At 67.6% G+C, this 57,671-nt stretch carries 45 protein-coding genes and 1 pseudogene (1 of these 46 running past the window's edge); 17 read left to right on the top strand and 29 right to left on the bottom strand.

What is annotated here, in order from left to right:
• On the top strand, positions 1-356 hold the final stretch of the coding sequence (locus ACZ3HV_RS41795; protein ID WP_465693206.1) for a serine/threonine-protein kinase. Its footprint begins 490 nt before the window's first position; only the last 356 of its 846 coding nucleotides appear in the window; the start codon falls outside the window, past its left edge; the stop codon is at positions 354-356.
• On the opposite strand, the gene glgX is transcribed toward ACZ3HV_RS41795, so the two are convergent.
• The 3 genes from glgX to ACZ3HV_RS41780 all read right to left on the bottom strand — a co-directional run bounded on the left by glgX (position 344) and on the right by ACZ3HV_RS41780 (position 6,573).
• The gene (gene glgX / locus ACZ3HV_RS41790) at positions 344-2,458 is read right to left on the bottom strand and encodes a glycogen debranching protein GlgX (RefSeq protein ID WP_465693205.1); all 2,115 of its coding nucleotides are present in this window, start codon (positions 2,456-2,458) and stop codon (positions 344-346) included. The genes ACZ3HV_RS41795 and glgX overlap by 13 nt on opposite strands.
• Positions 2,455-5,097 carry an MGH1-like glycoside hydrolase domain-containing protein gene (locus ACZ3HV_RS41785; RefSeq protein ID WP_465693203.1) on the bottom strand — a complete coding sequence of 881 codons (2,643 nt, stop codon included), beginning with the start codon at positions 5,095-5,097 and terminating at the stop codon, positions 2,455-2,457. The genes glgX and ACZ3HV_RS41785 overlap by 4 nt, the downstream gene beginning before the upstream one ends.
• A 72-nt stretch (positions 5,098-5,169) precedes the next feature.
• Positions 5,170-6,573 (bottom strand): MFS transporter, encoded by a 1,404-nt coding sequence (locus tag ACZ3HV_RS41780; RefSeq protein ID WP_465693201.1) that lies wholly within the window; start codon positions 6,571-6,573, stop codon positions 5,170-5,172.
• 46 nt (positions 6,574-6,619) lie between these two features.
• Here ACZ3HV_RS41780 and ACZ3HV_RS41775 point away from each other — a divergent pair, with 46 nt between their 5' ends.
• The gene (locus ACZ3HV_RS41775; RefSeq protein ID WP_360360938.1) at positions 6,620-7,054 is read left to right on the top strand and encodes a MarR family winged helix-turn-helix transcriptional regulator; all 435 of its coding nucleotides are present in this window, start codon (positions 6,620-6,622) and stop codon (positions 7,052-7,054) included.
• A gap of 69 nt (positions 7,055-7,123) precedes the next feature.
• Here ACZ3HV_RS41775 and ACZ3HV_RS41770 read toward each other — a convergent pair whose 3' ends face one another.
• From ACZ3HV_RS41770 to ACZ3HV_RS41755, 4 genes are all read right to left on the bottom strand, one after another.
• Positions 7,124-9,010 (bottom strand): caspase, EACC1-associated type, encoded by a 1,887-nt coding sequence (locus ACZ3HV_RS41770; protein WP_465693199.1) that lies wholly within the window; start codon positions 9,008-9,010, stop codon positions 7,124-7,126.
• Positions 9,007-9,405 (bottom strand): hypothetical protein, encoded by a 399-nt coding sequence (locus ACZ3HV_RS41765; RefSeq protein ID WP_465693198.1) that lies wholly within the window; start codon positions 9,403-9,405, stop codon positions 9,007-9,009. The genes ACZ3HV_RS41770 and ACZ3HV_RS41765 overlap by 4 nt, the downstream gene beginning before the upstream one ends.
• 13 nt (positions 9,406-9,418) lie before the next feature.
• Complete coding sequence (locus ACZ3HV_RS41760; protein ID WP_465693197.1) at positions 9,419-10,765, bottom strand: glycosyltransferase family 2 protein; 1,347 nt, start codon at positions 10,763-10,765, stop codon at positions 9,419-9,421.
• A gap of 316 nt (positions 10,766-11,081) precedes the next feature.
• On the bottom strand, positions 11,082-12,068 hold the full coding sequence (locus ACZ3HV_RS41755; RefSeq protein WP_465693195.1) for an NAD-dependent epimerase/dehydratase family protein: 987 nt from the start codon (positions 12,066-12,068) through the stop codon (positions 11,082-11,084).
• 102 nt (positions 12,069-12,170) lie between these two features.
• Between ACZ3HV_RS41755 and ACZ3HV_RS41750 the strand changes: the two genes are divergently transcribed.
• The 3 genes from ACZ3HV_RS41750 to ACZ3HV_RS41740 are packed head-to-tail and all read left to right on the top strand — an operon-like array spanning position 12,171 to position 14,926.
• Positions 12,171-12,926 carry an SDR family NAD(P)-dependent oxidoreductase gene (locus ACZ3HV_RS41750; RefSeq protein ID WP_465693193.1) on the top strand — a complete coding sequence of 252 codons (756 nt, stop codon included), beginning with the start codon at positions 12,171-12,173 and terminating at the stop codon, positions 12,924-12,926.
• Entirely contained in the window at positions 12,916-14,391 is a 1,476-nt protein-coding gene (locus ACZ3HV_RS41745; RefSeq protein ID WP_465693191.1) for an aldehyde dehydrogenase family protein, read from the top strand. Before ACZ3HV_RS41750 ends, ACZ3HV_RS41745 begins: the two co-directional genes overlap by 11 nt.
• A complete protein-coding gene (locus tag ACZ3HV_RS41740; RefSeq protein WP_465693189.1) occupies positions 14,378-14,926 on the top strand; it encodes an Lrp/AsnC family transcriptional regulator in 549 nt (182 codons plus the stop codon). The genes ACZ3HV_RS41745 and ACZ3HV_RS41740 overlap by 14 nt, the downstream gene beginning before the upstream one ends.
• Here ACZ3HV_RS41740 and ACZ3HV_RS41735 read toward each other — a convergent pair.
• Both ACZ3HV_RS41735 and ACZ3HV_RS41730 read right to left on the bottom strand, forming a co-directional pair.
• Entirely contained in the window at positions 14,923-15,825 is a 903-nt protein-coding gene (locus ACZ3HV_RS41735; protein WP_465693187.1) for a pseudouridine-5'-phosphate glycosidase, read from the bottom strand. The genes ACZ3HV_RS41740 and ACZ3HV_RS41735 overlap by 4 nt on opposite strands.
• On the bottom strand, positions 15,818-16,702 hold the full coding sequence (locus ACZ3HV_RS41730) for a carbohydrate kinase family protein (RefSeq protein WP_465693185.1): 885 nt from the start codon (positions 16,700-16,702) through the stop codon (positions 15,818-15,820). The genes ACZ3HV_RS41735 and ACZ3HV_RS41730 overlap by 8 nt, the downstream gene beginning before the upstream one ends.
• Positions 16,703-16,947: 245 nt before the next feature.
• Here ACZ3HV_RS41730 and ACZ3HV_RS41725 point away from each other — a divergent pair, with 245 nt between their 5' ends.
• From ACZ3HV_RS41725 to ACZ3HV_RS41715, 3 genes are all read left to right on the top strand, one after another.
• The gene (locus ACZ3HV_RS41725; protein ID WP_465693183.1) at positions 16,948-18,231 is read left to right on the top strand and encodes an alkaline phosphatase D family protein; all 1,284 of its coding nucleotides are present in this window, start codon (positions 16,948-16,950) and stop codon (positions 18,229-18,231) included.
• A gap of 15 nt (positions 18,232-18,246) precedes the next feature.
• The gene (locus ACZ3HV_RS41720) at positions 18,247-19,221 is read left to right on the top strand and encodes a hypothetical protein (protein WP_465693182.1); all 975 of its coding nucleotides are present in this window, start codon (positions 18,247-18,249) and stop codon (positions 19,219-19,221) included.
• A 140-nt stretch (positions 19,222-19,361) separates the two neighbouring features.
• Positions 19,362-19,835 carry a GNAT family N-acetyltransferase gene (locus tag ACZ3HV_RS41715; protein WP_465693180.1) on the top strand — a complete coding sequence of 158 codons (474 nt, stop codon included), beginning with the start codon at positions 19,362-19,364 and terminating at the stop codon, positions 19,833-19,835.
• A 47-nt stretch (positions 19,836-19,882) separates the two neighbouring features.
• Here the strand turns inward: ACZ3HV_RS41715 and ACZ3HV_RS41710 are convergent, their stop codons facing one another.
• From ACZ3HV_RS41710 to ACZ3HV_RS41690, 5 genes are all read right to left on the bottom strand, one after another.
• The gene (locus ACZ3HV_RS41710; RefSeq protein ID WP_465693179.1) at positions 19,883-20,104 is read right to left on the bottom strand and encodes a hypothetical protein; all 222 of its coding nucleotides are present in this window, start codon (positions 20,102-20,104) and stop codon (positions 19,883-19,885) included.
• Positions 20,101-20,598: an alkaline phosphatase family protein gene (locus tag ACZ3HV_RS41705; protein WP_465693177.1), complete on the bottom strand. Its 498-nt coding sequence runs from the start codon at positions 20,596-20,598 to the stop codon at positions 20,101-20,103. The genes ACZ3HV_RS41710 and ACZ3HV_RS41705 overlap by 4 nt, the downstream gene beginning before the upstream one ends.
• Positions 20,599-20,730: 132 nt before the next feature.
• On the bottom strand, positions 20,731-22,326 hold the full coding sequence (locus tag ACZ3HV_RS41700) for a DHA2 family efflux MFS transporter permease subunit (RefSeq protein WP_465693175.1): 1,596 nt from the start codon (positions 22,324-22,326) through the stop codon (positions 20,731-20,733).
• Between the two features lie 79 nt (positions 22,327-22,405).
• Positions 22,406-23,893, bottom strand: coding sequence for an aldehyde dehydrogenase (locus tag ACZ3HV_RS41695; RefSeq protein WP_465693173.1), 1,488 nt, complete (start codon positions 23,891-23,893; stop codon positions 22,406-22,408).
• A 60-nt stretch (positions 23,894-23,953) separates the two neighbouring features.
• Positions 23,954-24,823: an EamA family transporter gene (locus tag ACZ3HV_RS41690; RefSeq protein ID WP_465693171.1), complete on the bottom strand. Its 870-nt coding sequence runs from the start codon at positions 24,821-24,823 to the stop codon at positions 23,954-23,956.
• 138 nt (positions 24,824-24,961) lie between these two features.
• On the opposite strand from ACZ3HV_RS41690, the gene lysX reads away from it, so the two are divergent.
• From lysX to ACZ3HV_RS41675, 3 genes are read left to right on the top strand one after another with little or no spacing between them, the layout of a single operon-like run.
• Positions 24,962-28,318 (top strand): bifunctional lysylphosphatidylglycerol synthetase/lysine--tRNA ligase LysX, encoded by a 3,357-nt coding sequence (gene lysX, locus ACZ3HV_RS41685; RefSeq protein WP_465693169.1) that lies wholly within the window; start codon positions 24,962-24,964, stop codon positions 28,316-28,318.
• 13 nt (positions 28,319-28,331) lie between these two features.
• Positions 28,332-29,048, top strand: a complete 717-nt coding sequence (locus ACZ3HV_RS41680; RefSeq protein WP_465693167.1) for an amino acid permease — start codon at positions 28,332-28,334, stop codon at positions 29,046-29,048.
• A gap of 5 nt (positions 29,049-29,053) precedes the next feature.
• Complete coding sequence (locus ACZ3HV_RS41675) at positions 29,054-29,785, top strand: hypothetical protein (protein ID WP_465693165.1); 732 nt, start codon at positions 29,054-29,056, stop codon at positions 29,783-29,785.
• Between the two features lie 87 nt (positions 29,786-29,872).
• On the opposite strand, the gene ACZ3HV_RS41670 is transcribed toward ACZ3HV_RS41675, so the two are convergent.
• The 11 genes from ACZ3HV_RS41670 to ACZ3HV_RS41620 form a co-directional block, all read right to left on the bottom strand.
• Positions 29,873-32,722, bottom strand: a complete 2,850-nt coding sequence (locus ACZ3HV_RS41670; protein ID WP_465693163.1) for a family 20 glycosylhydrolase — start codon at positions 32,720-32,722, stop codon at positions 29,873-29,875.
• Positions 32,723-32,968: 246 nt separating this feature from the next.
• Positions 32,969-33,631, bottom strand: a complete 663-nt coding sequence (locus tag ACZ3HV_RS41665) for a TetR/AcrR family transcriptional regulator (protein WP_465693161.1) — start codon at positions 33,629-33,631, stop codon at positions 32,969-32,971.
• Between the two features lie 87 nt (positions 33,632-33,718).
• The gene (locus ACZ3HV_RS41660) at positions 33,719-35,416 is read right to left on the bottom strand and encodes an ABC transporter substrate-binding protein (protein WP_465693159.1); all 1,698 of its coding nucleotides are present in this window, start codon (positions 35,414-35,416) and stop codon (positions 33,719-33,721) included.
• 61 nt (positions 35,417-35,477) lie between these two features.
• Positions 35,478-36,518 carry an ABC transporter ATP-binding protein gene (locus tag ACZ3HV_RS41655; RefSeq protein WP_465693157.1) on the bottom strand — a complete coding sequence of 347 codons (1,041 nt, stop codon included), beginning with the start codon at positions 36,516-36,518 and terminating at the stop codon, positions 35,478-35,480.
• Between the two features lie 16 nt (positions 36,519-36,534).
• Positions 36,535-37,605 carry an ABC transporter ATP-binding protein gene (locus tag ACZ3HV_RS41650; RefSeq protein ID WP_465693155.1) on the bottom strand — a complete coding sequence of 357 codons (1,071 nt, stop codon included), beginning with the start codon at positions 37,603-37,605 and terminating at the stop codon, positions 36,535-36,537.
• Between the two features lie 17 nt (positions 37,606-37,622).
• Positions 37,623-38,627, bottom strand: a complete 1,005-nt coding sequence (locus ACZ3HV_RS41645; RefSeq protein ID WP_465693153.1) for an ABC transporter permease — start codon at positions 38,625-38,627, stop codon at positions 37,623-37,625.
• 3 nt (positions 38,628-38,630) lie between these two features.
• Entirely contained in the window at positions 38,631-39,677 is a 1,047-nt protein-coding gene (locus ACZ3HV_RS41640; protein WP_465693151.1) for an ABC transporter permease, read from the bottom strand.
• 515 nt (positions 39,678-40,192) lie between these two features.
• Positions 40,193-41,182: a DUF1444 domain-containing protein gene (locus ACZ3HV_RS41635; RefSeq protein WP_465693150.1), complete on the bottom strand. Its 990-nt coding sequence runs from the start codon at positions 41,180-41,182 to the stop codon at positions 40,193-40,195.
• A 144-nt stretch (positions 41,183-41,326) separates the two neighbouring features.
• A complete protein-coding gene (locus ACZ3HV_RS41630) occupies positions 41,327-42,718 on the bottom strand; it encodes an FAD-binding oxidoreductase (protein WP_465693148.1) in 1,392 nt (463 codons plus the stop codon).
• A 95-nt stretch (positions 42,719-42,813) separates the two neighbouring features.
• The gene (locus tag ACZ3HV_RS41625) at positions 42,814-44,184 is read right to left on the bottom strand and encodes an FAD-binding oxidoreductase (RefSeq protein WP_465693146.1); all 1,371 of its coding nucleotides are present in this window, start codon (positions 44,182-44,184) and stop codon (positions 42,814-42,816) included.
• Positions 44,181-47,621, bottom strand: coding sequence for a BTAD domain-containing putative transcriptional regulator (locus ACZ3HV_RS41620; protein WP_465693144.1), 3,441 nt, complete (start codon positions 47,619-47,621; stop codon positions 44,181-44,183). Before ACZ3HV_RS41620 ends, ACZ3HV_RS41625 begins: the two co-directional genes overlap by 4 nt.
• A gap of 87 nt (positions 47,622-47,708) precedes the next feature.
• Between ACZ3HV_RS41620 and ACZ3HV_RS41615 the strand changes: the two genes are divergently transcribed.
• Positions 47,709-48,020: an antibiotic biosynthesis monooxygenase family protein gene (locus tag ACZ3HV_RS41615; protein ID WP_465693142.1), complete on the top strand. Its 312-nt coding sequence runs from the start codon at positions 47,709-47,711 to the stop codon at positions 48,018-48,020.
• A 35-nt stretch (positions 48,021-48,055) separates the two neighbouring features.
• Here ACZ3HV_RS41615 and ACZ3HV_RS41610 read toward each other — a convergent pair whose 3' ends face one another.
• The 3 genes from ACZ3HV_RS41610 to ACZ3HV_RS41600 form a co-directional block, all read right to left on the bottom strand.
• On the bottom strand, positions 48,056-49,234 hold the full coding sequence (locus ACZ3HV_RS41610; protein WP_465693140.1) for a hypothetical protein: 1,179 nt from the start codon (positions 49,232-49,234) through the stop codon (positions 48,056-48,058).
• Between the two features lie 343 nt (positions 49,235-49,577).
• Entirely contained in the window at positions 49,578-49,973 is a 396-nt protein-coding gene (locus tag ACZ3HV_RS41605) for a nuclear transport factor 2 family protein (protein WP_465693138.1), read from the bottom strand.
• A gap of 65 nt (positions 49,974-50,038) precedes the next feature.
• Complete coding sequence (locus ACZ3HV_RS41600) at positions 50,039-50,230, bottom strand: hypothetical protein (RefSeq protein WP_465693136.1); 192 nt, start codon at positions 50,228-50,230, stop codon at positions 50,039-50,041.
• A gap of 185 nt (positions 50,231-50,415) precedes the next feature.
• On the opposite strand from ACZ3HV_RS41600, the gene ACZ3HV_RS41595 reads away from it, so the two are divergent.
• From ACZ3HV_RS41595 to ACZ3HV_RS41585, 3 genes are all read left to right on the top strand, one after another.
• Positions 50,416-51,753 carry a wax ester/triacylglycerol synthase domain-containing protein gene (locus ACZ3HV_RS41595; protein ID WP_465693134.1) on the top strand — a complete coding sequence of 446 codons (1,338 nt, stop codon included), beginning with the start codon at positions 50,416-50,418 and terminating at the stop codon, positions 51,751-51,753.
• Between the two features lie 417 nt (positions 51,754-52,170).
• Positions 52,171-52,500: a cupin domain-containing protein gene (locus tag ACZ3HV_RS41590; protein WP_465693132.1), complete on the top strand. Its 330-nt coding sequence runs from the start codon at positions 52,171-52,173 to the stop codon at positions 52,498-52,500.
• Positions 52,501-52,745: 245 nt separating this feature from the next.
• On the top strand, positions 52,746-53,183 hold the full coding sequence (locus ACZ3HV_RS41585) for a ribonuclease H family protein (protein ID WP_465693131.1): 438 nt from the start codon (positions 52,746-52,748) through the stop codon (positions 53,181-53,183).
• Between the two features lie 212 nt (positions 53,184-53,395).
• Here ACZ3HV_RS41585 and ACZ3HV_RS41580 read toward each other — a convergent pair whose 3' ends face one another.
• Positions 53,396-55,417 carry an SGNH/GDSL hydrolase family protein gene (locus tag ACZ3HV_RS41580; protein ID WP_465693129.1) on the bottom strand — a complete coding sequence of 674 codons (2,022 nt, stop codon included), beginning with the start codon at positions 55,415-55,417 and terminating at the stop codon, positions 53,396-53,398.
• A gap of 367 nt (positions 55,418-55,784) precedes the next feature.
• Here ACZ3HV_RS41580 and ACZ3HV_RS41575 point away from each other — a divergent pair, with 367 nt between their 5' ends.
• Together ACZ3HV_RS41575 and ACZ3HV_RS41570 are read left to right on the top strand one after the other, a co-directional pair.
• Positions 55,785-57,233: a hypothetical protein gene (locus ACZ3HV_RS41575; protein ID WP_465693127.1), complete on the top strand. Its 1,449-nt coding sequence runs from the start codon at positions 55,785-55,787 to the stop codon at positions 57,231-57,233.
• Between the two features lie 127 nt (positions 57,234-57,360).
• A pseudogene (locus ACZ3HV_RS41570) lies at positions 57,361-57,671 on the top strand (IS1380 family transposase); the annotation flags it as partial.

The following is a 57,671-nucleotide window of genomic DNA, read 5'->3' as shown; positions in this document are numbered from 1 at the left end:
ACTTCGGCATCGCCGCTGCCATCGACGACCAGCAGACCCTGTCGAGCGAGGCCATGGCCGGCAGCCCGGCGTACATGTCACCGGAGCGAGCCCGTGGTGACGCGGTCGGCCCGCCGTCCGACCTGTTCTCGCTGGGCGCGACCCTGTTCGCGGCTGTCGAAGGGCGGTCACCCTTCGGCGCCGGCGACCCGTTCAGCACACTGGTCGCGGTGGTCGAGGCCAGGCCGGCCCCGTTCGCGAACGCCGGCCCTCTGCGCCCGATCATCGAAGCCCTACTCGCCAAAGCTCCGGCCAGCCGTCCGACCACCTACCAGACCATCACCGCCCTGCACACGCTGAACCACTACGAGCCCTGAGGGCTGCGGTGACCGCGGAAGAGGATGATCGAGCGAGGATGCACCGTGAGTTTATTGCCTGCGGCAAGCGTCGCATCGGGGACCGGGTCGTCCGGTTGATAGGTGTCGAACTCCGGTTCCCACGTCTCGCCGGGCTCGGTCGGCGGTACGACGAAGTCCAGCGGTTCCCACCATCCGTTGAGCAGGAGCAGGAAGTCGTCGTCGACGAGCGGCGTACCGTCGGCGTCCCGATCGGGGTTGTCCGCGCCGTCCAGGTAGAGCGCGAGGCTGCGGGCACCGGGGAAGTCCCAGTCCGCCGGCTTCATCTCGGTGCCGCTCGGGGTGAACCAGCGGAGCTCCTCGGCCGCGACACCGGTCAGGAACCGTCGGCGGCGGAAGACCGGATGCGCACGGCGCAGCGCGATCAGGTTCTTGGTGAAGGCCATCAGCTCCGCGTCGGTCGCGGACCAGTCGAACCAGCTGATCTCGTTGTCCTGGCAGTAGGCGTTGTTGTTCCCGCGCTGCGTCCGGCCGAGCTCGTCGCCGCCGAGCAGCATCGGTACGCCGAACGACAGCAGCAACGTGGTGAGCATGGCCCGGCTCTGGCGAGCGCGGAGCGCGAGGATGTCCGGGTCGCTCGTCGGTCCTTCCACACCACAGTTCCAGGAGCGGTTGTCGCTGCTGCCGTCGCGGTTCTCCTCGCCGTTGGCCTCGTTGTGCTTGCCGTCGTACGAGACGAGGTCGGCCAGCGTGAAGCCGTCGTGGACGGTGATCAGGTTGATCGAGGCGCTCGGCCGCCGCCGGTCCCAGCGGTACAGGTCGGGTGACCCGCACAGCCGGGTCGCGAACTCGCCGAGCGGCGCGTCGGCGCCACGCCAGAAGTCGCGCATCACGTCACGGTACCGGCCGTTCCACTCGCTCCACTGCGGCGGGAACTGGCCGAGGTCGTAGCTGTCGCCCTGCCCGACGTCCCAGGGTTCGGCGATCAGCTTGGCCGTGGAGACGACCGGATCCTGCGCGACGAGGTCGAAGAACGCCGCCATCCGGTCGAAGCCGCCGTCCTCGCGGGCCAGGGTCGGTGCCAGGTCGAAGCGGAACCCGTCGACGCGCATCTCGGTCAGCCAGTACCGCAGCGAGTCCATGATCAGGCGGAGGCTGAACGGATTGTCGGCGTTGAGCGAGTTGCCGGTGCCGGTCGTGTCCACGTAGTAGCGCTGGTCGCCGTCGACGAGGCGGTAGTACGCCGGGTTGTGCAGCCCGCGATGGGACAGCGTCGGGCCGAGATGGTTTCCCTCGGCGGTGTGGTTGAAGACCACGTCGAGGATGACCTCGAGACCGGCGCCGTGCAGCGTGTCGACCATGGCCTGGAACTCCGCGACCTGTCCGCCCGGTTGCCCGGCCCGGACCGCGGCGGAGTATCCGGCGTACGGCGCGAGGAATCCGATGGAGTTGTAGCCCCAGTAGTTCGTCAGCCCGCGATCGACCAGGGTTCCCTCGGGTACGAAGTGATGGACCGGGAGCAGTTCGACCGCCGTCACGCCGAGGTCGACGAGATGGCCGACCGCCGCGTCATGGGCCAGACCGGCGTACGTTCCGCGCAGCTCCGGCGGTACGGCGGGATGCGTGGCGGTGAAGCCTTTGACATGGACCTCGTACACGATCGAGTCGGCCAGCGCATGGCTCGGCCGTGGCCGGTCGCTCCAGCCGAACGCGGTGTCGGTCACCAGGCTGCGTGGCATGTGCCCGGCCGAGTCGAGCTCGCTGGGGACCTCCGGGTCGTCGGCGGCGTACCCGAACACCTCCGGTCCGGGCCGTACGTCGCCGTGGACGGCCCGGGCGTACGGGTCGAGCAGCAACTTGGCCGGATTGCAGCGCAGGCCGCGCCGCGGATCGTACGGACCGGTCGCCCGGTAACCGTACGCCTGGCCCGGCCCAACGCCGGGCACGAACCCGTGCCACACCTCACCGTCGCGCTCCTCCAGCGGGATCCGAGTCTCATTGCCGTCGGCATCGAACAGGCACAGCAGTACGCCGTCGGCCGCGGAGGCGACCGCGAAGTTCGTGCCATCGGGCCCGGGGGTCGCGCCGAGCGGAGACGGGCTGCCCGGCAGCGCCGTACTCATGGCTCTCGCTCGCCGAGCGATCGGAGCACCTCGCCGAGGGGCCGAACCGCGCCGTGCCGGCGCCGGATGATGTCTGCCACGATCCCAGTCCAGCCTGTCTGGTGGGCCGCGCCCAGCCCGGCGGCGTTGTCGCCGTGGAAATACTCGTGGAACATCAGGTTGCGCCTCCAGTTCGGGTCGCGTTGCAGGGTGTCGACCCCGCCGAAGCACGGTCGGCGGCCGTCGAGACCGGTGAGGAAGATCGACACCAGCCGCGCCCGCAAGTCGTCGGCGACGGTGTCGAGGGTCTGGCGGACGCCGGAGCCGGTGGGGTACTCGACCGTCAGGTCGTCGCCGAAGAAGCGGTGGTAGCGGTCCAGCGCCTCGGTCACCAGGAAGTTCAGCGGGAACCAGATCGGCCCGCGCCAGTTCGAGTTCCCGCCGAACATGTCCGTGGTCGACTCGGCCGGTTCGTAGTCCACGCCGGCCCGGACGCCCTCGATCTCGATCGTGTACGGGTGGTCGCGGTGGTACGCCGACAAGGAGCGCAGGCCGTACGGGGACAGGAACTCGCCGGGGTCGAACAGCCTGCTGAACAACCGCAACGCCTGCTCGACACCGACGGTGCCGAGCAGCAGCCGGCGGCGTCCGGGGTCACCGCGCAGGACACCAGCCTTCGCGAGCCCTTCGGCGTCACGCAACCCCTGACGATCCAGGAAAGCCGCGAACTGCTTGCCTGGGGCAACGGACCGTTCGAACTGCTGCTCGTCGATCACCCCGGCGGCGAGCAGCGGGATGATGCCGACCATGGAGTGCACCCTGACCGGCACGACACCCCCGCCCGGTACGGCGATCCGGTCGTAGAACAGGCCGTCGGTCTCGTCCCACATTCCCTGCGCGGACATCGCGGTGCGGATCTCGGCGAAGTGCTCGAGGAACTTGTGCACCAGATCACGGGCCGGCCGGTACCCGGTCCGGTCCAGGACCGCCGCGATCGTCGTCATCGCCAGCGCGTACCCCGCCATCCATCCGGTGGCGTCGGACTGCTCCAGGACGCCGCCGACCGGCAGATGCGAGCGATCGAGCGGGCCGATGTTGTCGAGGCCGAGGAAGCCACCCTCGAACAGATTCGACCCGTCGGCGTCCTCACGGTTCACCCACCAGGTGAAGTTGACCAGCAGTTTGTCGAAGATCCGGCTGAGGAAGGCGAGATCGCGACCGCCGTCGATGGCGAAGACCTCGAGCGCCGCGAAGGCCTGGACCGGCGGGTTGACGTCGCCGAAGTCCCATTCGTACGCCGGAAGCGCGCCGTTCGGATGCTGGAACCACTCGCGGCAGACCAGCAGCAACTGGTTCTTCGCGAACTCCGGATCCACGTGGGCCAGCGCGATGCAGTGAAAGGCGAGATCCCAGGAGGCGAACCACGGGTACTCCCACTTGTCCGGCATCGACATCACGTCGAAGGAGTTGAAGGTTCGCCAGCGGGAGTTCCGGCCGGTCTGCCGCGAGGCCGGCGGCGTCGGCTGGCCGGGATCGCCGTCGAGCCAGCGCGCCACGTCGTAGTAGTACAACTGCTTGCTCCACAGCATCCCGGCGAACGCCTGCCGCATCACCATCGCCTCGTCTGCCGAGGCGGCCGGGGGAGTGAGGCCGGCGTAGAACTCGTCGGCCTCTGCCCGGCGCGTGGCGACGACGTCGTCGAAATCCTGGCCCAGTGCGGTCGCTGGATCCGGGCCGGTGCCGGTGGGGCGCAGCCGTAACCGCAGCTCGATCGTCGCCTTCGGTGCGACGTCCACGGTGTACCAGGCCGCGGCCTTCGTTCCCCGGCGAGCGGGGTTGACGGTCGGGGCGCCGGTCACGACGTGGTCGTTGATTCCGTCCTTGGGGTACGGCGTAGTGCCGGGGACGCCGTACAGGAGTTGGGTGTTGGTCTCGTTCTCACAGAACAAGAACGTCGGCGTGCCTCCGGCCAGCAGTTCGAGTTCACCGAGGGACGGGTGCGCTATGCGGACCGACGTACTCCCGGATGCCGTGAGCTCGGGTCGCGGAGCGCCGATGTCCCATGACCAGGTGTCGCGGAACCAGGCGGTCGGCAGGACGTGGAGGGTCGCCGTGTCCGGGCCGGCGTTCGTGACCTGCACGGACATCAGGAGATCGGTCGGACTCGCCTTCGCGTAGTGCACCTCGACGATCCAGTACCGGTCCTCGTCGAACACGCCGGTGTCGAGGAGTTCGTACTCGGGGTCGTGCTTGCCGCGTCTGCGGTTCTCGGCGCGCAGGTCGTCGTACGGGAAGGCCGCCTGGGGGTAGTGGTAGCGCCAGCGGTTCCAGGCGTGGTTGGGGGTGGCGTCGAGGTACCACCAGTAGTCCTTGACGTCCTCGCCGTGGTTGGCCTCCGCACCGGTCAGGCCGAACGGCCGCTCCTTGAGCATGGGGTCGCGCCCGTTCCACAACGCGAGGCCGAGGCACAGATGCTGCTCGCGGTCGCTGAACCCGGCCAGCCCGTCCTCGCCCCAGCGGTAAGCCTTCGAGCGGGCCTGGTCGTGCGGGAGGAAGCCCCAGGCTTCACCGTCGGCGCTGTAGTCCTCGCGAACCGTGCCCCATTGGCGCTCGCTCAGATACGGACCCCACAGATACCAGTCGTCCGATGGCTCGGGCATGCGTCTTCCCCCTCAGCACCCATCACGATGCTCCGCCCGTCGGCAGCCAGTCAAGGCGCCCTGTGAGGTCGGCTACCAGGTTCCGCGGTGGTCGGGGACCAGCAGGGTGAGCGGGATCATCAGCACCAGGATGGCTGCGAAGACCACGAAGCTGTAGGCCTGGGCGGTACCGCTACTGGTGGAGTGGGTCAGGATCGTCGTGGTGATCGAGACGGCGACGATCCCGCCGGACTGACGGAACATCCCGCGCAGGCCGGCGATCGCGGAGATCTGGTCCGGGGCGAGTTGCAGGCTGGCGTTGTTCGAGGCGGGGATGGACAGGCCCATCCCGATGCCGGTGATCCCCGCCGCCATCGCCAGCCAGGCGTACGGCGTGAGTCCGTGCGGGGGCAGCGACATCACGGTCATCCCGACCGCGACCAGTACGAAGCCACCGATCATCGGGGCCCGATAGCCGGTACGGCGGAGCGCGAACACCGCCAGACCGGCGACGCAGATCATCCCGACAGCCCGCGCGGTGAGCAGTGTCCCGGCCTGGAGTGGCTGGATCCCGTACCGCGATTCGGCGTACAGCGGGACGAGTGCGCCGAAGCCCAGCATGGCTGCGCCGAAGAGGAAGTTGATGGTGTTCATCGCCCCGAAGCCGTGGCCGCGCAGCAGGCTGAGCGGGATGAAGGGCGCCACGTGCCGGTTCGCGTGCCGGACGAACAGGAAGCCGAGCGTCAGGGCGATCACCATGGCCGCGATGAACAGCGGATCGGTCGGTTCTGCGCCGCTGCCGCCGAGCGAACTGATCCCGTACATGCCGAACAGCATGGTCAGCGCCAGCAGGAGGGCGCCGACTCCGTCCACCCGAGAGGCGGCCTTCGGCGCGCTGCTCGGGATGAAGCGCAGGCCCAGCGCGATCAGCAGCAGACCGATCGGCACGTTCACGACGAAGATCTCACGCCACGACCAGTAGGTGACGATGATGCCGCCGATGATCGGGCCGATGATGCCGCCGATCGGGAAGATCGAGGTGAACATGCCGATCGCCCGGTCCCGGTCGCGGCCGAACTGTTCGGCGACGATGCCGGTGGCGGTCGGCATGAACGCGCCGCCGCCGATGGCCTGCAAGGCGCGGAACACCACCAAGAGGTAGATGTTGTCGGCCAGGCCGCAGCACAGCGAGGCGATGGTGAACAGGGCGGCCGCGCCGAGGAAGACCTTCTTGCGCCCGAACTGGTCGCCGAGCCGGCCGGCCAAAGGCATCACGATGATCTGGCCGAGCGCGTAGATGGTGATCGTCCAGCCGCTCCAGGTCAGTTCGGCGTTCAGGTCGCCGCGGATGGCGTTGAGCGCGGTCGCGACTATGGTCTGATCGATCGAAGCCATCAGCAGAGCGATCGCGACGATACCGAAGACGAGCCGGCGATGGGCCAGTGGTTCGTCACCGGCCGGCTCGGTGATCACTGGGGTGGCACTCGACGGTTCCATCGATGAACAGACTACATTGCTTGCTGGCAGGCAATAAAGGGGTGACATGACTGACACCGAGACGTTGAGCAAGCTCCGTGGGGTGATCTCCAAGCTGGCCCGGGAGCTCAACGCCACGGCGACCGACGAGGGCCTGACCCCGACCCAGGCCTCCGTCCTCGGCCTGATCGCCTTCCGCGGTCCGCTCGGCCTGACCGAGCTGGCTCAGCTCGAGGGGCTCAACCCCACCATGCTCTCCCGGGTGGTCGGCAGACTCACCGAGCTCGGCCTGATCCAGCGCGACCCCAACCCGGACGACCTCCGCGCGGTCCAGGTCGAAGCGACCGACGCGGGCCGGCAGCTCCACGAACGCGTCAAACTCCTCCGCACCGAAGCTCTCGGCTCCTGCCTCGACCAGCTCCCCGAAAAGTCCGCCCGAACCATCATCGAAGCCCTCCCAGCCCTCGACGAACTAGCCCAATCCCTCCGCACCAGCCGCTGAGCCGCGTCACACTCCCGTACGTCGCGATGGTCCGGCAGCAGGCGCGTAGGCCTCGCTGGCGCGTAGTGATCATGGGCCTGCGCCGTCGGAGGCCCGGATAGCGTAGACGCGGTGGTCGAGGCTGCCCACGATGACGAATCCTGATGTCAGGACAGGGGAAGAGTCGTCAATCGGGCCACGGGCGGCGAACGTCCAGCGCTCGTCACCGGTGACTGTGTCGATGGCGTGAAGGTGGCGGTCCCGGCTGCCGACGTAAACTGTGTCGCCGTCGACTGCGGGGGTTGAACGGATGACGTTTCCTGTGGGATGCCGCCAGCTCAGTCGGCCCGTTGACGCGGAGATGGCGTAAAGATTCGAATCGTCGCTGCCCACGTAGAGCACGTCATTGTCCAGCACCGGGCTGGAGACGATGCCGCCTTCAGCACGGAATTGCCAGATCCATGCGCCAGTGCGCGTGTCGAGTGCGTAGAGGCTCTGATCATCCGAGCCGATCCACACTGTCGTACCGGACACCGCAGCCGAGCAGTCGACGGTAAGCGACGTTGTGTAATACCACTTTCGACGCCCAGTCGCCGCATCGAGAGCGTAGACCCTGTGATCCCGGCATCCGACATAGACAGTCCCGCGGTCCACTACGGGGGACGAATTGAACCAGTCTCCTCCACTGAACCGCCAGCGTTGTGTACCGGTGGCCGCACCGATGGCATAGACGTTATGGTCCCGGCTGCCGACATACACCGTGCCGCCCCACACTGCAGGAGACGAGTGGATGACGGCCTTGGTCGCAAATGTCCACCGCTCCTGTCCACTGGCAGCGTCGAGGGCGTGCACCCTGCCGTCATTGCAGCCGACATATACAACGCCGTCGGCCACCGTGGGGGATGAGGTGATAGCGCCGTCTGCTGTGAAATGCCAGCGGGGAGCGCCTGTCATGACATCGAGTGCATAGAGGTTCCGGTCATTGCTACCGATGAACACGGTGCCGTCGGCGATCGCGGGCGACGAGTAGATCTCCCCATCGGTTTCGAAGAACCACGGCCGGAGCCGATCGTCGGACATCAGTTGTCGCACCCTCAACGCTCCCGCTCCAGCCGCAACTACTGCCGTACTTCCGGCGGCGCGCAAGAGAGTGCGGCGCGACAGGCGACGACGAAGGACGGGCGCTGGGGAAGGGATGAGGGCGACGGGCGGCAAAGGGGCCTCATCGTGTGAGCGAGGGTTGCGTGCGACGACGATGCGCCCTTGGACATCCCACTGCCATTTGCCGGCCTGCTGTTGAGGGGCTACGTCGCGCATCCGCTCGTCGACGTAGTCATAGAGTTCGTCGATGTCGACGAAGCCGTCATCGTTGCGGTCCGCTGCTCCAGTGCGCAGTCCCGCCACGACGAGTTCGGTGAACACAGACAGCGGCCTGTCACCGAACGCTCTGTCACCTTCGAACGAAAACTGCATCGCGTCCGATGCCGTGAGCACAGCGCGACCTCGCGCGGCGAAGCGCTCTGGGGTGTGTATGGCCGTATCTGCCTTGGCGGTGCGGCTGGTCGCGAACGCGCCGCTGTAGCAACAGTCGAGTACGAGCACATTGCAGCGCGAACGGGAGCGCTCCATGGCCTCATGGAGGAACGTCGCGGCCAGTGACGTCGCGCGGAGGTAGCGGCGTTCCGTGTCGGCCGTCGCAAAGTAGAGCTTGCCGTGTTCGTCCTTGAGACCGTGCCCGGTGAAGTAGAACAACAGCATGTCGTCGAGCTTGCGCTCGGAGAAGAAGGCCTCCACGCTCCGAGCCACCGAGTGGGCGGACTGGTTCACGCATTGTTCGACCGCGAAGCAGCCGATGGCCGGATCCGCCAGCACTTGCCTTAGCGCCTCGACGTCCTCGGCCGGGGACGCGAGCTCCGCGAGGCCCGGATCGGTGAACCGGTAATTCGCCACGAGGAGGGCGAAACGACCGCCGGTCATCCGCTGTCCGAATGGCCGGCAACGAAGGTCTCCAGCAGCCGCAGGCGCTCCTCCGGCGTCGCGCCCTCGATGCGGAATTGCTCGTCGTCGATCTTGATGTCGACCACAACGTGCTGCGGCTGCCGCAGCAGCCAATCGTGAACCAGGTTGATGATGGTTGTGAAGACCCCGCCAGACGCGCTGAAGGTGAGCAGTATCGTAGATAGCGTCAAGGCGTCGGCCTTCGAGCCGGCCGGTGGTGGCCCGCCATCGGCGAAGTCGGCTCTGTCGACGTCGAGCTGCCCTAGCTCCATGTACAGCCGCTGTGCCAGTTCGGCGCGCTCGGCTTCGTCAGTCTCGTCAGGCAGGGCAACGTCGAGCGAAAGTCTGCGCAGCCCGATCGGTTCTGTGGTCATGGTGTTTCCTTTCTCAGAGTGGTTTCGCGATGACGGTGAACCGTGCGTCTCGTCGTAGACAGAGCAGGACTCCCCGGACCATCCCAATGCCCTCCCACAGAACGAAGAGCGGCATGAAGGCGAGGAGCTGGATCGCTTCGCTGACGCGGGTCCGGGTGTCTACCGAGGAGTGCACATTGATCCGGTACCCCTCCCAGTAGAGCCACCAGGTGAACGCCCCGTTCACGGCCCAGACAGGTATGACTGCCGCCGCCACTGGGCAGGTGGCGCCGCTACTGAGCGCCAGACCAAGCGCTAGCACGACTGCCGGGTGTTGAATGGGGCAGCAAAGCCACACCAGCACGTTGTGCAGGAGCGGCAGTCGCTGGCGCACCGGGATCCCGCTGTTGCATGCCAGCCTGAGGAGTCCGGCCACCCATCGTTCGCGCTGGCGCAGGAAGTCGCGCGTAGTGGCGGGGGACGCGCCGTAGGAGCGGCCCGTGAACCATCCGCTGCGCCCGGGATACCGTTCACTGAAGCGCAACGCGAACTCGGCATCCTCAACCGTCGAAGACGGGCCGAAGTCCCACCCGATAGCGGCCTCGACCGACGCCCGAACCAGCAGCAATTCGCCGTGTAGCCCGCATCGGGGGGTGCCGAGCCCTGTACCGGCAGCAAAGAGGCTGACATCGCAGGCAGGACGGATCGCATCGGCCAGCCAGACCCAGTGGTTGCTCGCATGCTCCCGCGGGAAGGCCAATACACCTTGGGCCAGGTGTAGTCCGGCTGTACCCGCCGCGTGCTGGTCACTCACAAAGCGGGCGAGAGCGGCGACAGTGTCCTCGCCGACACCGGTGTCATCGTCCATGTGCAGGACCCAAACGTCGTCGCGCGTCTCGCCCGAGTCGATCCGCGCCAGGTTTGCGAAGTGGTTGGCGCGGGCCTTGAACCGCGTCCCGCGTGCTGTGCGGAAGGTGGCCGGAATCTCGACGATGCGCACGTTGTCGTATCGCCCGGCGAGCAGCGAGATCGCGCTCCGCGCGGCGCAGCCCTCCTCGATGATGACGTCGATGCGGATCTGTGCGAAGGCATTCGGAAGATGCCGGCAGCATGACGTGACGACACGATCAAGAGCGGGAAGGACGTCGGCCCTCCCGATCGTCGGGATCGCCACGATCAGTGGATTCCTGACGAGTTCCGGCGGCGGGGCTGCCGCAGGGTGGCGTCGCGTCAGCACGCCGCCGAGAAGTCCTCTGATCGTGACTGCGGTTGGCAGTGACCAAACGATGGTCGTGTACCAGGCGAGGAAGCCAGATTCATGGTCGCCCTCGGATTTGATCAGGACTACCAGGATAATGAAGAAAGGCAGCAGAAAGGACATGATGCCTGGTCTCACGGCCCGGACGTGTCGGCGCCGTGTGGTGACCGGCGCAGCGGACGACATCGGAGTACCCCAATCACGAGCGAAGTTATCTATACGGACAGCCTTCGATCGTGCGTTGATACGCCGTGCGTGGAATCAGGGACTGACGGCAGAAAAAGTGAGAAAACGCGCCGTGTCACCGGGAGGAGTTGAAGAATTGTTTCAGTGTTCGAGGAGCGACACGCACCTTAACCACGAACTGGAGCTCACCACGTGAGCGGTAGTAGCGGTTGGCGCCTGGGCTCGGCACGGCAGTACGCCGACGGGTGGCGGATCAGCCTGTGTAGCGGGTGATGAGGGTGTTCATGGCTTCGTTGATGGCGGGGTCTATGCGGTGGCGGGTGGGGTCTTCGTCGTGCCAGGCGATGATTTCGCGGGCGCCGGTTTCGAAGGGGATGGTGGCGACGTAGTCGGGGACGACCTGGCGGAGTCTGCTGTTGTCGAAGACGGCCGAGTGGGTCTTGTCGCCGAGGAGGCCGTCGCCCCAGCCCTGATGTACGGCGGCGATGGCGTCTGACGGGACGTGGACGATCTGTGCTGTCGTGCCGGCCGCGGTGGCGAGCGCGTTCGCGATCTGGTCCCAGGTGAGCACGTCGTCGGAGGTGATCTGGAAGGTGTCGCCGAGCGTACGTGGGTGGCCGAGCAGGGGGACCAGTCCGCGGGCGAAGTCGCGGTGGTGCGTCAGCGTCCACAACGAGGTGCCGTCGCCATGGACCACGATGGGTTGGCCGCGGCGCATCCGTTCGACGATCGTCCAGCCACCGTCGAACGGCACCAGCGTGCGGTCGTAAGTGTGCGAAGGCCGCACGACTGTGACCGGGTAGCCCTCCTCGCGGTACAGGGTGGTGAGGAGGTCTTCGCAGGCGATCTTGTTGCGTGAGTACTGCCAGAACGGGTTGCGCAACGGCGTCGACTCGGTGATCGGCAGCCGGGCCGGTGGGGTCTGGTACGCCGACGCGGAGCTGATGAACACGTATTGGCCGACATGTCCGCGCAGCGCGTCGGTGCGAGCGCGCACCTGATCGGGCGTGAACGCGACCCAGTCGACCACGACATCGAAGTCCTGACCGGCGAGAGCGGCCAAGGACGCCTTGTCCTCGATATCGGCGGTGATCTGCTTCGCCTCCGGCGGGAGCGGGCGGATCGAGGTCTTGCCCCGGTTGGCGACCGTGAGGTCGAGTCCCAGCTCGACGGCTCGCCAGGAGCAGGCCGAGCTGATGATCCCGGTCCCACCGAGAAAGAGAACGCGCAAGCCACTCATTCGAACAACTCCTCGGGGAGTTAGCTGTAAGGTCGGTGACATTCAGAACTTGGAGAATGATAACAGCTGAGCCATCATGAGCTTACAGATGGAAGGATCTTGATGAGCAGCCTCGAGGGTCGTGTTGTTCTGATCACCGGCGCCGGTGGTGGTATCGGCTCGGCGACCGCTCGCACCGTGGTGGCCCAGGGCGCGCATGCGCTGGTTCACGACATCTCGGAGCCCGCGCTCGGCGCTCTCGCGAAGGAGCTCGGTGACAGCGCCACGGTCCTGGTCACCGACCTCACCGACCTGGCGGCGGTCAAGAAGCTGTGGGACGACGCTTGGGCCGTCAAGGGGCAGGTGGACGTTCTGGTCAACAACGCCGGCGCCTATCCGCCGGCTCCGCTGGACGCACCCCTCGACGAGTGGCTCAAGGTCTGGGACTTCTCGCTCGACCTGCATCTCAAGGCGCCCGCGGTCCTGTGCCGTGAGGCGGTGGCGGCGTACGCCGCACTGGACCGGGGCGGGATCATCATCAATCTGGCGTCGCGCGCTGCGTTCCGCGGTGAGGATCCGGAGTACTGGCATTACGCGGCGGCCAAGGCCGGGGTGGTTGCGATGACGCGCACGATCGCACGCCAGTACGGTCGTCACGGCGTGACCGCCTTCGCCGTCGCCCCCGGGTATGTCGACACCGACTTGAACGCGGACTTCCGTGACACGGTCGGCGTCGAGGTCGCCGCGGAGCAGACCGGCCTGGGGGAGGTCGCACAACCGCAGGACGTTGCCAACATCATCGCGTTCCTGGCGTCTGGTCTGGCCAAGCACGCGACGGGCACCACCATCGACGTGAACGGAGCGTCGTATGTCCGTTGACACCGGACTGGCACGAATGGACGCGGATCTGTTCGTCAACGGATCGTGGACCGCGGGCACGGCCGGGAAGCTCGACAACGTTGACCCAGGCAACGGTCTGACCGTCGGTGCCGTGTCGCTCGCCGGCGCCGACCAGGTCGCCGAGGCGATCACTGCTGCCGAGCTCTCGTTCCCAGCTTGGTCGGCCACGCCGGCCGTTGATCGAGGCAACATCCTCCGGAGTGCGGCCGGCCTGCTCGCGGATCGTGCCGAGGAGGCCGTGGCGACGATCCTCCTGGAGACCGGTAAGACAGAGGCCGACGCGCGCAGCGAGATCGGCCGTGCGGTGGAGACGCTGCGCTGGAACGGTGAACAGGCCGCCCGGGTGCGGGCCACGATGTTCCCGGGCATCGTGGCCGGTTCACGCCGTACGTCGGTCCCGACCGCGCTCGGCCCGGTCGCGGTGATCACGGCCTGGAACTTCCCGGCAGTCCTGGCCACGCGCAAGCTCGGTGCTGCGCTCGCGGCCGGCTGCACGGTGGTGTTCAAGGCATCGGAGTTCGCTCCGGCCACAGCGCGACTGGTCGTTGAGGTGCTGGTTGACGCGGGCCTTCCAGCGGGAGTGGTGAATCTGGTCTTCGGTGATCCGCGAGCGGTATCGGAACAGCTGACCTCGTCCTCGTCGATCAAGGCTTTGTCGTTCACCGGGTCGACCGCGGTCGGGAAGGCGTTGGCCGCGCAGGCAGCACCGAACTTGATCCGCACCGTACTGGAGTTGGGCGGGCATGCTCCGGTGCTGGTGATGGATGACGCCGACGTGGACCACGTGATCGCTACGACGGCGGCCGCCAAGTTCGGTTCCGCCGGTCAGTCGTGTGTCGCGCCCTCGAGGTACTTCGTTCACGAGTCCCTCTACCAGGAGTTCGTCGACAAGCTCACCGCCAAGGCGGGGTCCTACATCCTTGGGCATGGCACCGAGGAGGGAGTCACGCTCGGCGCGGTCGCACATCAGGGACGTGTCGATGCGTTGGTCCGCCTCGCCCGCGATGCTGTCGATCATGGGGCCGCCATCACCACCGGCGGCAACCAAGCAGACCGTGACGGGTTCTACTTCGAGCCGACAGTCGTCGCCGGGCTCCCGCTGGACTCGACGGCCCTGATCCTCTCGGACGAGCCGTTCGGTCCCATCGCGACCGTCTCATCGTTCAGCACGGTGGACGAGGCGATCGATGCAGCCAATGCGTCTCCCTATTCGTTCGCTGCGTACCTGTTCACCAACAGCATGAACGTGCGCGACGAGGTCGTCCGGCAGCTGAACGCCTCGAACATCGGCGTCAATCAGTTGGCTCCGTCGCTGCCCGACGTACCGCTGGGTGGTCTGGGCAACTCCGGCTACGGCTACGAAGGCGGAATCGAAGGCATCCTCGCCTTCACCCAGCTCCGCCTCATCTCCGAGACCGCGGGAGAATCTCATGCTCGCCGATAATCACTCCTCTTTGGCGCACGTCCGCGACGTGGTCGCGACGACGCGCGAACCGTACGTGCTCGACGCGATCGACCTTGCCCTGTTGAAGATCCTGGTCGCAGACTGCCGTACGTCGCAGCGCCAGATCGCCACCATGCTCGGAGTGTCCGCGCCGACCGTCGGTGAGCGGATGGCGCGGCTGGAGCGCAAGGGCGTCATCACCGGCTACAGCGCCCAGGTCGACTGGTCGGTCGTCGGCTACGGCCAGGTCGTGTTCCTCTCCATCGAAGCAGGCCCGGGGTACGACGTCGCCGCGATCATGGCCGCGCTGTGGGAACTGGCGGAGGTCGAAGACGTCACGCTGGTCACCGGGGAGCTCGATCTGCTGATCCGGATGCGGGTCCGGGACTACGGCGAGCTGCGGACGATTCTGATGGAGCAGGTCTGGCGGATTCCGGGCATTCAGCGGACGGCGACCCTGCTGTCCGTGGCCGACATGCCGGCGAAGGACTTCGGGGCCGCTCTCCTTGACAAGATCGAGCAGGCAGCCGACTAGCCTGCGGCGAGTGTGACGGCGATCCGGGCCGCGAGGTCCGCGTTGTTCCGGGCCAGCGCGAGGTTGGCCGGGATGCTCTCGCCGTCCGTCTCCTTCTCGATCCTCGCGAGGACGTACGGCGTGACGGCGGGACCCACGATTCCGGCACGGGCGCTGGCCTCCAACGCGGCCGCGAGTACGGCGTCGATGCGCGACGCCGGAATCTCGTCGGCGACGGGAATCGGAACAGTCAGCAGGACGCCGGTAGCCGGCCGCGCGCGGAAGCGGAGAACGTCACAGACCACTCGCTCGTCGTCGACCCGGTGCGGAATCGGCAGACCACTCGACCGCGTGTAGAAAGCCGGGAACCAGTCGTGCTGCCAGCCCAGGACCGGTACGCCGGCGGTCTCGAGATACTCGAGTGTTCGCGGCAGGTCGAGGAAGGCCTTGGCGCCGGCGCTGACGGTGATGACCGGGTGGTTGGCGATCGCGTCGAGGTCGGCCGAGATGTCGCCGCTGATTTCTGATCCGCGGTGGACACCGCCGATGCCGCCGGTGGCGAACACCGAGATACCGGCGGCGTGGGCCAAGGCGACCGTTGCCGAGACGGTGGTGACGCCGACGTCCCATCCTTGTGCCTGCGCCACAGCCAGGTCGCGCTCGGCGACCTTGCGAGTGCCCTGCAGCACGCGATTCTCCTCGTCCGACGAAAGCCCTACATGTGGCCGGCCGTCGAGGATCGCGGTCACGGCCGGGGTGGCGCCGTGGTCGAGGACTGCTTGCTTGCAGAGTGCGAGTGCGTCGGCGTTCGCCGGGGCGGGCAGTCCGAGATTGGAGAAGATCGTCGACTCGAGCGCGACGACCGCGCGACCTTCGGCCAGCGCTTGCGCCACGTCGTCGGACAAGCTGGGCTCAATCACACTCGGCTCCGTTCTCATCGAGGGTGGCGCCAGGTTCGCTGAGAACCCGCCGGGCAAGCCTATGGCCGGCTTCGACCGCCTCGACGGCATCGGCCTCCGCGAGTACGGCGGTCAGGAAGCCCGCTGCGAACGCATCCCCGGCACCAGTCGTGTCACGCACTTCGTCCACCGGGGGTACCTGGACGGTTGCCGACCTCTTGCCGTCGGCATGAATCTCGGTGGGCTCCACGCCGTTCTTGACCACAACCGTCGTACCAGCGAGGTCTCGCAAAGAGCCGACGTCGGCTTCGATCCCGTTCGCGAAGACGTACGTCGGCCGCAGGGTTCTGATCAACTCACGGAACCGCGCAGGTCCGACAGAATCGATCAGCGCAATCGAGGACGCATCGATGGTCAGGATCGCCCCTTCGGCCCGAGCGATCTCCGACGCCCGACGAAGGACGGACAGCGACGGCCCGGTCAGCGAGTACGCCGAGAGGTGGACAGCATCCGCGCCGGACAGCCAGACGTCAGGTACGTCGGCCAGTTGAGCCGCGGCCCCTCGGTCGGGATACATCGTGCGCTCTCCGTCGGCACCCACGAGAATCACGATCGTCCCGGTCCTCCCGTGCCTCTGCACCCTCGCATCAACACCGGCCCCGACCAGGTCCCGCACCAATGCCTCGCCCGCGGAGTCGTCTCCAACCCGCCCGACGAATCGAACAGGTGTCCCGAGACTGCTCGCAAACGCAGCAACATTGGACGCCGCACCCCCACGCGCCCGGCAAATTCGCGCCGGGTTGTCCGTCCCAGCCCGCGTCGCGCCGGTCGACCAGACGACGACGTCTTCAACGAGGTCACCGACGCACAGAAGAGTTCGACGATGCTGAGATGTCACAGCCCGAAGGGTAGCTGGACATCGAGCTATTCCGGGGGCCCGTCCGCGGTGCCATGCTGAGCCGGGGATGACAGACGCGAGGGGGGCTCGTGTACGGCACTGTGGAGCTGCATGCACTCGCGCCGGCGACTCGTGGGTGCCATCGACTGTGGGTTGGTGTTTTCGATGCCGAGGCGCCGGCCAGTCTCGAATGGAGGCTGAACGGAACCCCGGTTCCAGCCGGTGACATCGGCCAGGTCAGGGCTTTGACCAAGGTTCCGCTGGCGGACGTGGTTACGCAGACCGGAGTGTTCGAGCTGCCCGCCTCGGTCGGCGATCACCCGCTCCCAGACACCCTTCAGGTCACGGTCGTCTGGCCCGGTCGTCGCGAGGAGAGCCCGCCGCTGACGACGCGCGTACTTCCTGATGAACTGCCGAACGGATTCGGCGAGACGTTCAACGTCCTGGCCGTGTCGTGCTTCTACGAGCCTGGCGACTCCGCCGGCAAGGCCGGCGCCCTGGTGGAGTCCCTCAGCAGGGACGACGCCACGCGACCGGACCTGGTGATTGCCATGGGGGATCAGGTGTACCTGGACAACCCGTATCTCAAGGCGCAGACCTTGTACACCGAGGCGGCACTCGCCAAGGCCTTCGAGGTCAAGTACCGGAAGAACTGGCAGGGCACGGGATTCGCACAGATCCTGAACGCGGCTCCGGTCGCGTCGATCCCCGACGATCACGAGTACTGGAACAACTATCCGCAGCCGAGCACCGGCTGGCCGGCGACGATGTTCGATGCCAGCCGCAACAATTGGGAGCGGGCCGCCCACGAGATGTTCGACGCGTACCAGCTGGCGGAGACCGGCAGGTACACGTATCGCATCGACGTGCCGCCGCTGTCGTTCTTCCTGCTCGACAATCGGACGTTCCGGACGGTCAGCAAGCGCGGCGCCCCGGGAAGCAGCACCCTCGCCGACGATCTCTTGCGGTTCGATGCCTGGATCGACGAGGTGATCGCGAGCCGGGACCTGCTACCGGTTCTGATCACCGGGCCATCGCTGTTCCAGCCGGCGAAGGGCCTGTTCGAGAAGTACATGGATCTGAACCTCGCGAACCTGACGGACTATCCCCACATCATGCGGGGTCTGATGAAACTGTCCAGCCAGGGTCGCCAACCGCTGGCGCTGACCGGCGACGTCCACTACGGCCGTGTCATTTCCGCAACGCATTGGACCGGCAACCAGGATCGGCCGTGGAGCAAGCTGTACGAGGTGATCTCGTCTCCGACCTCCCTGGTCGCCATGAGTTCACGGTCCGAGGCCAAGAGGCCGGACCGGTACTTCCACGTGGAAGGCACGGCGGACCTGCTGGACACCGCCATGCAGTGGCCGGTCAGGGACCCCGGCAAGATGGGGGATCACGTCGCACTGCTGAAGTTCGGCCGGACCCAGACCGGGGTGGACGTGGACACCCAGTACTGGATGATCAACGAACCAGGCCGATCCATGAACCCGATCAACGCGCCGCGCTTCAAGCTGCGCCGCATCTAGTGCCAGGGAGACCTCATGCTTACTGTTCGCGGCTCCTCAGCCCTCGACCCGGTCGAGCAGTTCGAGTGGGCGGCCCGCGCCGCGGACGAGGACAATCTCGACTGGGTGCGCCATCAGCTGGATGCCCTGGGCCACGATCCGAAGAAGGGGCCAAAGGCAACCTGGCTGCTGCTGGTGGGTGGCACCAGCATCTACGACTTCCGGCTGAGAGTCGCGCAATCGCACCTGCGGCACGACATGACCCCGAGTCACTGGTCACACGCCGCGCTGATCTCCACGGTTCAGACCAGGATCGGCGACAGCCGGCTGCTGGAGACGTCCCTGGATCCACAAGAAGGGTTCCAGATGCCGTCGATGTACAACGGCGTACAGGGCGCGACGCTCGACCGGTACGGCGATCCCGAGCGGTTCCCGAACATCGCCCTGATCAGAGTGCCCGTTGAGCCCGACAAGTGGCTGGGCGATGTGGAGAACCAGAAGTCGATCCTCGGCCAGTTCGCCGAACAGCGCGTCGTGGTCGACGTACCCAGCCTGATCCTGGAGTGGCTCGGGTTCGTCTGGGGTGCCGGGGCGGCCGGCAACCCGATCCTGAACGGTCACGGGATCCCGTCCGCGGCGGTGATCGAGTCACTCATCGGCGCCGCCGGGTACGACTTGTGTCCGGGGCTGGACAGCGCTGCCAGTTCGCCGGAGGCCTTCTGGCAAACGGCCAAATGGTGGCAGGCCACCGTCGAGGCGCTGAACCTCGAGCCGCTGCAGACCCGCTACGTCACCTACGGCCGCGACTTCGCTGACTCGGACGCCAAGCCACCGACCCGCAAGCGCGCCCCTGCCAAGAAGGGATCCGCGGCCAAGAAGACGACGGCACGCAAGACAGCGGCTTCCCCGCAGAGCGAGGCTCCGGACATCGCTGAGGTGATCCGCACCCCGGCACCGCCCCTCTTCGTCCAAACGTCCAGCTTCACGCGCGACCTGTTCCGACGCCAATAGGCTGTTGCTGCTGGGGTATCTGCGCGTGATGGAGGTCTTTCAAGGTGACGCTTGTTGTGCGGCCATTGGATGGGGAGACGTGGCCTGCGTTCGCTCGGTTGGTGGAGGCCAACAACGGGGTTTGGGGTGGGTGCTGGTGTATGGGGTTTCACGTCAAGTTGGGGAAGGACCGGACCGCGGCGCAGAACCGGGCTGAGAAGGAGCAGCGGGTTCGTGAGGGCAGTTCGCATGCAGCCTTGGTGTTCGACGGGGATCAGTGCTTGGGGTGGTGTCAGTTCGGGTCGGCCGAAGAGTTGCCGGAGATCAAGAGTCGGCGGTTGTATGAGAAGGGCTTGACTGCTTTGCCGGACTGGCGCGTGACCTGCTTCTTCACCGGTAAGGGCGGCCGGCGCCGGGGTGTCGCGAATGCGGCGCTTGGTGGGGCACTGGCTGAGATCGCGCGCCTGGGCGGCGGCACGGTCGAGGGCTATCCGGAGGAAACCGACGACCGCAAAGTCTCAGGGTCGTTCTTGCACACCGGGCCGATGGCTGCGTTCGAGAACCACGGCTTCACCCGTACCCGGCCGATCTCACCCCATCGCTGGGTCGTCACCCGCGCCGTCGCCCCAGCCTGACGCGTGAGGCTCGAGCGACGGCGTCCGTACCGATGACTGCAGCTAGGTCAGCCGGCGTGCGGGCGGTGGCCCGGCTCCTGGCGGGGGACCGTCTGCTGGCTGCCGGGGATGGTCGGCAGTGGCAGCTGGGAGGCCTGGTACTGCGCGAGGCTGTACTGGCCCGTGGTGTCGGGAAGCGTGGGCGCGTGCTTCGTGTCGCCGAAGCGGAATGCTCCGGTCAGGTCGCCGACGGTCTCACGTCGCCAGTCACTGATGTTGGTCTCCTTCACACCGGTGATCCGTTCCAGCAGGCGCAGCTGTGAGGTGTGGTCGGAGGTCTCGGAGAAGACGTAGCCGCGGGTCGCCCGGCTTGGCGATGCCGAACTGCTTCCACTTGGTGATCGACGCCGCTCCGGTCTGGCCACCGGGCTGGCGGGGTGATCTTGGTGTTCAGCCGGTAGGGCAGCAGGTAGCCGTCGGGGTTGGACGGGTCCGGCTGGTAGAAGACGTTCCGGCCGTTGGGCAGCCGCCGTACGTGCGGGTCGCTGAAGCCGCGCACACCGGACAGCGTCCCGTAGTAGTGGTCGAAGCTGCGGTTCTCCTGCATGAGCATGACGACGTGCTTGATGTCCTTCAGTCCACCGTGCTTCGGCGGCGGGGCCGCGAGCGCCGTACGCACGTTCGGCGGCAACGCGAGCGAGGTCGCGGCCAGGCCGGCGGCCGCGCCGGTGCCGAGCAGCCGACGCCGGCTGATGCCGGTGGGCACGTCGGAGGAGTCGTTCATGGATCCTCATTTCCGCATGACGGGGGCGCCGATCATTCAGCGCTTCGCCACAGTCCGCCTGCTACGTAGCAAACGGCCGATACGCGGATGACATCCAGACGAACGTCCGACGACCAGCGGCCCGCGCCGAGGTCAGTCGACTACCGCGGGTGGCACGTCGTCGAGGAGGCGTGACTCCTCGCGTTTGCGGGGAAGCATGAGGGCCGGGATCAGAGTGAGTGCCACCAGCACCCAGGCGACCCAGAAGGTGTGGGCGAACGCCTCGGCGGCGTCGACGAGCCCGCGCACGATCGCGGCGGGGTCGATATGGAACGGGGCGAGACTGATCGGATGGGTGTTGGCCAAGATGGCGGCCTGGGTCTCGCGAAGGCCCTCGTCCAGCCCGGCGACGTTCTCCGTCCCGGGGATGATCGGCGAGTTGTTGAGCTGGTTGGTGAGGATGACCGACATCGTCGCGACACCGCAGGACGAGGCGATCTGCTGGGTGATGTTGAGCAGGGTGGACCCCCGCGCGACCTGCGGGCCGGCGAGCGTCTTCAGCGCCGAGGTGAACAACGGCATCATCGTGGCGCCCATCCCGAAGCCCATCACGACCAGCATGCAGATGATCAGGGGGTACGGCGTCGTCGCCGTGAGCTGGGTCAGGCCGAACATGCCGATGACGATCAGCACCAGCCCGACGGGCACGATCCGGCCCACCGGCACCTTGTCCACGAGTCTCCCGGCGATCGGCATGGTCACCATGGCGCCGAGGCCCTGCGGCGCGACCAGGAGACCTGCCTGCAGGGTGGACTCGCCGCGGATCTCCTGGAAGTAGGTGGGCACCAGCAGGAGCCCGCCGAAGAACGCCGCGGCGAAAAGGAACATTGTGATGATCGAGACGGTGAGGTTGCGGTTGCGGAACAGCCTCAGGTCGAGCAAGGGGTGCTCCGGCCGGAAGGAGTGCCAGACGAACGCCCCCATCAACAGCACTCCGACCAGCATCGAGACCCACACCCGCGGGGCGGTGAAGTCACCGCCCTCGGCGGGCAGGGAGGACACGCCGAAGAGGAACAGGGCGAGCCCGGGGGACATCAGTGCCACTCCGAGGAGGTCCAGCGACTCCGACCGGTGCGGGGTGTCCTTGGCCAGCGCGAACCAGGCGTAGACCAGCGCGATCGCGCCGAGCGGCACGTTGATCAGGAAGATCCAGTGCCAGCTCGCCACCTGGATCAGCCAGCCGCCCAGGATCGGGCCGAGGATCGGGCCGAGCAGCATGGGCACCCCGAGGATGGCCATCAGCCGGCCCATCCGGTGTGGCCCCGCGGCCCTGGTCATGATCGTCATGCCCAGTGGCATCAGCATGCCGCCACCCAGTCCCTGCAGGACCCGGAAGCCGATGAGCATGTTGATGCTCGTCGCGGTGGCACACAGGGCGGATCCGGCGGTGAAGAGGAAGATCGCCATCATGTAGAGCCGCTTGGTGCCGAACCGGTCGGCCGCCCAGCCGGTCAGCGGGATCACGGTCGCGAGCGCGAGCGTGTACGCCGTGACCGTCCAGGCGACATGCGCGTAGGTGACCGGGTTCTCCGGCGTGCCGAACTCGATCTGGAAGGTCGGCAACGCGACGTTGACCACCGTGATGTCGAGGATCGACATGACAGCGCCCAACACGACGACGCCGGCGATCTTCAGTACGGCGGCATCGATGTGGTCGGGGTAGTCGGACTGGGTCGATGGCTGGCTCATCTTCTGCTCCCCCTGAGCACGAATCAGGTCCCTGCCGAGACTACGCGCGAACCCGGCGCGGGCACGAGCAGATTCTTGATCAGCCGAGTTTGAACGGGTCGCGGGTGGCTCCGGTGAGTTCTACCCAGACGGACTTCACCTCGGTGTACTCGTGGACCGCGTCGATCCCGTTCTCACGGCCCATTCCGCTCGCACCGAAGCCGCCGAACGGGACGTTGGGCGCGACGACTCGATAGGCGTTGATCCACACGTTCCCGGCCCGTAGCCGCGCAGCGACCCGATGTGCTCGGTGCACGTCCTTCGTCCACACGGCACCGGCGAGCCCGTACGGCGTGTCGTTCGCCAGGCCGAGCGCCTCATCCTCGTCGCGGAACGTGTACACGGACAGCACCGGCCCGAAGATCTCTTCGCGTACGACGGTGTGCTCCTTCGTCACACCCGTGAGTACGGTCGGCCGGACGAAGAGCCCGCCGTGGTCCTCGTCGGGACCGCCACCACAGGCGACCACGGCCCCTTCCTTCCGCGCTGTCTCCAAGTAGCCGAGCACCTTCTCGTACTGCGGTGTGTTCGCGGCCGGCCCCATCTCGGTGTCCTCGTCGTTGGGGTCCCCGAGCCGGATCCGGTCGGCACGCTCGACGATGAGGCTGACCAGTTCGTCGTGCACACTCTCGTGCACGATGAGACGTGATCCGGCCATGCAGGTCTGGCCGGTCGCGGCGAAGACACCGGCGATGACGCCGTTGGCCACCGCGGGGAGGTCCGCGTCGGGGAACACCACCTGAGCCGACTTCCCGCCGAGCTCGAGCGTCACGCGGTTGAGATTCGCCCCGGCGGCCTGGGCCACGGCGGCTCCGGTCGCGGTCGACCCGGTGAAGGCGACCTTGTTGACGCCGGGGTGCCCGGCCAGCGCGGCGCCGACCGACCGGTCCAGCCCGCAGACGACGTTGAACACGCCGGGCGGGAATCCGGCGTCGTGAACGAGTTCGGCGAAGGCCAGGGTCGAGGCGGGGGAGTGTTCGGACGGCTTCACGACGAAGGTGCACCCGGCCGCGAGTGCGGTGGCGAGCTTGAAGGTCATCAGCAGCAACGGCGAGTTCCACGGCGTGATGGCTGCTACGACGCCGGCCGGCTCTCGTCGGGTGTACACGAAGTAGTTGTCCCGGTCCGAGGGGATGGTGCGTCCCTCGATCTTGTCGGCGAGCCCGGAGAAGTAGTAGTACCACTCGGGCAGGTACCGCATCTGCCCGATCATCTCGCGATAGAGCTTGCCGGAGTCGGCCACCTCGAGCCGGGCCAGTCGCTCGGCGTTGGCCGCGATGACGTCCCCGAGCCGCTGAAGCAGCCGCGCCCTCTTGAAGCCGGTCATCTCACCCCACGGACCCTCGAGCGCGTCCCTCGCGGCTTGAACGGCCCGGTTCACATCCTCGACCGTCCCATCCGGAACGATCGCCCAGTCCTTGCCGGTGTAGGGATTGTTCGAGGCGAAGGTCGCTCCCGACAGGGCGTCCACGAACTCTCCACCGATATACATCTGGAACCGCTGCAGATCGATCGTCGTACTGGTCATCGCTGCTCCCGGTCGTCGTACGCCATCCCTCCGGACGTTAGATCACCACCGGCACAACGGCTACGTCGTGCGTTGGAGGTCGGGCTGGGTGAGGTCGCCGTGCCGGGACAGGCGCAGGGCGCCGGCCACCGCGAGGACGAAACCCAGGGCCGCGACGTATCCCCAGCCGGGCCTGGGCCGGTCGCCCAGCATGAGTACGCCGACCAGCGCGGGTGCGACCGTCTCGCCGATCACCAGCGGTGCCGTCGCCTGCGTCACGCTGCCGCGTTGCAGGGCGGTCGAGTAGGCGAGGAGCGCGACTCCGCCGGCGAGGATCAGCGCATAGATCGACGGATCGGTCAACAACGTGCCGAGATCGCTGAAGAGTGTGTCGAGACGGACTGAGCCGGGCAGCACCCGGGCTGCCACCGCGACCGCGCCGTAGGCAAGGCCGGCAAGTGCGCCGAGGGCGGCGGCGCCACGGGCGCCGTCGATCCGGCCAAGCGGCACTGCCAACACTCCGAGCGCGACGGCTGCCACCAGCACGCCCCAGCGTTCCGCCTCGCTGACCGTGACCGAACGATCCTCCGCCGCGGACAGACCGACCAGGACCAGTCCGGCGATGACGAGCAGCAGGGCGATCCAGTCGGACCGGCGCAGCGGCATGTGCAGAAAGATCGCCCCGAGAACCGCGGTGACCGCCAGGAAGCTCGCCACGATCGACTGCACAACGAACAGCGGCAGTGACCTCAGCGCGGCAATGGACAGTAGGAATGCAAAGCCGTCGAACCCGATTCCCAGGAGGTATCGCCACGAGCCAAACAATCGAATGAGCAACCGTGGGTCGAGACCCTCCGCGGATTGCGTACGGCGGGCGGCGACAGCCTGCAGTATCGAGCCCACGCCGTAGCAGACGGCGGCCCCGAAAGCTCCCAGCAGACCGGCGATCATAGGCCGAGGCTACGCCGTACGGGCGGTCACCGAACGTGTCCGTACGTACGGTAGGCAGTCGTTCCGGGCGTGTACGTCACCAACGGTCTCCTGTACTGTCGTGAGCTGGGGAGAGTTGGTTTTACAGGGTGGGTCCGGATGAACACAACGGTGGATGCTGCTGCGTTTCCGGTGGAATCAGGTGCCCGGATTCGCTCGGTCGGCGTTCTGAAACCGCTCGACGATCGCTGGCCGGATCATTTCGCGGCGGCCATGTTCGCATTCGCCGCGCTGGTGACGGTTGTCGCGGTGGTGCCGCCGTGGCGGGATTATTTCGCGCGCGAGCAGGATATCGTTTCCATGCTCACGATTCCGCTCGTGCCGAGCCTTGTTTACGCCGCACTTCTGGTGGCCATGGGGGTGGCGCTACGACGCCGGTTGCGCGCCGCGTGGTGGCTCCTGGTGCTGTGGTGGTTGATCCTGCCGGAGCTGGCCAGGATCGCCTCGCTGCTCGATGGCGGGTCGTGGGTGCAGCTCATCGGACTCGTGCTGATCGCCGGAGTCCTCGTCATCGCGTGGCGTGCCCGGCCCCAGTTCGCGGCCAGACGGGTGCCGGGCAGCCTGTGGCAAGCGATCGTCTCGTTCCTCGTCGGCGGCGCGGCGGTCCTGCTGGGCGGTGCCTGGCTGGTGCGCCGGTTCGGGGACGCCGGTGACTTCGCGACCGCCGCGCAGTACGTCTTGGACGAGATGCTCACCGACCTCGGCGAGCTGGGCCCCGACCAGGCGGTGACGGCACCGCTGTGGGTGCGCGGGCTGATCGGGCTCGCGGGGGCGTCCGTCGTACTGGTGTCGGCGCAGCTGTTGTTCCGGGCGCCGAAGCAGACCCGCACCCTGGACATCGCCGACGAGGCCAGGATCCGGACGCTGCTGCGGGACTTCGGCGACACCGACTCCCTCGGCTACTTCGCGACCCGCCGGGACAAGTCGATCGTCTGGGATTCCGCCGATCCGGCCGATGCCCGGTCGGGGGTGTCCTACCGCGCGATCGGATCGGTCAGCCTTGCCAGCGGAAACCCGGTCGGCGATCCGGTCCACTGGCCGCCGGCCATCGAGCGATGGCGCGAGCATGCCCGGTCGAACGGGCTGTCGCTGGCGGTGATGGGTGCGGGAGAGGAGGGTGCGGCCGCATTCGCGGAGGCCGGGCTGACGGCGTACGAGATCGGCGACGAGGCCATCGTCGACCTGCGGACGTTCTCGCTGAACGGACCCGGCATGAAGGCCGTCCGGCAGTCGGTGTCCCGCCTGCAGCGTCGCGGCTACACCACGAACGTCGTTCGCCACGCGAGTCTGACTGCCGACGAGTTCGCGGCCCTCGGCGTGGCGGCCGGGTCGTGGCGGGGTGACGGCGGGGACGAACGGGGGTTCTCGATGGCGCTCGGCCGGCTGGAGGATCCGCTCGACGGTGACTGCGTCCTGGTGCGTGCGTACGACGCGGAGGGCTCCCTGCGCGGATTCCTCAGCTTCGTTCCGTGGGGCCGAACCGGGCTCTCGCTCGACCTGATGCGTCGCGACCCGACCGCCGACAACGGCCTGGTGGAGCTGATGGTCTCAGCGCTCGCCGAAGAGGCGGCCGTCTTCGGCGTCGGCCGGGTCTCGCTCAACTTCGCGATGTTCCGCGAGGCGTTCGAGCGGGGCGCGGAGATCGGAGCCGGACCGGTCGCGCGGTTGTGGCGTCAGGCGCTCCTGGTCGCGAGCCGCAACTGGCAGCTGGAGTCGCTGTACCGCTCGAACGCGAAGTACCTCCCGGTCTGGCAGCCCCGGTTCATGTGCTTCGAGTACACCTCGGATCTTCCCCGGGTAGGGACGGCCGCGGGCAGTGCGGAGGGGTTCCTGACTCGTCCCAGCCTCACGATGCTCCGGCGCAAGAACCCTGAGACCGCTCTCGACACCGCCGGTACCGCCCACGCTGCCGCGGTTACTGCTCTGATTCCCGAGCCGCCGGATCCGCTGGCAGCGGCGCTGTCGATCGAGGGCCTGCCCGAACAGGTCCGGGTACGCCGGGAGAAGCTGGACCGGATCCGGGCCCAGGGCATCGATCCCTACCCGGTGACGTACCCGCGCACGCACACGATGGCTCAGGTCAGGGCCGACGCCGGCACCCTTCCGCCGGGAACGTCAACGGGTCGCCAAGTAGCGGTGGCCGGGCGGGTCATCCTCAAACGCGACCTCGGACGCCTGGGCTTCGCGAAGCTGCGCGACGGTAGCGGTGACCTGCAACTCATGGTCGACCAGGCCGCCGTCGGCCAGGAGCAGTACGACTTCTGGCGTCATGACATCGACCTCGGCGACCAGGTGGGCGTCACCGGCGAGGTGATCACCACCCGGCGGGGAGAGCTTTCGGTCCGCGCCGAGTCGCTGCAGCTGACGAGCAAGGCGCTCCGCCCGCTGCCGGACAAGGTCAAGGGACTGGTCGATCCGGAGGCGCGGATCCGGGCGCGGTACGTCGACCTGATCGTGCGGCCGGCCGCCCGGGACGTGGCGTACAAGCGGGCGACCGTCGTACGGAGTGTGCGCGACTCCCTGCAGGCGAGGGGATTCGTCGAGGTCGAGACGCCGGTGCTGCAACTGGTCCACGGCGGCGCGAACGCGCGTCCGTTCGAGACCCATATCAACGCCTACGACCTCGATCTGTACCTGCGGATCGCGACCGAGCTGCACCTGAAGCGGCTGCTCGTCGGCGGCATGGAGAAGGTGTTCGAGGTCGGCAGACAGTTCCGGAACGAGGGCGTGGACTTCAAGCACAATCCGGAGTTCACGTCGCTGGAGGTCTACGAGACGTACGGCGACTACAACACGATGCGGCTGCTGACCCAGGACATCATCCAGGAGGCCGCGACCGCGGTGTACGGCTCGCCACTCGCCCGCCGTACCGATGCCGACGGGAAGACGGTCGAGTACGACCTGTCCGGGACCTGGCCGGTCAAGAGCATCTGCGAGGCGGTCTCGGAGGCACTCGGCGAGGAAGTCACCGCGGACACACCGGTCGAGACGCTGCTCGGACATGCGGCGAAAGTCGGGCTGGAGCCCGACGCCGACGCCTCCTGGGGCGTGCTGCTCGAGGAGATCTACGAAGTACTGTGCGAGCGCACCACGACGACGCCGGTCTTCTACACCGACTTCCCGAAGGACAACGCGCCACTGACCCGGCCGCACCGGAAGGACCCACGGCTCGCGGAGAAGTGGGACCTGGTGATCTTCGCGGCGGAGCAGGGTACGGCGTACTCCGAGCTGATCGATCCCGTGGACCAACGCGCGCGGCTGGTCGCCCAGTCGCAACTGGCGGCCGCGGGTGATCCGGAGGCCATGCAGGTCGACGAGGACTTCCTCGAGGCCCTGGAGTACGGCATGCCGCCGACCGGCGGGATGGGGATGGGCATCGACCGGCTGGTGATGAACCTGACCGGCCTCTCGATCCGCGACACCATCCTGTTCCCGTTGGTCCGGCCCAGCTCCTGAGGAGTGAGGCGTTGTGATCGCGCGCCGGTCAAGCACCGTCCAGAAGGTCTCGGTCCTCACCCTGACCGGCATGGTCGTCGGTTCGATGGTCGGTGGGGGAGTCTTCACACTGCTCAAGGAGTTCGGCGAGGCCGACGGCCGGACCTGGACAGCGGTGTGTACGTCTACGCCAACGCCGGGTTCGGCAACTACGTTCGCGGACAACTTCTGGGGCGGCGACGAGCGCTCGGTCGGCTCGGTGTTCGACCAGGTCACCGAGACGATGCTGGTCACCACCTTCGTGTTCCTCGGGATCGAAGGCGCGAGCGTGTACTCCCGCTTCGCCCGGCGGCGTCAGGACGTCGGGCGGGCGACGATCCTCGGATTCGTGAGCGTGCTGGCGGTGTTCGCATCGGTGACCTTGGTCTCGTACGGCGTACTGCCGCAAGCCGACCTGGCGAAGTCCGAGCAGCCGTCGATGGGCAGCGTGCTGGAGTCCGTCGTCGGATCGTGGGGGGCGACGTTCGTCAGCATCGGCGTGATCATCTCGGTCCAGGGCGCCTATCTGGCGAGGACGCTGATCAACGCGGAGATTCTCTACATGCCGGCGCGCGGTGACGTGATGCCGCGCTTCCTGACCCGTGACAACGCGCACGCGACCCCGATCGCCGCACTGCTCAGCACCACCGCGGCTGTCCAGTCGGTCCTGATCGCGGGATCTCAACCGATTCGCTCGATGTCTGACGGGTGATCTGCATGGGTTGGTATCGGGATCTCGTCGACACCGGTCGGGCGCAGGCAGCCTGGATGCTCCTGGCCTTCTTCGTCACTTTCACCGTCACGCGGGCGGTCACCCGACGCATCCGTGCCAAGCAGGCTTCCGCCCAGGATCAGGGCGGCCTGTCCGACACGTACATCGGCGGCATCCACGTCCACCATCAGGTCTGGGGGATCCTGATGGTGATGCTTGCCGGGCTCCTGTATTTCCGCTACACCCCGGGTACGCCGTGGGCCGAGGTGCTCGCGGTGATCTTCGGGGCCGGGGCGGCCCTGACGCTGGACGAGTTCGCGCTGTGGCTGCATCTGGACGACGTCTACTGGGGGCCGGAGGGACGCAAGTCCATCGACGCGATCGTGCTGGGCGGAGCGCTCGGTGTCGTGCTCCTGATGCAGACCAGCCCGATCGGAGCCGAGCCCGAACGCGCCGGCAGTGCCCTCTCGAGGTGGACCTACTTCGCCACGATCGCGTTCCACCTCCTGATGGCGGTCGTCTGCTTCCTCAAAGGCAAGCTCCCCACCGGCCTGATCGGCATCGTTGTGCCGGTCGTCGCCTTCGTCGGAGCCTTCAGACTGGCCAAGCCCACCTCCGTCTGGGCCCTCCGCCGCTACACCGGCCCAAAACTCGAACGAGCCCAGAGACGCTTCGGCCCGATCTACAACAAGCGCTGGAACCAAATCCGCGACAAACTCGGCGGCGGCGTGTCCTGAACCGCGCCCTTGTTCTACAGGGGCAAGCCGATGGCGGCCCTGCGCAGGTCGCGAGTGCGCAGGGCCGCCGTGCTCACCGGCCGGCTGTCAGAGGCCGGTGCACTGGCCCGACTTCGGGCCGGACGCGGAGTTGGGTTCGCCGGCGTCGGTCGGCGCGGGGGAGTTGCCTGTGCAGGACAGCGGCCCGCTGATGTGGTTGCCGGAGACAATCGTCGAGCCGGTGTTGTTCTGCAGGACGAGCGGGCCTGCCACGGTCGCACCGTCGACCGTCACCTGACCCACCGAACCGCTGACCTTCACCGGACCTGTGACAGTCGTTGGCGCGCACTCGCCGTTCCGGTTGCCGAGCCAGACCCGGGTTCCACCGGTCACGGTCACCGGCCCGGACACGGTCGTACCGCACAGCAGAACGTTCCCTGCCCCGGACGCCGTCACCGGGCCGCGGATTTCAGACCCGGATGCATAGAGTCCGGCACCCGCGGCCACGGTCACCGGTCCCGAGACAGTCGCGCCGTCGAAGCACGCGACGCCCGAGGACACAGTCAACGGGCCTTGGTGCGTCCCGGTGAGCATCGTCGTACAGGACGGGACGCCGGTCGCGACGAACGGCACGACCCAGGTCTTGCCCTGACGGCTGTAGGTGACGGTCCCGTGATACGCCCCGTCCGCCGGGTAGGTGTGGCTCCCGCTGACGGTCATCAGGCTTCTGCCCTGACGTTGACTCGCTGTGTAATCGCGGGCTGCGATACCGGCGGCCTCGGCCGGGGATCCGTCGCCCCAATCGATCGTGGCGGTGAACTCACCCGGCGGAAGCGAGCCGGCAGCCAGATGTCCCAGAGGTGCGTTGTTCACGGTCCTGTCCACACCGAAGCGGGTGACCGTGCCCATCGACTCCGGGCTCCAGGTGACCTGGGCGATGGAGCCGAAGTTCACGTTGGCGAAGGCCCACCGAGGTCCGGCGACGCTGAGCCGTTGGCGATACGCGTCGTAGTCCTGGGTGAGCACCTTGGGAGACCAGGCCTTCTCCAGGATTCCGGCCAACCGTGGGAAGACCATGTACTCGTTCGTGGCCAGCCCACGCATCTGCTCGCCCCAGATCGGCGCCTCGATGCCGATGATGTCCTCGGCCTTCGGACCGCCGTACGCCGGTTGCGCCCAGACGGACCGGTACTTCTCGTAGACCCACTCCGGGTCCCACGAATAGGCCTTGTCGAGTTCGGTCCGCGGTGTGCGGCCGGGAGAGCCGTCGTACCCGAAGTCGAGATAGGCGTTCCACTCCGGGGTGGTGATGACGTCGCGGCCCTGGTTGAACCACTCCGGCTTGATGAGCGGGGGACCGCCGCCGGTGTAGTCGGACCAGTAGTGGTTGATGGAGGTCGAGCCCGGCGCGTAGCCCTCGAGTGCGGGGTTCCAGCCCATCATTCGCTTGCCGGTGCCGTCGACGATGGTCTCCATCTGCCCGATCCACCACTTGTAGTCCTCGTGGGGCATCCCGATGGCCTCGTCGCCGCCGATGTGGATGATCGGTCCGGGCGAGATCGCGGCGAGCTGTGCGATCGCGTCTCTCCAGAAGGCGAGCGCCCGCTCACTGGCCGGGTCGTTTGGGTTGGTGCAGAACCGGTCGGTCTGGGTCTGGCCCTGGCAACCCATGACCGCGACGCCGCCCAGGGATCTGACCGCCGCCGTGGCGTGGGCCGGGCCTTCCAATTCGGGGACGATCTCGATGAACCGGTCGGCCGCGTACTTGACCAGGCCCTTGAAGTCCTCTTGCGTGTAGAAGCCCGCGATACAGCCCGAACCGTTGCACCCGGTGCCGTCCAGAGCCGGGTAGCCCTTGATCTCCAGGCGCCAGGACTGGGAGTCGCTGAGGTGCAGGTGCAGGCGGTCGCTCTTCAACGCTGCCAACTGGTCGATCATGGACCGGATCTCGGCCACGGTCATGAAGTTGCGGGCGGGGTCGAGCTGAAGGCCTCGATGCGCGTAGCGCGGGTAGTCCAGGACTGTGATGGGTTGTGCTGTCCACGGTCCCACACCGGTGGTGGGGGAATTGATTGCCGCTGGCAACAGCTGCCTCAGGCTCACGAAGCCGTTGAACAGGCCATGGGCTTGCGGGGCGACGATCTTCGCGCCCGCGCTCGAGATCGTGAGGGAGTAGCCCTCGTCGGCCTTGTCCGCTGGGATGCCGATCACCGGTGCGATGCTTAGCGCGATGTCAGAGGCCGTAGCGGAACCTGTCACCACGGGAAGGACGAACCCGGTGGCCGGCCGAAGGTAACCGGCGAGCACCTCAGCCGTGGCTGCGAGGGCGCTGCTGGAGACGACGATCCGGGAGGTGTCCGTGAGCTCCCACGGCTGACCGCTGCCGGGCGTCTGCTTCACCGGTACGGGAGTGATCTGCCCGACAACCGGTGGCGGCTTGGGGCCGGACCAGATCTCGAACTCGTTGATCGTGTACCCGGTCGTGGACGTGGTCGACAGGGCCTGCATCCGGACGCACGAGACCGGGTTCTGTTGATCGATCACCTGGGAGTCCTTGTCGGCCGGATTCACCACATGGGTGACCGTCGACCAGGTCTGGCAGTCGGCGTCCGTGGACACCTGGACGTCGTACTCAGTCGGCTTCGACGGTGACGTCCACCGCGTGAACACCTCGTACACCGGGGCAGGCGTGGCCAGCTTGACCTGGAACCAGTCCTGGGTCGGGTCGTAGCCGTTGCCGACCGACGCGTAGTTCGAGGTCCATCCGTTGTGCACGAACACGTCGGTCGCGTTCGCGGGCGCGTACGTCGCCGCGGGCGCGGTCATGCGTTGGGACTTGGCGGAGGCGACCGCACCTGGCAGGAGAGCGAGGTTGACGCTCTCGGAGTCTTCGGTGGCGGCCGTTGGTGTGCCGGCGGCAGCCTGTCCCACTGTCAGTGGGACGAGAGCTGCGGCCACAAGCGCACCGATTGTCAGAGCGGGGACAGCACGGGGTCGAGACAAGAACGAGAATCTCACGTCACTCCTTGCCGGTGCTGGGCGGTGTCACGCGGTCCAGAAAGTCGACCGTACCGGCGATCCTCCGCCCCACTCACCAGACCTGCAAGAAACCACGGCGTGTCAGGAGCCGCGTCAGGGCAAGCCGCGTGTCAGCCGGCTATGAGGCCTTGGGGTGTGGCAGGAGCAAGAAGCCTAGGGCCATGCCTATTCCGCTCTGTTCCGTGGACTGGTCGTCGCGGATATTTCCAGCATCGTCGCGAGCCAGTTCTGATATTGCTGGGCGGGCCATCCGCGGTCCCTGGTGAGACGAGCGAACAGATCCGGACCGGTCAACGCCCACCACGCATCGGCCACTGTCGTCGGGTTGGCATCCGCGGCGAGCAGTCCCTCGGTGGCGAAGTGACCCACGAAGGAACGCAGCCCGGTCAGACGTTCCGCATCGGTCTCGGCGACAACCTGCGCCGCGTCCGATCCGCCTGCCAGCAGGACCGCCGCCAAGGGTGCGAGCCGCTCGTTCACCGCGCACACGAATCTTGCGTAGGCAGCCAGTTTCGCCTCAGCTCCCGGGGTGGCGAAGATGTCGCGCAGCACGGGGCGGTCGGCGATCGCCAGCGGCTCGTCGTCTCCCGCCAGCGTGACGTCCCACACTGCTTTCGCGAGTGCGGCCTTGGGGCCGATCGACTTGTACAGCATTTCCGCTGACACGCCCGCTCGCTCTGCCACCGCATGCATCGTGGTTGCCGCGAAGCCGCGTTCCAGGAACAACGTCAGACACGCATCAAGTGCCGCGGCGCGCCTGATCCTGGCCTGGTCCCTGCGGCCGGACGAGTCGTAGCCGCGACGACCGGGTGCTGTACCAGCCGGCACCGGCGCCTCCCTTCACTTCCGTTGCCCGACCTGCCGCTGACCGGGAGAGCGACGGCACCGGCCGCCGCCCTCCCGGTTGTGCGGTCGTCAGCCGGCCTTCTTCACTCCGATCTGGGTCAGGTCGGGGAAGCCACCGGTGTTCGGGTCGGTCACGACGTTGTCGAGGTTGGAGCCCACGACGTACACGTTGAGGTCCTGGACAGTCGGCACCAGCGGAGCCGTCTTCATGATCTCGGTGTACAGGTCGGACAAGCCGGTCTCCAGTTTCTGCTTGTCGGTCTCCTTCGTCAGCTCGGCCATCTTGTCCCAGCCGGCCTGGCTACGTCCGTAGTTGTTCTGCGCCGACTTGTTCGGGGCGGTGGTGTCCGGGCCGAACACGGACGGCACGATCGTCGTCAGGCTCGCCCAGTCGTAGCACCATCCGGCGGTGATCAGGTCGGCCGCGGCGGAGTCCTGCTGCTGCGTCGAGTAGTAGTTGTCACCCGGGATCTTCTGGATCTCGACGTTGACCCCGATCGCCTTCCAGGACGCCTGGGCGGCCTCGGCCGCCTTGACCGCCAGACCGGAGTCTGCCGTGGACAGGACGAGCTTCTCGCCCTTGTAGCCGGCCTCGGTGAGCAACTGCTTGGCCTTCGCCTGGTCGCCTTCGGCCGGAGCCTTGAAGTTCTCCTCCGGCTTGTAGCCCTCCATGTCCTGCGGAATGATCGAGTCGACCACGGCGGCGAGCCGCTCGCCACCACGGCCGTCGCGGTAGCTCGTCCGGTCCAGGCCGTAGTACAGCGCCTCGCGCAGCTTCTGGTTCTTCAGCAACGGCTTCTGCTGGTTGAACGCGATGTAGCGGCGGCAGATGTCGGTGCCCTGGACCACGCGGTCCTTGACATTCGCCTGGTTGGTCTTGGCGATGTTCTCCGGCTGCACACCCGCGAAGCTGAGCGAGCTCTGGTCCGCGGTGCCGTTCGCGATCAGCCGCTGGTCGACTGTCGCCTCGGCGTCACCGAACTTGAAGATGAACTTGTCCGGCCGGGCATCGCGCACCGGGTCCGTCGCCTGGACCCACTGGTCGTTGCGGACCAGCACCAGCTGCTTCTTCCGCGTGTAGGACTCGATCTTGTACGGACCAGAGGCCACCGGGTGGTTGTCGTACTTGGTCCTGGTGTCCTTGGCCTTCGGGACCGGCGAGAAGACCTTCATGCTCGCGGTACCGTCGAACGAGGCGACCGGCCGGTTGAGCTTGAAGACGATCGTCTTCTCGTCCGGCACCTCGATCGCGGTGCAGCCCTTGCCGGCGTTGTTGTTCGACACGTACGGGCCTTTGTAGCCCGCGCAGTCGAGGTATTCGTGCGCGTACGGCGCACCCTCGGCCATGTCGGCGGCGAACGAACGCTCCGCGTTGTACTTGATGTCGGCGGCGACGATCGGCGTGCCGTCCTCGTACTTGATGCCGTCCTTCAGCTTGAAGGTCCAGGTCTTGAAGTCCGGGCTGGACTCGTAGCTGTCGGCGAGGTCCTTCTCCAGCACGAGCTTCTTCGCCTTGGCGTCGTACCGGTAGTCGGTCAGGGTCCGGGTGATCAGTTTGCCGATCATGCCGGAGTCGGTGACGAAGTTGCGGGCCGGGTCGAGATGCTCCACATCGCTGACGTGGTAGACGGTGACGGTGCCCCCCTTGGCACCGGCCGTGTTCTGCGCGCTCGGCGTACCCTTGTCGTCGCCCCCGCAGGCAACCGCCGACACGGCCAGACCGAACCCTGCGGCGATCGCCATCCCGGTTCGCTTGACGTGATCCATGGCCAGTGTTCCTTTCTGTATTGACATGCGCCGCCGGGTCGCGGCGGCTGTCCGTTAGTTGTCAGATCACATCCCGTTCCTCCGGGAAGTGACATGCCGCAAGGTGGTCAGGGGCGCCGATCTGCAGCAGCGGCGGCTCCTGATCGGCGCAGATGTCCTGCGCCTTCCAGCACCGGGTACGGAACCGGCAGCCAGATGGTGGGTTCAGCGGACTCGGCACATCCCCGGTCAGCCGGATCCGGTCCCGCTGCACGGTTGCGTCCGGGTCCGCCTCCGGGACCGCCGACAGCAACGCATGGGTGTACGGGTGCCGGGCGTGGTTGTAGAGCTCGTCCCGGCCGGCCGTCTCGACCACCTTGCCGAGGTACATCACCGCGACCCGGTCGGAGATGTGCCGGATCACCGACAGGTCGTGCGCGATGAACAGGTAAGCCAGGCCGAACTCCTCCTGCAGATCCTCGAGCAGATTGACGATCTGGGCCTGGATAGAGACGTCCAGCGCCGAGACCGGCTCGTCGCAGACGATCAGCCGCGGCCGCAGCGCAAGGGCTCGCGCCACGCCGATGCGCTGCCGCTGACCGCCGGAGAACTCGTGCGGGTAGCGGTTGTAGTGCTCGGGGTTCAGCCCGACCCGCTCCATCAGCGTCTGTACGGCGTTCTTCGTGCCGCCGTCGGCTTTCACCCTCTGGATGTCGAACGGCGCCGCGATGATCGCCCCGACGGTCTGCCGCGGGTTCAGCGACGAGAACGGGTCCTGGAAGATCATCTGGATGTCCCGCCGGTGCGGGCGCATCCGGGCCCGGCTCAGGTGCGTGATGTCCTCGCCCAGGAACGTGAGTGTGCCGCCTGTCGGTTCGTCCAGCCTGGTCACGAGCCGCCCCGTGGTCGTCTTCCCGCAACCGGACTCGCCGACCACTCCGAGCGTTTCCCCTGCGTGGATGGCCAGATCGATCCCGTCGACCGCCTTCACCGCCCCGGTCTGCTGCTGGAAGATCATGCCGCGGGTGACCGGGAAATAGCGTTGCAGCCCACTCGCCTCGAGTAGCAGTTCTCCTCGCGAGGAATTGGTGAGGCTCGTCTGCTCTGCGGATGTCGTACTCACCGGCGCTCCTCGGCCATCACAAGTTCGGCTTGACCTGGTCGGCGAACAGCCGCTTGCGCTGCCCGGACTCGATGTGGCAACGGACCAGGTGCCCCGCCTCACCGATCTGCAGCAGCTCCGGCAACTCGGCCGTACAAGACAGCCCCTCGACGTGCTTCTGGTGGTCGCAGCGTGGCTGGAACGGGCATCCCTTGGGCAGGTTGATCAGCGACGGCGGGGTACCGCGGATCGACTTGAGCCGCGCTGCGCCGGTGCGGTTCACGCGCGGGATCGAGCCGAGCAGGCCCCAGGTGTAGGGCATCTCGGGCCGGTAGAAGATGTCCCGGACGTTGCCTGCCTCAACGACCCGTCCGCCGTACATCACCACCACGTTCTCGGTCATCTGGGCGACCACGCCCAGGTCGTGAGTGATCAGGATGATCGCGGAGTTGAACTCCTTCTGCAGATCCTTCATCAGGTCGAGGATCTGGGCCTGGACGGTGACGTCGAGGGCTGTGGTCGGCTCGTCGGCGATCAGCAGCGATGGATCACACATCAACGCCATCGCGATCATCGCGCGCTGCCGCATTCCGCCGGAGAACTGGTGCGGGTAGTCGTAGAACCGTTTGTCCGGCGACGGAATGCCGACGCGGTCGAGCAGTTCCACGGCACGCTTGTGGGCCACCGACTTCGGGGCGTCGTTGTGCACCAGGTAGGCCTCGGTCAGCTGGTCGCCGATCCGGTAGAACGGGTGCATCGCCGACAGCGGGTCCTGGAAGATCATCGCGACCTTCCGGCCGCGCAGCCGCCGGATCTCGGCCACGGACATCGCGACCAGCTCGGCGCCGTCCAGCCAGATCTCGCCGGTCACCTGCGCCCGGCTGCCCTTGTGCAGGCCCATGATGGCCAGGCTGGACACGCTCTTGCCGGAACCGGACTCGCCGACGATGCCGAGAGTCTGGCCTCGCTCGAGGCCGAAGCTCAGGCCGTTGACCGCCTTGACCAGGCCGTCGTCGGTCGGGAAGTGCACCTGCAGGTCCTTGACCTCCAGGAACGGCCGGCCAATGCCTGGAGTCCCTTGCACGGCCACTGTCTCGGATTCGGTCACCACGTCACCTCACCTGATCAGGACAACCGCACGCGCGGGTCGATGACGGCGTACAGGACGTCGACGATGATGTTCGCGACGACCACGAAGATGGCGGCGAACAGCACGACGCCCATGATCGCGGGCAGGTCGTTGCTGAGCACCGAGTCGATCGAGAACTTGCCCAGGCCGGTGATGCTGAAGATCTGCTCGGTGATCACCGCGCCGCCCAGCAGGCCGCCGACGTCCAGGCCGAAGATGGTGACGATCGGCGTCAGCGCGGACCGGAGCCCGTGCTTGAACACCACGGTCCGCTCGTCGAGTCCCTTGGCCCGAGCGGTGCGGATGTAGTCCTCGTTCATCGTGTCGATCATGCTCGCCCTGGTGAGCCGGGTGTACAGCGCCGCGAAGACCAGCGCCAGGGTGATCCAGGGCAGGATGTAGAACTGCAGCCATTTCACCGGACCGACGGTGAACAAGGCGGAGTTCGCCGTGTCGGGGAACGGGATCCATTGCAGTTTGACGATGAAGAGGTACAACAGCACGTAACCGAACACGATCGTCGGGAAGGAGACGCCGAACAACGCGAGCCCGACGCTGAACTTGTCGATGAATTTGCCCTTGCGGAGCGCCGCGACCAGGCCGAGCAGTACGCCGGCGACCAGCCAGAAGATCGCGGCCCCGGTAGCCAGCCACAAGGTCGCCGGGAACGAGTCGGTGATCGAGTCCCAGACCGGGATGCCGTTCTGGTACGACTCCCCGAAGCACGGCCACGGGCAGTTGCGCTCGTTGCCCTCCGAACCGATCGTCCGGCCGGCCGGGCTGATCAGGCCCTGCATGTAGTGGCCGTACTGCACGATCAGGGGATCGTCGAATCCGTACGTCGCGTTGACCTGCTGGACGGTCTCGGTGTTGCAGTTCTTTCCGCAGATCAGCAACGCGGGGTTCGCCGGGGTGGCCCAGAACAGGAAGAACGTGATCGCGCTGATCACCACGAGGACGAGCACCGACTGGAGTAGCCGGCGGATCAGGAAGCGGCCCATCGGTCAGCTCCTTCCGGCGCGCGGGTCGAGAGCGTCGCGGACCGAGTCGCCGAGCAGATTGAAGGCCAGCACAGTGATGAACAGCGCCATCCCCGGGAAGAACAGGTACAGCGGATTGCTCTCGATCCAGTTCGACGCGTCGGCGATCATCCGGCCCCACGACGAGGTGGGCTCCTTGATTCCGACGCCCAGGAACGACAGTGCGGCCTCCGCGGTGATGTAGCTCGGGATCAGCAGCGTCGTGTAGACGAGCAGAGTCGGCAGCAGGTTGGGCAGGAGCTGCCGGAAGATCACGTAGAGCGGCCCCGCGCCGAGCGATCGAGCCGCCTCGATGAACTCCCGCTCGCGCAGCGACAGAGTCTGGCCCCGGACGATCCGGGCCAGATAGGCCCAACCGAAGAAGCCGAGCACGAACATCAGCACGCCCATCCGCAGCTTGTTGTCGTCCGGTATGCCGAACAGGTCCTGGCCGCGCGAGGCGATCACCGGGGTCAGAGCCATCACGAACAGCAGGGAGGGAAAGCTCAGCATGATGTCCATCAGCCGGCTGAGTAGCGTGTCGACCCAGCCGCCGACGTACCCGGACACCATCCCGATCACGGTGCCGAGCACGACGGCGATGATCGTGCCGCCGAGCGCGACCAGCAGCGAGACGCGGGTACCGTAGACCAGCCGGGAGAAGACGTCCCGGCCGTTCTGCGGCTCCACGCCGAGCCAGTGCTCGGAGCTGGTGCCGCTGCCCCACAACCCGCCGATCGGGATGCCGCCGTCCCGCGTGTTCAGCAGCGGGTTCCCGTTCGCATCGAGCTTGTTGAACTGGTCCGGCGGGAATCCGTTCAGCTTGACGATCAGGGGCGCGAGGAACGCCACCGCGATGATCAGCAGGATCACGATCGCGCTCACGATCGCGACCTTGTCCTTGCGCAGCCGTGCCCAGGCGATCTGGCCGAGCGACCGGCCCTCGATCTGCTTGGCCTCGGTTGTCTCGGCCAGATAGTCAGCCGGCAGGCCATCTTCCGGAGACTGCGCCTCGGATACCCCCAGCGTCATTGCCCGTCACCCGTCCTTGTGGTGATAGCAGCCCCAGCAGTCCACCCGGCCGTCCGGGTTCCCGGAACCTTATGTATCTCGCACTGTGGACGCCATGGGATGATGCCTCTGTCACCGAATCGTGACAGTTCGGATATAGAGCGTCGCTGTGCGATCCGTCCCCACGAGCACCTCAAGGAGGCTGACCGCGGCACCTGCTCCGTACTCGGCTTCTCGGGGAAGCTGTTGCCATCAGCAACATACCGCCGACGCCTCGACCCGGAAGTCAGGCCGAGCGGAGACAGAAGGGGTGTCCGGCCGGGCTGGCGTACACCCGGGAGCCCGGCTGATGCGGTGCGGATCGCCACGCTCCTGTACGACGGGCCGCGCTACGGCACAACGCACCACGGCTGGATCAATTGCAACCGTCGGAGGCTGGTAGCAACGCCAACGCCGCAAGGGTTTTGCCGAGTTGCCGGCTGGGCTGGACCTGTCGTTCGATGGCCACGAGTGGCTTGGTCTGGAGGTCGGGCCGATCATGTGGGACGCCGGCGAGCGTTCGCGTCGGTGTCGAGGCGCTGCAGGGCTTCCGAGAGGCGGCCGGCGGTCTGGAGGCGGACGGCGCCGGTCGAATAGTCGGTCACCTGCTGCCACTCGTTGCCCGTCACGTAGTAGACGTGTGGGCTGACGGGGCCTGGCGAGTCGGCGAAGAAGCAGGTCGTGAGTCTGACGAGCACGTCGACGGCATTGACCACGGTCTGATCTCGCAACACATGCACGAGCAGCATGTCTCGTGCCGGCATGGCTACGAGGCAGCCGAATGGGGGATTCTCAACCCGGAGCGATTCGCGCAGCACGGTGTCGAGGACGAGTGCCCGGGAGGCGGTGAACATCCCGCCGGTGATCATGGCGATCTCGGCACCCTGAAGTCGCACGTGCTCGACCTCGTCCTTGAGCCGGCGTAGGTTCGCCAGGCCGATTCGGGCGGCTTCCTCCCAGGGCACCCCGAGGCTGTCGATGTCGAAATGCATCGCGACAGCGCGCCCGGCGTAGCTCGCGGGTGCGGTCAGCACACCTGGCACGAACTCAGGGACACGCTCGACCCAGCTGGGCTCGATGGTGGACGCACGCACCAGACGAAGGTAGAGCTCGCCCTCCAGGTCGTCCGGAATCGTCGGCGGTCCGCCCTCGGGGACCATCTGATCGAAGTGCGCCGCCACCGCGGAGCGCCACTGCTGTCGTGGCAACCCGGCGACGGTGCGGGCGAGATTCACCAGACCCGCGAACATCTGGTCCTTCGCAGGATCACCGTCGGCTTCGATCGGCACCAGCGCCGCTGCTCCGTCGTACCGCATCGGTAACCCGCGTTCCGCGACCGCATTCTCCGCCAGACGCACCAGCCGGTTCGCCTGGGTCACCGTCAGCGGCACCAGGGCCGCGTGCGGCCGATTCCCGTCGTTCTCCATACGCCGTCGTCCGCGGTCACGATCATTCCGGCGACGGTCTCGGTCCTTGCCAGCACTCATCGAGCACCTCCTTGCCCAAAGAACATATGGGCTTTCACACGCCGGAGACGGGCGACTTCGTAGCCTGTGGAAAACCTGCAGGACCGGGCATGCGCGCGCGGCGGAGGGTGGGCTCCGCCGCGCGGGCTTCGTGCTTTGCGGATGTCAGCCGGCGACTGCGCGGGCGTATTCGCCGATCTGGAGGACGCCGTCCGGGTCGTACTTTTGGCTCACCTCGACGATGCGGCGAAGCGTCTGCTCGTCGTACGCGCGGTGTGCCGTCAGGGCGTCGTGGGGAGGTCCGAAGTTCGGCCACACTCCGCCGGTGTCCCACTCGGACAGCTCCGCGGAGAGCCGGTCCCAGTGCGGTAGGACGCGGGGGTCCTCCGCGATGCCGACGGCGAGAACGCTGAAGCCGGCGGCGCGGTGGGAGAAGGCGTCCGGGTGCTCGGGCGACCGGGCGTAGGCGGCGCCCAGTTGGCGGATCTCGACCATCAGTTGCGGTGACCCCGACCCGCAGCCGGCCACGTCGAGCAGCCGCTTCGCGGTCACGTCGGTGAACTCGGTGAGCAGCATGGCCGGGTCGACGACGGGCATCGGGTCGACCGGGTCCGCGTGCACCGAGTCGACGGCCAGGTAGGGCTTCTCGTCAGCGTCGTCGAGGATCACCGGAGCGACGGCGCGGATCCGGTCCAGCAGCTCGCGGCCCTCGTCCGCGGCCCCAGTCCAGACGAACCGGACGCCAAGAGTCATCCGGCCCGCCAGGGCGGGCGGAATGCCGGGGGCGTCGGGGAGCTGGAAGAGCACGAACGACGTCGTCGCCTGCTCGGGAAGCGACATCGACCACTGACGCCACCGGTCGATGACGCGCTCCGCGTCGGCACCGTCGAAGTACACCGCACCGCCGTAGAAGGTCGGTAGGTGAACCAGGTCGAACTCCACCGCCGTCACGATCCCGGTCGCGCCCTTACCGCCCCGCAGCGCGAAGAACAGATCCGGGTGCTCGGTCGGGGTGACCCGACGGAACTCGCCGTCACCCGTGACGACCTCGAACGCGCGCACCTTGTCCGCGGCGAGACCGTAAGTGCGGGCCATCGGGCCGACGCCACCACCGGTGGTGTACCCGACCACGCCGACGTCGCTGGTGGACCCGTTCAGCGGGGCCAGCCCGTACCGCGCGGCCGCTCGGATCACCGGGAGCCACTTGACGCCGGCTCCGACACGAGCCCAACCCTCGGGGTGAACCGTGACCTCGTCCAGGCCCTTGGTCACCACGAGCAGATGTCCGGCGTACGAGCTGTTGGCACCGTGGCCGGTGGCCTGGACGCCAACGGTGTAGCCGTTCGCTCGGGCGAAGCGGACGGTGGCAACCACGTCCTCGGCCGTGCTTACGGCGACAACCGCGGTCGGCTGCATGGGTACGGCGAGGAGCCACGGCGTGGACAGCCCGGCGTACTGCTCGTCGTCGGGCGTGTGGACCTCGCCGGTCAGGCGACTGCGAAGCTCCTCGAGGGAGGCGTGCTGCCGCGTGGTGGCGCGGTCAAGAGCGATCGTCATCGAACTCTCCTGTTCGGTCTGTCGTTGTTGTGATGACAGATCGACGGTGTCCCGGAGCGCTTGACGATTGCTTGTGACCGACTTGAGAGACCGGCTCAAGTCTGATGCGGTGCCATGAAGCGCCCGCCCGGATCCACCCTGCGACGGATCGCGGTCAGCCGGGTGTGGACGTCCGGCGGGAACGCTTTGCGCGTATCGCTGCTGTCGTCGAGCATCGGGAGATAGCTGCCTCCGGTCGACCATGGCCCGACCGCGGCCAGGAACCGCGCCGCGTCGTCGCGCTGCCGCGGCCAGTCCCCGGGTTCGAGCCCCAGCCCGACACCTAGTGCGAGGAAGGCGCCATCGAGGTGCGACAGGATGCCGCCGTCCGGGTCCGGCCGGGACAGCGCGCCGCCGAGCTGGCGCAACTCGACGATCGTGAGGCTCGTGCCGGAGCGCGGCCCGGCAGCCTCGATGACGGCGGCGATCGCCGCGTCGGGAAGCTCGGCCACCGGCGCGCTGCTCGCGTACGCGGGGGTCGGCTCTTCCGGCTCGAGGTGCAGCCTGACCAGGTCGGCGGCCGGGACCCGGCCGGTGGTGTCCATCTCCGGAGCGAGTGCGCGCAACGGCGCCAGTACGGCGTCAGCGAAAGCGTCGTCGCCCAGTACGGCGCCGTCGATGATGGCCATCCGGCGGCCACGGACCTCGGCCGGCATCGACCCACGATCGGGTACGTCGACCAAGCGGAACGACGACGTCACGTCCTCGGGTGCGTCCGCGCACCACTCGACCCACCCGGGCAGCACCTGGTCGACGGCCGTCCCGTCCCACGCGAGGAACCCGGCGACGGCAGTCTGGATCGGCTGGAGTTCGAACTCGAGCGCACAGACGACCCCGAGCGGCGTACCGCCACCACGGAGGGCCCAGAACAGCTCGGAGTCACTGTCGGCAGTCGCCCGTACGAAGGTGCCGTCGGCAAGGACGACCTCGACTGCGGTGACCGAGTTGCATTGCAGACCGAGTCGCCGGGCGTACCAACCGATCCCGCCACCGAGCGAATAGCCGACCACGCCGACGTCGGGGGAGGACGGATGGAGCGTTGCCAGCCCGTACCTCCCGGCCGCCTCCGCCACATCACCCCACAGGACGCCGGCGCCGACGCGCGCGATCCGGGTCGCGGGGTCGATGCTCAACTCAGTCATCGCGGAGGTGCGCAGCAGTACTGCATCGGCCAGCCTGCCGCCCAGCGCCGGAGCGCCGTGGCCGGTGCCCTGTGGCGCGACCTGGAGGCCGGCGGCTTCGGCGGCGCGGACGACCTCGGCGACCTCCTCGGGGATCGCGGGATAGGCGACGGCCGCGGGATAGTCGGAGACCACCAGATTCCAGGGTGCGCGCGCCATGTCGTACGCCGGGTCGCCGGGAAGCTGCACGGCGCCGCCGCAGAGCCCTCGAAGGCTCGCGGCCTGGAGACCCTGCTGCACCGTCACTGGAGCCTCCCGTTCTGGTCGTACGTCATCGTCCCTGCCCCGACTTGAGAAATTCCTGAGCCACTGAAGCCTGGGTCGATCCGGCGGCCGCGCCGTGCGAGCTCAGCCAGCGCGCGCTCGCGAACTTGACCGGCGCTTCGCTCCTCCGCCAACCGGCTTGCCGCTTCCAGCAGCGTGATCGCGTCATCGTCCGCCACGTCCGGGTGGCTGCCGAGCGCGCACTGCGCGCGGGCGAGGTCGACCGCCGCCGGCGTCGACGAAAGCAGGTTCACCGCCTCCACGAGGTCGTCGAGGCCGGCGCGGCCCCGGAACTCGCCCAGCATGCACAGTGTCCTGCCGAGGAAGCTCGGCGCGCCCCAGACCCGGAGCAGAGCCAACTCCTCCTCGGCTGTCTCGATGGCCTCCGCCGTACGGCCGAGCCCGTACAACGCTGCGGCCTTGATGGACCGCCACGGGTTCCAGGCCGGATTGACGATGGCGATCCCGTTTTCGGTCGGCTGCGGACTGCCGAGCACGACAAGCGCCTCGTCGCAGCGACCCTCGGCGACGAGCAGACGCGCCACGGCCTGCTGGTAGACGCGACCTCCCTCGCCGAACGCCGCACCATCGGCGAAGGCGTCGGCCGCCCGGCGGGCCGCAGCGAGGTCGCCCCGATCGAGCTCACAGCCGATCTGGAAGGCGCGGGCGAAAGGCTCGCCCACCCGCGTACCTCCCCAGAGGCGATCCTGGTCGAGGGCGGCCGCCAGGGACGCCAGGGCCGCTTCGAGCTCACCGCGCCGCCACTGCCAGAACCCCTCCCAGAGGCTGGTGGACAGGGTCGCGAACAGCGATCCCCGCGCGTGGCTGGCGGCGCGTGCCCGGCTCCAGAAGTCGCCGATGTCGTCGTCGGACAGGATCCGGACCGCGGCGGCATTGACCCAGAACAGCCCGTCGTCGACGGCGATCAGTTGGTCGCCGTCGAGCGCGAAACGGGCCATCGCGATGGCCCGTTCCCGGTCACTGCCGGCCAGAACCGCTTCCAACGCGACCGTGGCGGCCAGCATCCGCGATCCTGGCCCCTGCCCTTCGGGCTCCTCGGCGGGTGCCTGCCAGCCGTCGCCGATGCTGTGCATGAACCCACTGATGCGCTGGATGGCGATGAGCGCCTGGCGCTGGTCGGCCAGTCCGTCAGGGAGCGCCGCGGCGGCTTCCCGGGCGAAGGCCGTCGCGACTCCTGGCGGACTCGCGAACACCTGGGTCGAGGCGGCCGCGATGGCGATCTCGCTGCGGACGCGCGGGTCGTCGTGCAGCCGGTAGGCCTGCACCAGATGCTCGACGGCGGCCGCTCCGTCCACCGGCGCTTCTCGCATCCCGAGCTCGAGCACGACGTCGCTTCGCCACGAGCCAGTCGGCGACTCGGTGAGTGCCCGGCGGAGGTAGGTCACCGCGCTCTCCGACGCTCCGCGCTCGGCCGCCCCGCGTGCCGCCGTACGGAGCAGGCTCACGACGTTCTCGTCACCTCGGGGCGGCGCCAGCAGTACGTGTGCCGCGATCAGTTCGTCACTCGTCCGCGCCTCCTTGAGGACCGATGCGGCCCGCTCGTGGCAGAGGCCCCGCTCGGCGGCCGGCAGCGCGTGGTACACCGCGTCTCGGACGAGCGGGTGCACGAACGCCACTGGTTGCTCGTCCCGCACGATCTCGGTACGCGCGAGTGCGGCCAGCGCCTCCGCGGTTCGGTCTTCCGGGATCCCGGCCAATGCCGCAACCGCCGGCAGGGTGGCACCATCGCCGAGTACGGAGGCGGCGCTGGCGACGACCACGACCTCGGGTGGCAGCCTGCGCAGCTGCAGCAGCACCCGGCTCGAGACCGCGCGCGATCCGACTGCCACGACCCGGTCGGCGTGCGAGGCATCCGGCCGGACGCCGTCCGCGGCAAGAGCCTGGAGCAGTTGGCAGAGCAGGAATGGGTTGCCGGCTGTCGTCCGCTCGCAGGCGGTCACGAACAAGGGTGCGGGTCGTACGCCGAGCCGGCGCTCCACCAGTTCGGCGGTCGCCTCCACGGACAGCGGTGCCGGACGTACGACCAGCGCCTCGGGTTCGAGCGCCAGCTCCGCGATCAGGTCCTCGTGTTCGTTTTGCTCGCCGGTGCGCAGGGTTGCCAGTACCAGCACGGGTACGGCGGCGAGCCGTCGTACCAGGTATGCCAGGAAGCGCAGCGAGGCGCCGTCACACCACTGCGCATCGTCGACGGAGAGCACCAGTGGTCCCTCGGCCGAGAGGTTGACCGCCAGCCAGTACAAGCCGTGGAGTACGGCGAAGCCTTCGGCCCGGCCGCCGTCGGCGATGTCGAACACGGCCCCGGCTCCTGCCGCGGCACCGCGCAACAGCTCGTCGCTCCGCCCCACCTCCGCCTCGAACAGTTGGCGTACGACGCCGAACGCGAAGGCACTTTCCAGCGAGCTCCCGCGGGCCGACAGCACCCGCACCGATCGCTCGGCCGCGAGCCTGCGCGCCTCCGCCAGCAGCCGCGTCTTACCGATCCCGGCCGGACCCTCGACCAACAGCAGGCCGGGCTGCCCGCCCGCGAGACCATCGAGCATCGAACGGAGTGCGGCGAGCTCGCGGTCCCGGTCGACGAGGCCGTTGTGGTTCGCGGCCGTTGTCGGCCCCTTCTCCTCCCGCGGTTGCTTCGCGGGAACCAGTTCGGGCGACTGCGCGAGTACCTGCGCCTCCAGCTCACGCAGGGCCGGACCGGGGTCGACGCCGAGCTCGTCGGCCAGGGTCTCGCGGGCACGCCGCAACGCGGCCAGCGCGTCGGCCTGCCGATGGGCGCGGTACAACCCGAGCGCGAGCAGCCGCCACCGCTCCTCCCGCAACGGCTCCTCGGCGACCATCCCCTCGAGTTCGGCAGCGACGAGTGCCGCCTCCCCGAGATCGAGACGAGCGGCGAGGAGCCGTTCCCGGCCCACGGCTCGCAGCTCGGTCAGCCTGGCGATCTCGGCCCCGGCCCAGGGCTCGTCGGCGTACTCGACCAGCGCCGGACCGCGCCACAGCGCGAGCGCCTCTCGCAGCACGGCCTCAGTTTCCGCCGGGCTGGTCGTGGTCTTCTGCAGCAGCGTCTCGAACCGCCAGGCATCGACGGCGTCAGGAGGCAGTCGCACGGCATATCCAGGACCCTCGCGGACGACGACCGCGGACCGCGCGCGAGCCGGTGCTCCGGGCTGCAAGCTGCGGCGCAAGTGCGAGACATAGGACTGCAGGGCGCCGGCGGTGTTGCCAGGCGCATGCTCTCCCCAGACCGCGTCGGCAAGGCGCTCAGCCGGAACGACTTCGCCGCGTGCAAGCACCAGTACAGCGAGTACGGCGCGCTGCCGCCGCCCACCCAGATCCAGCACGGCGCCGCCGTACGACGCCGTGAACTCCCCGAGCAGACTGATCCGCAGCTGGTCCGCCCCCACGCCACCACCCCCACCGCCACGGTAAACGAAGAAGGCTCATTTCGACATCGCCTCCGCAGTGAGTGAGCGTCCCGCTACGGTGGCTGCATGATTGCGCGGATGTGGCGGGGCTGGGTACGTACCGAGAAGGCGGCAGAGTACGTCGAGATCGTGGAGCGCACGGGGATGGCGGGCTATCGCCGTACTCCGGGGAACGAGGGTGCCCAGCTGCTCACCCGCGATCTCGGTGACGGCCGGACCGAGATCATCACCCTGAGCTGGTGGACCGACCTCGACCACATCCGCGCCTTCGCCGGCGACGACATCAATCACGCCAAGTACTACCCAGAAGACGACGACTACCTCCTCGACCGGGAAACGACGGTCACACACTTCGAGGTAGCGCCCGCATCACCCTGACCCTCTGGTTGCCGGCAGCAACGAGAACGAGGTGGTCAGTGGCTGGTGACAACGAGCGTCGGTGGGTCGTGTACGAGGCCTGGAAGTGCGGTCGTCTCGTAGGGCTGCCGCAGTCCGGGCCGCCAGGCGAGGAGTCGGGTGCGGGAGCCCGCGTCGAGGGCGATCACCAACCAGTCATCACGGCCGGCGAACGCCAGCCCGGGTTGCGACTTGGTGGGCAGTTCGATCCCTGGCACTAGGTCCAGCCGGCCGGTGTCGAGTCGCATGATCGCGATGTCCATGGGCGGGAGCGGATGGCCCTCGAAATTTGAGTCTGTCGATGCTCGTTCGATCAGGAAGGCGACTCTGGTGCCGTCAGGGCTGACGACACCGCAGCACGCGGGGCCTGGAAGTGGGGATCCGAGGGTCTCCCGGCCAGCGATCGCCCGGCGGTGCAGCGTGCACGGTGACGCGTCGTCGTCACAGCCGCTGGTCCAGAAGACTTGGCCGGCGCCGGCGGCGAGCGGGGCCACCTGTTGGTCGAGCTTGGCCTGCAACTGACCGGTACGTGCATCGACGAGCGCGAGCCAGGTCGGTGAGATTCCCGGATCGGGCTGCAGCTGCCCGACGATCGTGTCGCTGACGATCGCGGATGCGGAGAAGCCGTGCGGCAGCCGCACCCGCTGCCCGCCGGTGACTGGAGTGATCGTTTCGTAGGGGGAGTCGAGGTCGCTGGCGAAGGAAGCGATCCAGACGCGATTGCCGTCGGTCAGCGCCCACTCGGTGGGACCGAGTGGGCGGACAGAACTCACCCGGTGATCGACGCCGATGCGCAACATCGCCTCGGGAGCTGTCTCGTTGCAGGACCCGGTGGTCGCGTACGCCGTGATCGGATCACCGGCCAGCACAGCGGCGTACTCGCCCGGACGGACGACCGCGCCAGGCAAGGTCGTCGCGTGGCCGCTGTCGAAGTCGACGAGTCGCACCCTGTCTCCGCCGAGCAGCACCTGGATCCCGGTGTGCTCCGCGGGCGGCGCACTCGACACGACAGGCAACAGCGTGTCCACCCCACACGCCCCCGACGCCGTCGGCCACGCCGTCGCCGGCGGCCCGTCCGGCACCGTGCTGATCAGCTCGGACGGGGCGGGACTCGGCACCGCCTGCTGTCGCGGACGATCAGTCGAGGCACGCAGAACAATCAGGCCCAGCAGCACCACCAGCACCAGAACCCACACGGCCCTCCGGCGCCCACGCCCCGAAGCGCTCCCCACTTCGAGGAGCTCTTCCTGATCGTGCTCCACGCAACCATGAAATCACCGACCCCGCCATCCGGAACATCAGGCTGAGTTCGGGCTTGTGGTCGCCGGTCGGAGCTCAGGCGTGAGGTCGCGCGAGGTGACGTAGCCGGGCGGTCAGGCCAGCGGTCTGGTAGCGCCAGAAGACAGTGACCGTGGCGCGCAGGGCCGGCGACACACTCCTTAACCACACGCTTCGGCCTGGAGAGCTGAGCCATCTGATGCTCGGTGTCGCAGTCGCAACCTCATTCGCCGAGTGCCGAGCGGTCGTTGCCCGTAGCGTTCAGGGGCGGCGGAGGTAGTACTCGGTGAACTCACGGCAGCGTCCTTCGCCGTCGAAGCGCATGATGAAGCAGTTCTCGTAGGTGCGGACGATGGGTCCGTCCGACACTTCGCGGTACCGCGAAGTGCCGGTGGCCACCACGGTGTCACCGTCGACGGCGACCGGAGCGTACTCGGCCTCGTAGGTGCCGGGCGCGTCGCGGGTGGAGGCGTCGCCCGACGCGCTCTGTCCGAGCCAGGATGCAACGACGGCGTCCCGACCGGAGATCGGCTCGTCACACGGGTGGTAGCGGTACGCGACGTTCTCGCTGAACAGCGTCGAAATGTCGCCCGGATCGTAGGACATCCACGCCTCGATGTACTGGTCGAGCCAGTCCTGAGCGGTCTGCTGGTCCATCGGCCCACCTTAGTCCGCTCGTCTCTCCGCGGAGAACGCAAATGCAGGCAGCCAGATCTTGGGCGTCAGGTGGTCTCGAGGAGGCCGAGTTGGTCTCCCCCCGGTACCGGTGCAGGTGACGAGTCGATCAAGTGCCATTCGGCCAGGGAGTCCATCGGTCGCTGATCGGCTGGACGCCCGAAGAACAAGGCGTACCAGTCGCATGCCGTGTCGACTTCCGCGACCGGTGTCACTGCCAGCACTGCGTTGATCGCCATCGGTGTCGCCCTTCTCGCTCGACTGAAGTGACTGGTCGTGATCGACGGTACCCAGAACTTGCGAACCGACCTCGCGGAGGTCGGTTCCGGCCTGACATCAGCGGCGCTGTCCGGGCCGTCCGGGGCGAGAATGGAGACCGCACCCCGCTGGAGGAACCACGAGCGCCAACAGGCTCAGTCGTCCTTTGTCCCGCGCAGCCGTTGCCGCGGGGCGGGCCGGCGATCGCACCTCGCATCCTGGGCTGGTCGTGCCGTCATGCGACGCGTTCTTCCTCCACGTCGAGACCGTCGGCGCGGCGCAGCACCTGGGCGGTCTGGTGATGTTCGAGCCGACCAGCGACGAGGCGGCCCTGTCCGTCGAGCGTGTGCGCGACGTCGTCCGGCACGAGCTCGAGAGGCTGCCGCGCTTCCGCCAACGGCTCGAGCCGGCGACACGCTGGCACCGAGCCCGCTGGGTCGACGTTCCCGTTATCGACTGGACGTCGCACATCAGCGTGCGCCGCTGTCCGGACGGCCAGGACGGCCTGCGGCGGATCGTCGCCGAGCTTGCCGAGACCCCGATGCCTCGGGACCGGCCGCTGTGGCAGATCGTGATAGTGCGCGATGCCGGGCCGGTGCGGTCCTCGACTCACCCCGCACCCGGCCGCGTTGGCCGGACGGCGATGATTCTTCTCCTGCATCATGCCGTTGCTGATGGAAACGGTGCGGTGCTGCAGGCGCTGAACCTACTCCGTCCCCGGATCGAACTTCCGAGCCCGCCGGCTCCTGCGCGAGGACACGTTCGGTTGACCACGGCAACGATCGTAGGACTCGCGCAATTGGCCGCCGACGGGGGAGCGGGCGGGCAGTTGGCCACGTCGACACGGCGCGACTTCGCCACCGCCGACCTCGATCTTGCCGCCGTCTGCGGGGCTGCCTCCACCCGGCAGGTGCGGGTGACCGATGTCGTTCTCGCCCTCGTCGCCGAGGCAGTAGCGGATACCCATCCTGAACTCAGCATCCGGCTCGGAGGCCGGCTGCGGGTCGCGGTTCCGCAGACGGTGCGCGGCCCTGGTACCGCCGCCGAGACCAACGGCACCGCGGCGGTGATGGTCGACGTGCCGATCGATGGCCGCCCGATCGAGGGACTGATCGCCGAAGTCGGTCGCCGTACTGCTCGCGCGCGTACTCCGAGCCGGGTCGTGGCGTCGCGGTTCGTGACGGCGAAGGGTTTGCGCGCCCTGCCCGAGCCCGCGGCCGCGTGGTTCGCGAGAACTGTGTACGGCCGCCATTTCCTGCACGCGATCATCTCGAACATGCGCGGCTCGCCAGTGCCCTTGTCGATGGCAGGGGTCCGCATCGCTCGGGTGTACCCGATCCTGCCCCTCGCACCGGGAGCCCCGCTCGCGTTGGGCGCGCTGAGCTGGGCCGGATCGCTCGGCATCGGTCTGGCCACCGACCCGGCGTCCCTCGACGCCCATGCTCTTGCCGCCCGGATGGAGCTTACGCTCAGCCGCCTGGCGACCGATCGGCCCATTCCTTGATGGTTTCGGCACCGGCACCGGCCGACGCGTCGAGTCGGTTGCCATGCGCAACGTTCGCCGCGCGCCAGGGGCCAGGGGCAGGACCGGCAGTCCCGGTGGGAGCGGTCGCTGTACCGACGCCGGCCGGCTCGTCCCACACCACTGGCTCGGCGCCCGTGCCTGCCTTCCGTTCCGCGTCTTCACCCCCGGCGGGCATAGGCCCAGCGCCCTGTGTTGCAGATCGGGGTCGGACGGCTCGTCCCGATCCGTGAGCGAGCGCGGTGTTGGCCAGTTCGAGCGCGGTTTCCAGCTCTCCGTGGGCGCGATAGGCGAGGTGAGATTGTTCAGGGCCGCATCCGGCGAGCGTCTGTGACCTGTGCTCGCCGGCCGTGACCTTGTGCATCGCCGTTCAGGCTCTCGCCGTGCGATCATCGATGGATGGATGTCTCGTCGATCGACGATTTGGCTGCTGAGCGGCTTGCGAAGGCAGCTTCGGCCGAGAGTGGGCGCAGCTCGGTCACGGTCTACGGCCGGCCCGGTGCCCGTCTCCGGCAGACGCTCATGGCGCTTGCCGAGGGTCGGGTGATGGGTGAGCACAAGAGTCCCGGGGACGCCTCGCTGCTCTGCCTACGTGGCCGTGTGCGCGTCCGTGCGGGTGACGCGGAGGTCGAGCTCGGTCCAGGTGATCTGGTCGCGGTGCCGCCGCAGCGCCACGACGTCGAAGCCTTGGCATCGTCAGTCCTACTGCTCACGGTCGCGTTGCACTGATCTGTCTCGCGCTGAGCCCGAGTGCGGATCGTGCGGTTGCTGATGGCAACTGATTCCCGGCGCGAGCGGCCCGCCGGCCGCAAACACAAGGCGGCACGACCCGGCCGCCCGCCGGACGCTGAACCACCTGTTTCAGCGTCCGGCGAGGTACGCCGCCTTCAGGCTGTGCTTGTCGGGATGCGCCGGCGTAGTAGTGGTTCGCTCTGATGCCTCCAGCCCGCGCCCGCCGTCCTCGTCCGGCCGACATGACAGTCCCCGTCGGCGCGCGCACGGTGTTCACCGACGGTGCCTGCTCGCGCAACCCTGGACCTGGAGGCTGGGCCTGGGCCCTGTCGAGGACCGAGTATGCCGCTGGTCACGAGCCTGCCTCCACGAACCAGCGGATGGAGATCCGTGCCGCCCTCGAGGCCGTGCGGGCCAACGACGGTCCGCTGCTGGTCGTGTCGGATTCGACGTACGTCGTCAACTGCTTCCGCGACGGGTGGCACACAGGTTGGCTCGAGCGAGGCTGGCTCACCTCAGCAAAGAAGCCGGTCGCCAACAGGGACCTCTGGGAGCCCCTGGTGGAGTTGGTGATCAAGCGCGGGGATGTCGCCTTCCAGTGGGTGAAGGGCCACTCCGGCCACGAGATGAACGACTTCGTGGACGGCTTGGCCGTCGCCGCCTGCTTCCCACAGCACTGACCTGGATGGACACACGCCATCCCATGTGCCCGTGAAGGAACATGCTTTGCGTCTTGTGACGATCTGGCGCGAGTGTTTCCTGATCGTGGGGGTGCGGTGCGGACGGGCGAGGTGCCTCTGCTCGCCGCGGAGGACGATGAGCGATGGATCGAGTACGACGTACCTCGTGGTGGAAACCGGGGACGAATCAGATCGACCTCGTGGCCCGCACCCTATGGCTTCGCGGAGCTTGCGCTCAGTCTTCGAAGGCTGTCATGGATTCGGCGCAGGATCCCGGTGTGATTGCGGTACCTGCCGAGCTCGGCTATCCACAGCAGCCAGGCGCCAGCGAGGAGGATTCCGATGAGCGGCACACTCGGCAGCATCCGGTCCTTGATCTTTCCGAGCGCCCAGCGCTGCGCCTCATCGGCACAACGCTTGCCGGTCTTCTCTACGTCAAGTTCAGCCAGACCGCAGGGCGGGGTGACCTCCGGCGGAAGGACTGTTGGCGCCTCGGCGTATGTCTGGTCGCGCGGCGGGTGTGCGCTCAGCCAGGCCGCGAGGGTGTCCGCCATCTGCTGATGACCGTCCTCATTGGGATGGAGGCTGTTGTGCACCCAGTTCTTGGGATACACCTGCGCTTCGACTGATCCGTTGATCGACTGCGCGCTGAGGAAGTTCACCCCGGTCTTCGGTCCGCCGTCACACAGCCGCAGCCTTTTCGCGACGAACGTTGTCCGCATCGTGTCCAGATAGAGGAACTTGGCCGCAACGGCTTCGTCCCGGATCACGATGTCGAGCTGGTCGATGAATCGGTGCAGGAAGTCGATCTCGGTCTGGGCCAGTGCAATGTCCGGGCACCTGCGCGCCGCGATCGGGTCGGGGTAGGGCACGACCAGGACCGGGATCCGGAGGTCCCGCTGTTCGAGGATCGACTTGAGCGAGGCATAGGTGGTCCGGATCGCGCGGCGGACGTTCTGGAGGTTTCCGGTCCAGAGCTTCTCCAGGTCGTCGCAGTGTCCGGGGGCCATGCACGTCGTTCCGATTGTTACGAATCCGGAGTCGTTGCCGCCGATGCCGAGCAGAATGAGATCGATGTCCGCGGCGCGCCGGTCGAGCAAGGCCTCGAGTTGCTGGAACTGGGTCTGGCCAGCGGTGCCGTTCACCGGTTCGCTCGGATACTGCGGAACACCGCTGCCTGCGGGCAGGTTGAGATGTGAGGTCCGGGCGCCCGAGCAGGCGAATGAGACTACGCCGGCCGGATAGTCCCTCGCGCCGCGATTGTTGGCGAAGACGAAGGGGTAGGCCGTAGGCGCCCGGCGGCACTCGTTCGCGCCGGCGTCGTCGGTGCCCCGGAAGAATGAACCGGCTCCTTCTCCGGACATGTACGAGTCGCCCAGTGCGACGATCATCCGGCCGGGACGCGGCTCGGGCGGAGCCGGTGCAGGATGCGCCGCGATCACAGCCATGACCAACAGCGCCAAGGCGACCAGTACGGTATCGGCCTGCGTTCGCGCCGCGATCAGGCCGAGCAGAAAGAACCCGGCGACACCGAACGCGAGTACCGGCCAATAGACCTGTCCGAGTTGCTGCAGGAGGACGACCGCCAGAACACCGACGGAGAGTGCGCCGACCACGGCGAGGATCCTGATGTTGCGAGTACGCCGAGCCATGACGGCGGGGCGGCGGAGCAAGTCCGCGGATAGCAGTGACACGCCTACCGGAGCGAGCACGACTGAGCCGCCCAGAAGAATCAGCGGAACCCACGGCCACCACCCACCCGGGTCCTTTGACGGCATCACCACGAGCCAGCCGGCGATGAAGCCCGCTGCGCAGATCGCCAGGACGATGCCGCCTCTCCAAGGTGCGCCGCGAGTGCTGGCGCGGGCCGCGAGCAGGAGATGCCCGAAGGCGACGTACCCGGCGACCGAGCCGACAACCCCGAGACCATCGACCTTGGCCAGCAGCCAGATGCCAATTAGGACGAACCCGCCGAGCCACACTGCCGTAGCCAGCCAGATGTCCCGATGGTGCCGGGATTGCTCGTCGATCGAGCCGAGCAATCGCAACAGGCTCCAGACGATGAGGCCGATGCCGGTCGCGATGTACACGACCGTCGGAACGTCGCCGCCCAGGAAGTTCGATCCGAGCACGATCAGAACCCCGATGGCCAGTGGGATCCACACTCGCTTGCTCCGCAGCGCCGGTCCGGCGGACCGGGGGGCCGCGTTCCCCGTTCCCCGCGCGTCGGTCATGTCGCCCCTCCTGAGGCATGGCCGGCCGGAGGATCGGACCTAGCCTCTTGTCACTCGGACCGGTGAGACGAGCCGGGAAATACATCGCGTTGCGGACGGGACCGGTCAGTGGCTTTCGGACGCACCGGCCACGCAGGGCGCCAACTGCATCACCCTGGCCACCCGGCCGATGAGGTCGGTCGGCGCCGGCGTAGGTGGCATTCTTCCGGTCGATTGATTGAAGCAATTGGGTGAATAGCGATGACAATTCCTGGTAACTCGGAGATAGCATTGACGCTGCTGCCGGCCGGGTTGCACGCTGGATGAATTCCGGGAAGGGCGGACCGGGACCCGACACACGGGGTCACCGGCTTTCCCGGGGGAATTCATGCATTCGGGGCGGAACTACTGCCGGTCGGCCGGCAGCACCACAAACAACCCTGGCACCACGGCACCACGCCGCACCACCAGGAGATCCCGCGACGCCCAGGTCGTCATAATTACCCTCGCGGCCCTGGCCCTTGCCGTCATCACCACCGCAGCCGCGTATCCGAATCCGCCAGTCGACCTGACGGTGACGCCGTACGTCGTGCAGGCCGGCGACATGGTGACTGTGAACGGCACGGGCCTGGTTGCTTGCCCTCAGGAAGCGAAGTTGGTCTGGCAGCTGGCCGGAGATCCTCCTCAGGATCTGGACTCGATAGACGTGCCCTTGAACGACGACAAGTCGCTGTCGGCTGAGATTCCTGTACCGACCAAGGCTCAATCGGGCAACCTGCTGACTTTGAGTGCGCCTTGCTCGAAGAGCGAGGAATACGAGCAGGTCGCAGTGGTCGGCCTCGAGGTCGACAAGACGTCCGGGGCTCCCGGGGATCGGGTGCAGGTTCAGGGTGACGGCTTCACCCCCTGCGTGACGGTCGAGGTGAGGTGGGAGGCCTTGAAGGAGGCGGAGGTTCTCAAGGCGTCGAGAGGCGCGTTCCGGGGTGAGTTCGCCGTACCGGATGACGCCCCGGCCGGGGACACCCATGTGGCGGTGGGGTGCCCGAAGTTTGGGACCTACTCGCTCCGGTTCACTGTGGTGCTCCCCACGACGCCGACGCCTACTCCGACCCCGACCGCGAGTACGCCGATCAACCCTCCCACCACGGTGACCTCGTCGCCGGTGCCGAGTACGCCGCCGACGACCACGCCTTCGAGCAGCCCGACGCCTACGCCTGAACCGACGACCAGTTCGGGCGGGGCGCCGCCGACCACGTCGGTGGGGCCGTCGCCGACTGCCGTGGTGCCGCCGACGACCGGACCGCCGCCTTCCCCTCCACCGACTCCGCCGCCGGTGAAGCACGTCAACCCGGTGCTGGCGACCATGTCCGTTCCGTTCCCGGTGGACTTCCAGATGTCGCTGGTGGCCGTGCTGGCTGTGCTCGCACTCGCCGCGCTGTTCTTCCTGCTCGTGGCGTTTCCGGCTGAGCTGTTCAACAAGACCTATGAGAAGAACGAGACCGAGATCAACAAGGCGTTCGGGTGGATGAGCGGCGTCGAAGGCGGGCGCGTGCGGCGCTCGCTGGGATTGGTCGGCTTCCTCGTCACCGTCGCATTGATGTCGCTGCTCCTCGCCGACCGGGAGCGACCCGACGGCAACGTCGTGGCCGAGTTCATCGCGTTCCTGGTCGCGACCCCACTCGTCATCCTCATCTACGAAGGATCGATGGAACTGTTCCGGCGGTCTCGCATGCACACCCCGGGCCGTCTACGAGCCTTGCCGTCCGCGTTGTTCGTCGGACTCGCGTGCTGCCTCCTCTCCTGGGGCCTGCACCTAGCCCGGACAGTTCACGGCTGATCGGCCGACTCGTGCCGTAGAAGCACCGAAGTGCCTGTCCTGTAAGGGATTCTTGGACTTGCGACAGTCAAGAACTTCTCACGGAACGGGCACTCGGTAGGTGAAGCGTACTTCGTGGTCTGCAGGGTTGTCAGTCACCGGCGACGGGACCGGTGTCGTGGCGCACGCGGGCAGTGTCGCGACCCGGATGTTGGCCGACCGGGCCGGCCTGACCGGTGAGCTGTCCAAGGCGTTGAAGCGTCGGTCGTTCACCCCGGTCCACGACCGGGGTCGGGTGCTGGTCGATGTCGCAGTGATGCTCGCCGATGGTGGGGAGGTGATCGCTGACATCGAGGTGCTGCGTCACCAAGCGCCGGTCATGGGAGCAGTCGCGTCGGCGCCGACGGTGTGGCGAGCCCTGGACGAGCTCACCCCGGCGGCGTTGAAGAGGATCCAGAC

This window comes from Kribbella sp. NPDC020701, from assembly GCF_055562215.1.
The sequence above is the reverse complement of the archived record's forward strand: the minus strand, read 5'-3'. Positions and strand labels throughout refer to the sequence as shown.

Coding starts and splice junctions, on each gene's coding strand:
- ACZ3HV_RS41600 (WP_465693136.1), bottom strand. CDS start 50,230: ATGGCGATCAACGCAGTGCTGGCAGTGACACCGGTCGCGGAAGTCGAC.
- ACZ3HV_RS41720 (WP_465693182.1), top strand. CDS start 18,247: ATGCTTACTGTTCGCGGCTCCTCAGCCCTCGACCCGGTCGAGCAGTTC.
- ACZ3HV_RS41660 (WP_465693159.1), bottom strand. CDS start 35,416: ATGGATCACGTCAAGCGAACCGGGATGGCGATCGCCGCAGGGTTCGGT.
- lysX (WP_465693169.1), top strand. CDS start 24,962: ATGAACACAACGGTGGATGCTGCTGCGTTTCCGGTGGAATCAGGTGCC.
- ACZ3HV_RS41690 (WP_465693171.1), bottom strand. CDS start 24,823: ATGATCGCCGGTCTGCTGGGAGCTTTCGGGGCCGCCGTCTGCTACGGC.
- ACZ3HV_RS41755 (WP_465693195.1), bottom strand. CDS start 12,068: ATGAGTGGCTTGCGCGTTCTCTTTCTCGGTGGGACCGGGATCATCAGC.
- ACZ3HV_RS41745 (WP_465693191.1), top strand. CDS start 12,916: ATGTCCGTTGACACCGGACTGGCACGAATGGACGCGGATCTGTTCGTC.
- ACZ3HV_RS41635 (WP_465693150.1), bottom strand. CDS start 41,182: ATGAGTGCTGGCAAGGACCGAGACCGTCGCCGGAATGATCGTGACCGC.
- ACZ3HV_RS41700 (WP_465693175.1), bottom strand. CDS start 22,326: ATGAGCCAGCCATCGACCCAGTCCGACTACCCCGACCACATCGATGCC.
- ACZ3HV_RS41695 (WP_465693173.1), bottom strand. CDS start 23,893: ATGACCAGTACGACGATCGATCTGCAGCGGTTCCAGATGTATATCGGT.
- ACZ3HV_RS41575 (WP_465693127.1), top strand. CDS start 55,785: ATGCATTCGGGGCGGAACTACTGCCGGTCGGCCGGCAGCACCACAAAC.
- ACZ3HV_RS41645 (WP_465693153.1), bottom strand. CDS start 38,627: ATGGGCCGCTTCCTGATCCGCCGGCTACTCCAGTCGGTGCTCGTCCTC.
- ACZ3HV_RS41775 (WP_360360938.1), top strand. CDS start 6,620: ATGACTGACACCGAGACGTTGAGCAAGCTCCGTGGGGTGATCTCCAAG.
- ACZ3HV_RS41585 (WP_465693131.1), top strand. CDS start 52,746: ATGACAGTCCCCGTCGGCGCGCGCACGGTGTTCACCGACGGTGCCTGC.
- ACZ3HV_RS41580 (WP_465693129.1), bottom strand. CDS start 55,417: ATGACCGACGCGCGGGGAACGGGGAACGCGGCCCCCCGGTCCGCCGGA.
- ACZ3HV_RS41615 (WP_465693142.1), top strand. CDS start 47,709: ATGATTGCGCGGATGTGGCGGGGCTGGGTACGTACCGAGAAGGCGGCA.
- ACZ3HV_RS41605 (WP_465693138.1), bottom strand. CDS start 49,973: ATGGACCAGCAGACCGCTCAGGACTGGCTCGACCAGTACATCGAGGCG.
- ACZ3HV_RS41715 (WP_465693180.1), top strand. CDS start 19,362: ATGGGGTTTCACGTCAAGTTGGGGAAGGACCGGACCGCGGCGCAGAAC.
- ACZ3HV_RS41750 (WP_465693193.1), top strand. CDS start 12,171: ATGAGCAGCCTCGAGGGTCGTGTTGTTCTGATCACCGGCGCCGGTGGT.
- glgX (WP_465693205.1), bottom strand. CDS start 2,458: ATGAGTACGGCGCTGCCGGGCAGCCCGTCTCCGCTCGGCGCGACCCCC.
- ACZ3HV_RS41640 (WP_465693151.1), bottom strand. CDS start 39,677: ATGACGCTGGGGGTATCCGAGGCGCAGTCTCCGGAAGATGGCCTGCCG.
- ACZ3HV_RS41675 (WP_465693165.1), top strand. CDS start 29,054: ATGGGTTGGTATCGGGATCTCGTCGACACCGGTCGGGCGCAGGCAGCC.
- ACZ3HV_RS41740 (WP_465693189.1), top strand. CDS start 14,378: ATGCTCGCCGATAATCACTCCTCTTTGGCGCACGTCCGCGACGTGGTC.
- ACZ3HV_RS41590 (WP_465693132.1), top strand. CDS start 52,171: ATGGATGTCTCGTCGATCGACGATTTGGCTGCTGAGCGGCTTGCGAAG.
- ACZ3HV_RS41785 (WP_465693203.1), bottom strand. CDS start 5,097: ATGCCCGAGCCATCGGACGACTGGTATCTGTGGGGTCCGTATCTGAGC.
- ACZ3HV_RS41765 (WP_465693198.1), bottom strand. CDS start 9,405: ATGACCACAGAACCGATCGGGCTGCGCAGACTTTCGCTCGACGTTGCC.
- ACZ3HV_RS41780 (WP_465693201.1), bottom strand. CDS start 6,573: ATGGAACCGTCGAGTGCCACCCCAGTGATCACCGAGCCGGCCGGTGAC.
- ACZ3HV_RS41770 (WP_465693199.1), bottom strand. CDS start 9,010: ATGACCGGCGGTCGTTTCGCCCTCCTCGTGGCGAATTACCGGTTCACC.
- ACZ3HV_RS41705 (WP_465693177.1), bottom strand. CDS start 20,598: ATGAACGACTCCTCCGACGTGCCCACCGGCATCAGCCGGCGTCGGCTG.
- ACZ3HV_RS41630 (WP_465693148.1), bottom strand. CDS start 42,718: ATGACGATCGCTCTTGACCGCGCCACCACGCGGCAGCACGCCTCCCTC.
- ACZ3HV_RS41760 (WP_465693197.1), bottom strand. CDS start 10,765: ATGTCCTTTCTGCTGCCTTTCTTCATTATCCTGGTAGTCCTGATCAAA.